This window comes from Candidatus Protochlamydia phocaeensis, from assembly GCF_001545115.1.
In the GTDB taxonomy this organism is placed as follows: domain Bacteria; phylum Chlamydiota; class Chlamydiia; order Chlamydiales; family Parachlamydiaceae; genus Protochlamydia_A; species Protochlamydia_A phocaeensis.
Map to the genome: position 1 here is coordinate 288,357 of NZ_FCNU01000011.1, position 57,671 is coordinate 346,027.

The window sequence follows — 57,671 nt, forward strand, 5'->3', positions numbered from 1 at the left end:
CATTGGTCAAAAAGCTGCTTGGAAAAGCCATACATATTGAGGGGATGCAAATCATACAACTTATCTTCATTGTCCACAAATCCTTTAGTTCCATCTCCATAAGTAGCAGCTGAAGACGCATAGATAAAACGCTGTTCATTTTTCAAGGCATATTCCGCCAATCGCACACTGAAGCGATAATTATTCTCAAGCAGATAGCTTGCATTCGTCTCCATGGTATCTGAGCAGGCGCCTAAATGAATAAACGCTTCTATAATCGACTCGCGTCCGACCAGCCACCCAAAGAGCTGCTCTTTAGACAAAATATCAACAAATCGCTTGCCAACTAAATTTTTCCATTTCTCTGAAGAACGCAATTCATCCACAATAATGATATTGCTCATTCCCTTATCATTTAAATGGCGCACCACACAGGATCCAATAAATCCAGCCCCTCCTGTAATAACAATGAGCTGATCATCAAACATTTTCATCATTTCACCTCACTAACCCGCTTCATTTTAAGAAATCCGCTTGCAAATTGTAAAAGGGTGCCGCCGAATTTCCCCTAATCTAGATTCAACGATAGCCTCCACTCTCAAGCAAGAATTTAAATAGAAAAAAATAAAGAATAAAATGTCTTAAAAGGTGTATTAAAACGCTAATGACCTAGATTTGAGGTTATTACGGGTTTTAAATACACCCTCTTAGAGACTGTCGTCGAATTCATAATAGTGCAGCTAAAATAGCAAAAGAGGACAAACTTTACTAGTTATAGTTATTCGCCTAAAGCGTGTCCTCACATTCATAATCGTCTATATTTGAGATTGTTCTCTCCCTAAAAGGCAATAAGAGAGCAGATAAGATTAAGCGCCTATTGCCCCTATCGCTTTCTAAGGAAAAACCCACTCGAATTCAGGCAATTATCCATTTAGGGCACGCCCTAAGCCGTGTCCCTAGTTTATTTCGTTCTCTTTATCAAAAAAGCGCTGGCTGAGCTCCGGATAACCCGCTTGGCGCAGTTGAATTGCCGTTAATTTGATTTTATTAAGCAAAAGAAGCTGGCATTCGCAACGGCGGCATACAATGACCGGTTCGGCATGTTCAGCGGAGCAAAGAGGGCAAATCCAGAGATTTTCAAGCATCTCATCCATTATTTTACCTAGAGGAAAACATCAATTTTGACTCAATTCGTATATAGCAAACCATGCGCGTTGATTGCAATCTAGTTATTTTCTTCTATCAAGAACAATTTATTTTTATAGAAGATTAAATTTTCTCAACAACCGGATTTATTTAATTTTCTAATTTTACTATTATTAGTAAAAATGCGGATTTTTCTCGAAAAGGGTTTCTAAAACTATTTTTTGTGTCTTAAAAACCTTCTATCGCAAACAAGATATTAAAACTGAACGCATTTATAAATAATTTATTTAAAAATACTAATTTTAATCACTTATCTCAAAGGTTACCAATATGAGTTCTTATTCATCTCAAACCGGTTCTTCTTCTTTTTTTCCAGGCTATGATTCCCTTTGGAATCCAAGTTATGATTTCCTTTGGAATGATGAAGAAGGAGGGAGGACCGGGCTTTTACCGGACACGTTAGCCACCCCTCCTGTTGATCAAATCCCTTCTTCGGCCCCCCTTGTTCAACCAGTCCATCAAATCGGCATGCAATCCTTGCAACCCCCCGCATCTTCAAATGCCCCCTTATTTATTTCTTTAGAAGGATTCATTTCTCTTACTCCTCAGGTTTCCACGCCATCCCTTTCTTATCTTAATTTCCCTCCTCATTCATCTAATGGGCAAGACCCATCCACCGTCACCGATTTTAATCCTTTCTTCTTTGACTTCTCTCCTAAGCTAGCCGAGCAGCCTGTCATGACAATCAAGCAAGAAGAGTGTAAGCGTGAAATTGAAATCCCAGATGAAGTGAATGCCTCAAACGTTTCGTCTTCAAAAAAGAGAAAAAGAAGGCAATCGGAAGACGATAGGATAAAGGCACAAGTAGAAGAGCAAGAAGAAGTCCTAAATTTACAGGAAATAAAGCAAAGAAGACGCAAGGAAAAGAATCGTATCAGCGCTAAGCTATCCCGTGATCGCAAAAAGGAAATCGGAGATAAACACTTGTCAGAACTAAAAGAGTTTGATTCCATGGTCAAACGGATCAATACCAAATGCGCGGTTTTGCCACAGTGCTTCTCTTCCTTGGATAATCTATCTTCACAACCTGAAGGGACTCACTCAAAGAACATAACGGTAGAAGAGATAGACCGCAGCAGCCAAAGAGAGCACATAGAAGAAATTGTCAACAATGCTTTGAGTCAAATTCAGATTCAAGAAAGACGGGCTCTCAAAGCCGAGACGGAACTAAGTTTAGCCCATCAAGAAATGGCAAGGCTTAAAAGAGAGATTCAAATATTAAGAAAGATGGAAAAGTATAGTCCTCAAACGCCTACCGCCTTGCCATCGACTCTTGCGCCATCAAATGAGTTCTCTTTTCTTTAATCTAAAGATAATGAGTTAAAAGAAGAAGCAGGGTTGCGCTTTGTTAGCCTAAGCCCTGCTTTCTTTCGCCATATTAAAAAAATAGGGCTAAAAATTTTCAGCGTTTCTAACCAAATTGAGCCGCAAAATCTACTTATGTGAGATGAGATAGGCTGTTAAAACTCAATCTAGCCCATTAGCAGTTTTAAGAAATTCTCTAAAGCACGCGTTTTAAACAAATATAGCGACCGCAGCTTGCCTTAATATTTTATTGCCATGCCGATAGCCAACGCGAATGGTCTGTGCAATTTTTCCCATTTGTCCTCCGGCTATGCGTTCTAACGCTTGATGCTCGTCTTCGTTGAATTCCTCTCCGGATTGCGGATCGATGAGATAAATGTGCATATTTTCCAAACGCGCTAGCATTTTATAGCGCAAATGATTGACTTGCCCTTGCCAAAGCCCGATGAGGTTTTCTACTAAAGGATGCCAATAAGGTAAATGAGCCAATAGTCCTTCTTTTTTAGGCAGCACGTTTAGCACTTGATGGCTCATTTGCTTGGAGTACTGAGACAAATCAAAAATCGCATCGGCAATTTCAATAAAAGCTTCTTGCGATTGCTTTTCTAAATACGCTTGCCTGTCATTTAGAAGTTCTATTTCTAAATCCGTCAACTCCCCTTCTTTTTCGGATAGGCTTGCTATAGCAGGGAGAGCCCCTTCCGGCTCTTCCTCGTATTCTTCCCACTCTTCAGAAATGGCCATTAAGAGGCTATCGAACTGAGACACCATTTTACCCATATTCTCAGCCATTATTTTAATATCCCGGCCTTGTTTCCGCAGTTCTAAACTGAGCCTTTCATTTTCCAAAACGCAATCATACAAGCTTGGCAATTTAAGGCTCTCATAAGCTTCTCGAACATCTTTTGGCCAATTGGAGGAAGGATCATTTTTCGAAGATTCATCGGTCATAGGAATGCATTACCTTTCTAAATTACCTCCGAATAGTAAAAGAGAGGAAAGATTTCTCACAAATATTATTAACGTGAATTAATGAAAACTTTAGCCCATGCCCTTTCATCCGCATGCATCCGTATTGATTAACAATCAGCTTAGCTGGCATTTCCATCCATGCGGGAGATTAATAACCTGCGCTTTGGGCTTTTTGCTCGTTGGACGGACATGAAAGCTCTTCCCGATCAAGAATGGCAAAAGGTCCATATTTTTTAATATTGGCTTGCTTGTCATTTGTCCATCTCCGCGGCTTTGATGCGACCGAAAGAGCAACCTCAAAAAACTTTGGTTAATACCATCTGTCTGAAGCACGGTTGATGAATTGAGCAGAAAATAGACGATAAGAAGGATCGGATGGAAGCTGTCCATCCCCTAAACAAAAAAAAGAGGAGCCGGAGCCAGACATGAGAACCGTATTAAAGCCGTTCTTTAAAAGAGACTGCTTTAACTCATTCAGTTCGGGCCTCATTTCAAAAGCCGCCTTTTCCAAATCATTAAAAGACGGAGTCGCGCCGGATAAATACTTTTCCAAATCTTGCTTGGCCAGCCCGGGCATCTCTTCTTGGACTGAAAGATTCAAGCGGCGGTAAACTTCAGGGGTCGATAGGCCGCCTTGAGGTTTTATCACCCACAACTGGCGCGGCGGCAAGGCAGGCAATGCATATACATTCTCTCCACGCCCCGTACAATAAGCGGTCCCTTGAGAAAAGAAAAAGGGAATGTCCGAGCCGATTTCAGCACTCCAGTCACGTAACTTTTCAGTCGGAATATCTGTTTTGGCAAGCAGATTGCAAGCCCACAGCGTTGTCGCGGCATTGCTGCTGCCCCCGCCTAGCCCAGCTTCATAGGGAATATGCTTGTCTAAGTGAATTTTAAAAAATACTTTCAGCCCTGTTTTACGGCGAAATAATTCGACCGCTTTTAGAACTAAATTAGAGGAATTGGTAGGCAGGCTAGGATCGCTGCAAGTTAGACTATCTCGCTCGCAAGGCTCATAAGTAAGGTGATCGCCCAAATCGATGGTTTGAAAAAGAGAAGAAAGTTCGTGATAGCCATCAGGACGCTTGCCTACGATGCGTAGGAAAAGATTGATCTTAGCCGGAGAAAATAATTGGAGCATAGCGGGTCTATTACAAATAATTAAATCTAAAAAGGGATTTAATAGCCTCTTCGAAACGATTAAATCCCTCTAGAATATTGATAAGACATCCTAAAGGGATATATTCATTCCCTTCAGGCAGGCTTTATAGCGCATCCAATTAAGAGGCTTGTTGCTCTTCCATTGCTGCGCGATGTCCTTCTTCTGACATCACTTTCAAATTAAAGCTGGCTGTTACCCCTTCTTTCAATTTGATAGCGATCTCATGAACGCCTGTCGTCTTGATCGGATGCTTAAGCTGCACGGCTCTTTTTTCTACTTCCACATGAGCCTGATCCAACAACAGTTGAACGATCTCTGTAGATGTGACTGAACCATACATATGTCCTTCCTGATCAACTTTGACAACTTTTGTCAAAGAAATATCCTGAATCTTTGCTGCAATAGCTTCTGATTCTTCTTTGTCGATTGCAGCTTTTTTACTGCGCTCTTCTTGCAAACGCTCTTGCATGCGCAAAGCTTGCTTGCTGGCCAATACTGCCAATCCTTGCGGGATCAAAAAGTTGCGTGCATAGCCAGGTTTTACATTGACAATTTCGCCACTTCGACCAAGGGCTTCTACATCTTCTAGTAACAACAATTGTGTTGCCATAATGTTTTTCTCCTCGATTATTCCTTAAACTTCAGCTACAAATGGCAACAAGGCTACATGTCTGGCGCGCTTAATTGCTGCTGTTAATTTCTTTTGATGATAGGCAGAGACACCTGTGATGCGTCTTGGTAAAATTTTGCCGCGCTCGGTAATAAATTTTGTCAGCGTATCGATATCTTTGTAATCAATTTCTTTGATGCCCGCTGCTGTAAAAGGGCAACGCTTACGCTTCTTAGAACGCGCATCAGAGTATTCAGGATTAGTTCTAGTTTTTTTCTGCATGTTTTCTACTCCTTACTGCTGTTCAACTAAGGGTTTGAATTCAATTTTATCCATTACTTTATCTGCACGCAAAGTAATAAAACGGATTAAGTCTTCATTTAAGTGGTACTCTTGCCACAATTCAGAAATGGTTGAAGTGGGAGCGGTAAAGTAAACAATATAGTAATATCCTTCCCGGTGTCCCTCAATTTCATAAGCTAAGCGGCGTCTGCCTTGCTCGTGAACTTTTTTGATTTCTCCGCCGCGATTGGTAATTCCGGCCTGGATACGATCCAAAGCTTTATGGCGAGCATCATCGCTCAGCGTTGCGCTAATGACATACATTCCTTCGTAAAGGTTTTGTCTGTTTTGGCTCATGCGTATTCTCCTAACCCTGCAAAGGGGGTTTTGTTAAATCTATTGGCTCCTGCTTCGGCAAGCTTACAGGACTGGCCTTGCGAGGAGCTGTGTTGACCGCGTTCATGACCTGAGAGACGTTTTCTTTCAGCAAGCGCAATAAAACGTCTACCCCGCGATCAACAAACGTCGTTAAATGGTTTAATTCATCTGGGCTGAAACGATCTAATACATAGCCGGCAAGCTGTTTCTCACCCGGATGGCCAATCCCCATCCGCAAGCGGATGTAATGAGAGGTCCCTAAATGAGTTTCAACGCTTTTTAGACCATTATGGCCGCCAGCACTCCCCATTGTCTTTAATCGAAGTCTTCCAAAAGAGAGGGCAATGTCGTCAGTCACAATAACCAAATGGCTAAGCGGCAATTTAAAAAAATTTAAATAACGCTTAATCGCCGTTCCGCTCAGATTCATATACGTCAAGGGCAGAAATAAGTGAACAGAGGCATCTCCGATCACTCCTTTTGCAATTAACGCGTTAAAATACTTATCTTCTTTAAAGTGCCATCCCATCCGGTTAGCCAAAGCCTGAACAACGAGATATCCCATATTATGGCGCGTCATCTCATATTCAGAGCCTGGATTTCCCAATCCAACAAAAACAAATGAAAGCGGCTTAGACTGAGTCACACTTTAAACAGGGTTTTAGCGTTTTACAATAACGGCAACCACTTCATGCAAATCGACTAAAGGGCGCACCGTTTCTGGGATTTGAATATCAGACAATCTCTTAGATTGCTTCAATCCCAATTCTTTAATGTCTAATTCAAAAAAAGAAGGCATATCCTTTGGCAAGCAGCGCACGCGCACATGGCGAATGACTTGACGGAGCACACCGCCCAGCTTAATCCCTACGCAGTCTACAGCGCCTATGCATTCGATAGGAACTTTTACATTGATCTTGTGATCTTCTACTAATTCTTCAAAGTCCAAGTGAGTAACAGCATAAGAAGTCACGTTATACTGAATATCTTTAATGATAACTTGGCGCTCATGGCCTTTATCATCGACTAAAGTGAATTTAGTTGTTGGCAAATGGCCTGACTTCACTTGACGTAAATAAGCCCCAAATTCCGCACTCTTAACAGCTAAGGTCTCTCCCTCTTTTCCCTTTGTATAAAGGACAGCTGGAATATACCCTTCACGGCGAAGCTTATTCACTTCACTCTTGCTGTTTGCTTTTCTCGCTACTGTTTGCAGTTTCATGAATCCCCCAAAAAGGATAAAGTTAAACAAATTTTTTATCTAATGGTCTGCTTTACGGCCTGATGGTTTACTCGTTCAAGTCCATCGCAAAGCGCTGCCCTTAACCTCTACAGCCTCCCCGTTCAATTCTGACGGCCGCAAAGGGAATGATTGACACTTTATTCTATAAGATAGATGGACAGCCTCTAAGGCATGATGAAAAGAGGGAAAAAAATGGCTAAAACTTAATTAATGTCTGGCCATTTATGAGAATGAATGTCATTCCTATCATTTTAAGCGGGTTTTATGAACCACGCTCCCTTCTCTCGGCATGCTGCTGGCAATTAAGCTCTCCATGAGAGAACCATCGCCAGCGAGAAGTACATCTTTCTAACTTCTGAAAAGCCGCTTTATTCCGCCTGCAGAAGTTTTTATAATACCTCGCTCACACTCTCCGCTATGCAACCTTTTCTTTAAAAAGAAAAAACCGCTTATCCTTACTCTCAGTAAAAAAAAGCAATTTAATTGCTAATAGATAATGATAAGGAAAGACAATGTTTGAGGCTAGCAAAAGAGAGTTGTCGATCAAGGTGACAAATTGGGGTGGAAGGATTCGAACCTCCGCATGGCGGTACCAAAAACCGCTGCCTTACCGCTTGGCTACACCCCATTATTTTATGGACCGTTCGCGTTAGCAAAGTCAAAATCTTAACGCGACGCTGATTTTTTTGCAACAAGAAAGAGATAATAGCGAACACTTCACTCGTAACTGCTTATGTATAAGTCTCTACGCGCTCTCTTCAGATTGTGCTGATCATCTGCAATGATCTCATCACACCCTCTTAAGAGGCTTTCTTAAAGCGGTTATTTTCTCTATAAGAAAACCTGAAATATTAAAATCGCTAATGACCCAGATTCGCGTTCTTTTTCCCGGAGCAAGAGCACTAGAGAAAAACGCTCTCGAAAGCGAGCGATTATAAGCGGTATAACAGGCGCTGAGATAGCGGAAAAAAATTGAATTTAGGTCATTAGCAGTTTTAATGCCTCTCTACGACTTCTGTAATTTTTTTCTTTTCCTCTGAATCCAATATTTTGTATGGTAGCTTTTCGAGAAACGAGTAGCGGAGCCACACTATGCATATTGTTCATATAGCGTCAGAATTAGCCCCTTTAGCCAAAGTAGGCGGCCTTGCCGACGTGGTTTTAGGCCTTTGTCGGGAATTATCCTGGAAAACCCATGATGTTGATATTATCATTCCAAAATATGATTGCATGGATAGCGAACTGATCCGCGATCTAACGGTTGATTACAAGGACCTCATGTCGTTTTATCAAGGGGAATGGTATTCTAATACTGTTTGGATGGGTTGGGTTGAAAACTTAAAGGTTTACTTTATCGAGCCCCATCATCCCCGCTTTTTTTTCAATCGCGGCTGCTTTTATGGCTGTGATGATGATATTGAGCGTTTTCTTTATTTCTCTCGCGCCGCCATTGAATTTATGTACAAAAAGCCCGTCAATCCCGATATTATTCATATACATGACTGGCAGACGGCCGTGATCGCTCCCCTTTACGCTAATATGTACAATGCGTTAGGCTTCACTAAGCCCAAGACGATCCTAACAATCCACAATATGGAATACCAAGGCAAATGTGCGGCAAAAGATCTCGATCTGATCGGCTTAGATGGCACCTTTTATCAGCAACCGACCCGCATGCAGGACAATCTTTATCCCAATCTCATCAATCTTCTCAAAGGCGGCATTGTTTATTCCGATTACATTACAACAGTATCTCCCAATTATGCTAAAGAAGTTCTTAGCCCTGAAGGGGGAAGAGGTTTAGAATCCACGCTCTTGCATTATCAGAATAAATTCTCCGGCATTTTAAACGGAATTGACTATTCTTATTGGAATCCCGAAATTGATCGTTTTCTTCCGGCCCATTACTCACCACGCGAACTGCCGGCTAACAAAAAAGATCGCAACACGCTTGATAAAAAAGGATTTATCAAAAAGTTATTGAGAGAGAAACTCTTATTAGCTGAGGAACACCGTCCTATTGTCGGTTGCATCACGCGTTTGGTTCCCCAAAAAGGCATTGATTTAATTAAACATACCATGCGGCATATTGTGGACAAGAAAGGACAATTTGTCCTTTTAGGAAGCAGCCCCATTCCAAGCATTAGCGCCGAATTTCATCGCCTTAAGCATCAATATACAGATCATCCTCACATTCATTTAACTTTGCATCATCAAGAAGAGCTTGCCCACATGATTTATGCAGGCTGCGACATGTTTATTGTTCCCTCCATTTTCGAGCCATGCGGGCTAACGCAAATGATCGCTTTAAAATACGGTACGGTCCCCATTGTCAGGAAAACAGGCGGATTAGCCGATACCATTGTTGACGTTGATTACTCGGGCAAGCCTTTTGAAGAAACAAATGGCTATGTTTTTGATTATCCCGATGCAACCGGAATAGATTCCGCTCTAGATCGCGCTATTCAATGTTGGTTCGACGATCCGGAAAAATGGCGGAACATCATGCTTAATGGCATGAAAATAGACTATAGCTGGAATCATTCAGCAGATCTTTACTTGAATATTTATAGAAAACTTAAATCCGGAACGATTTAAACACTGTTATTCATTCAAGCAATGCCCGGAAGATAATCTAATCATCCTTCCGGGCATAGGCCCTCTTTTCTGTCCCTATTCTTTTACCCTGTGTTTGGAGTAACAAACAAAGGCTGCTCATAACAGCCAAATTAAGACGACAAAGAGTGCAAAGAGCTTGAAAAATCGCCTCTTCTTCGCATAACTTTTATTTTTATAAAAAAGAGCAGCTAACTCGACATATCCACATAAATGGATTGAGCCTTTTTCAATTGAAATAACGTATCCTTTAAATCATAGAGGCCAAACTCATAAAGCACGCGAATCCGCTCTTTATAGGCTTTTGCGCATTCTTCTAAAATATCTTCCGTATCGATAGCGGAAATCGCTTTCTCGTTGCGCAATTTACGCTCTGGAAAAGCCACCTTTACATTTTCGTAGAGAAGAATTAAAACGCGAGCGTGCTCCTTCAACTGATTTTCGCTTAGTAGGCGTTGAGCTTTTTTGACATAATCGCGAGCATGCGAGGGCTCTTCTGCCCGATACTCATGCACAAACATATAAATATCTAATTGGTTAAAGTCAGGAGAAGAATAGGAAATGGCTTGATGAGGAAATAAAGCTTTGAGAAGGTTTTGCATGGTCGGATTGTGGGCCTTCTCCCCTCCCACCCTTATTGATAAGGAAGATGCTTGTTCGGAAAAGGAGGGCATTCGATTGAGAGCCGTTTTTTGACCATTCTCTAAAGAGTCTTTGTATTTATCCATGCTTGCCTCTCATTTTTACAATTTTCTAATTTTTTATAATCTATTTTTTGTCAAAAATCAATGCGTGGAAAGCCTCTCTTTAATAAAATCTAGAATTTATCTTCTTTCTGTAAGTTAACGACTTGAATTAATAAACAAATTATTCTAAGCTCTTTGAGCATATTGAAAAAACTATGGCAAATGAATTCGCTTGCCTATAACTTGATTTGGCAACCAAACGTGTTATTGTAGACTTGAATCTCACAAAGGAAGGTTTTGCTTGAGCATTCCTAACTATCTAACATTTTTTCGTATTTTCATCAGTCCTATTTTCCTATTAGTGTATTTAGAATACGAAACTTTTGATATTAGCTTAGTCACGCTTCCTTATGTTCTCCTTTTTCTACTCGGCGTATCAGAACTGTCCGATGCCTGCGATGGCTACTTGGCGCGAAAATATAATCAAGTCACCGATTTGGGCAAAATCTTAGATCCCATGGCCGATAGCATTTATCGCATTTCCGTTTTCTTAACTTTTACGTTGCCGCCCATTAAATTACCCATGTTGTTGGTTTTTATCATTCTTTATCGCGACTCTGTTATTAGCACGCTAAGAACTATCTGTGCTTTAAAAGGTTTTGCTTTAGCGGCTCGTCCTAGCGGCAAGCTGAAAGCCGTCATTCAAGCCATCTCTGCCTTTTTTGTCATTTTGCTCCTGATTCCTTATTCTTTGGGCTACCTGTCTTTAGCGGCTCTTCATCAGATCAGTACGCTGATTGTCACTTTTACAGCTATTTATACCTTCTTTTCAGGCTGCGACTATATTTATGCCAATCGGCATTATATTGCCAGATTGCTCACGTCAAAAGTCAAACCGCAAGATCAGTTTGAATAAAAGACGGGCCGAATTCATAAGGACTGGATTCAACGTCTCTTCTACTAGAAGGAAATAATCCGGAATAAAGACAGCTAGAATGCGAGAACTATTTCTAACTACATTTGAAATGATCTAAAGATAAAAGAGATTTCCTCTAACTTTCGGCTGCACGAAAATCTTGCCTGGAAAATTAAAAACGCTGAGTGAACACCCTGAAAAAAAAATAGCCGCCATGCATGTGGGGGCTATCGTCTTAAGTCTACTCTAATAATCCGCGTTTGGAGTTTTTTTCCCGGGAGCCGACAGAATATAGCAGGCAATATTGCGTGAATATTGCCCGCTATCACGGCGTCGGCTCCCGGAGAGAAAATCATCTCAAAGGCAAGCGATTATAAGTTATTTAACAGGCTCTAAGGAGACGTTAGATAGAAGAGGGTCTTGCTTGACTTGGCTTTCTTCAGAAGACAAATTAAACGAAATTTCATGTCTTAACATAAAAATTCCGCATCCATTGATAATGAGAAGAGAAACCCCCGCAATGGCCATAACGGTTTGCGCTTGGCCTGTTCCCATAAAAGAGAAGATCAATAAGGCCAAAATGGCATAAACATAATAAAGGGTCCGGCCAAAACGAGGAGAAAGATGCTCCGCACATTTTAAACCAACACAGAAATACGCATTAATTGTGTTGTATCCAAGCATAAACAAGAAAACAGGCATGAAGATATGCATATAAGGAAAATAATCGCCCAATGCTCCTTGCACTAATAAACCCGCTTCAATCGGCTCCTGCCAAATTCCTGTCGTCAAAATGAGGAATAAACTTGTTGTACAGACAATAAATGTATCTAGAAAAATATCAAAAATTGCCAAAGCAGCTTGTTTCTCCGGAACCTGTACGCTCGTTTCGCTATGAATAACCGATGCATATCCCACTCCCACATCGCCTGTATAGCATCCTCGGCGAATGCCATGAGAAATTGTACTCATTAAGCCTGCCCCGACAAAGCCCCCAACTGCGGCATGTCCCGTAAAGGCCGATGTAAAAATAAGGTGAACAACAGAGGGAAGAGCGGAAAGATTATTTAACAATACCCACATTCCCATCCCAACATAAACGAAAACAAAAATAGGCAAGCTCGCACTTGAAATACTTCCGACACGACGAACACCGCCACTTCCGGCGAAAATAACCAAGACAAGCAAACTTCCGATGACAAGATAAGAATTAATCCCCAAATTGCTAGTGATACTCGTTGAAATGACGCTAAATTGATAAACCTCTACTCCATAAATGCAAAGTAAAAGGCATACTAACTTGGGAACCCATCCCTGCTTAAAAACATGCTGCAAGAAATACATGGGACCGCCATTATACCCCCCGTTTCCATTTGCTACCCTATAGCGAAGCCCCAGATAAACCTCAGAATACTTTAAAATCATACCGGCTAAGGCGGTCATCCAAATCCAAAAAAGAGCGCCGGGCCCGCCTAATTGCACAGCTGTGCAAATACCGACAATGTTTCCGATTCCTACACATCCGCCCACAGCAGCAAAAAAAGCCTTCAAAGGATGAACGCCCTGTTCCCCGTCTGTATTGCGCACTCGTAGAAATCCAAAAAAAGTTTTAAAAACTGTCGGAAGGTGGCGGATTTGAAAAAAACCTGATTTGATAGACAAATAAAGCCCCAATAAAATCACAATTGGAACTCCCAAAAAGGTCCATAAAAAATTTTCAAGATACTCAAGCTGGGCACTTAAAGCGGTTAACATTATAGGGTTTTTTCCAATGTTTGGTTTAATTGATAAATTTTAAATATTTTTATACAATTTTAGAATCTTCTCTCTTAAAAGTCAATTATTGAGTTGGTTTATTTTAAGGAATTGTTCTTTCCAATAATAATTATCTAATAAACCTTCAACATTTCTGCCTAATAAAAGATAGCTCAAATAAATAGCCTCGACAGACGCAAGTCCGCGCTCAGGATCCGGGCAATCCAGCTGTCTGCGAGGATAAGCGGTCCGATACGAGGAAGGCAAACTGCGGTATAAAAGACCGGGGTAATTGCTAAAGGGCTTCAGCATTTTTTCTGCATAGCGCCAAGTTGCATCTAAAACGAGCAGGCCATGCCTATTCTCCTCAGCCGAGAGCGGAGGCGCATCGACAGCCAATAAAATATAGCCTGTTAAATCCGGCAGGCTTTGATAGGGATAAGTCAAAAAAAGAAAGTCCGGTCGCGATTCCAAGCCTCTCAAGCTGCATTTTTTCAAATTTTCAAGTCGATGGCGGATCACGACTGTGGGAGGAAAAGATTGCATTTTTTGCAGTTATTACCTTACTTTAATAAATGAAAGACTTTAAACTCAGTTACAATAGTTTAATGTTCAGCAAGCATAAATTCAAGAAAGGAATGATTTATGAAAAAAATAGCCGCTTCCTTATTGGGCAGTTCTTTTTTATTAATAGCGACCTCCCTGTTAGCTCAGCCTTATGCCCAGCCGGGCTATGGGCAACAAGGGTACGCTCAGCCGGGGTATGCTCAACCTGCAAACTCTAACGTTTACGGAAATAGTCAAATTAATTGGCTAAAAAACTATCAAGACGCCGTTTCTCAATCACAAGCTACATCAAAGCCTATTGTGATCTTATTTACAGGAACGACTTGGTGCCCTGCTTGCATGAAGCTTGAGCGTGAAGTCTTGACCAGGCCTGAGTTCGCCCAGGCTGTCGGCAATCGCTTCATATTCTTAAAAGCCGAATTCCCCGATTATGCAGAAGAAGCGGTGATGTCCTCTCCTTACTATCACCTGGTTGAGCGCTATAAGATAGAAGCATTCCCAACACTCGTCATCATCAATGCCGGCGGACAGCGCCTTTCTACTGTCAACTATCAAGCTGGAGGACCCGACGTTTACGCAAGACAATTGATGCAAAGCCTCAATTCTTCTAGCGGCGGCTACTATCGTTAATTGAAATGCCCGATAGAATACATTTAGGAAATATCGAAGTGAATTCGAAAATTCGCAGGTGAATTCACTTCGATAGCATAAACCGTATTAACCGCCCTCATCCCTATCTCATTGCCGGCTTTAGGACAGTCTCTACGCAACCCGCCAATCTGTGATGCGGAGCAGCTCTTTTGGAATTTCAAATAAAAAGCGGGACGGACGGCTTGCCATGTCCTTTCCCATGCGCTTGCGTTGTTGGGCCATACTGATGGTCAAATGCTGCTTAGCCCGTGTAATGGCCACATACATTAAACGTCTCTCCTCTTCAATTCCTGTCTCTTTCAAGCTTTTCTCGTGAGGGATAATGTGATCTTCCATCCCAACTAAAAAGCAGACGGGAAACTCCAATCCTTTAGCACTATGAAAAGTCAACAAGTTCAAGCGATCGTCTTGCTGCCGGCTTTTATTGGCTTGCGCCATTTGATTGTCCAAAGTCATATTGGCCAGAAACGCCACTAAAGATCTTTCCTGCTCAGGATGTGCGTTTGCCTGCTCTTCAAATTCAGCCAAAGCAGAAACAAATTCCTGGACGTTTTCCCACTTAAAGTCCCGCATCTGCTGACTTTTCACCTCTTCCTTAATCGCGCGCTGATAATCCGTCTCCTGAATCAACCACTTTAACGTATCGGCAAGAGGCTCTTGTTCAAAACGCTGCTTAGCCGCTTCTATTATTTTCAAGAAGTCTTCAATTCCCTTTAAAGCTTTACTATTGGTAACGAGAGAAGACACCTGAGGACTGCGCTCCGCCACGGCCCTTAGCACCTCCCATAAAGGCTGTTGGACTTGGCGGTTATAAGCGGTTAAGGCATCCAAACTCTCTTCGCCGATTCCTCTTCTTGGCTGGTTGATAATGCGCAGAAGAGCCTCCTGATCGAGCGGATTGACAATGACCCTTAAATAAGCACACAGATCTTTGACCTCCTTTCTTTCATAAAATTCCACTCCTCCAAAGACCTCGTAAGGGATGCCTTGCACCCAGCGATCCCCCATCTTCCAAGCATGCTTCATCAAAGCGAGCTCAAATTGACGGGAAAGGGCATTGGAACGGTAAAGAATAGCAATATCGCGCCAGCACAAGCCCAAGGTTTCTTTAGCCTTAACAATTCTTTTGATCACTGCTTGCGCCTCGTCCAGCTCGGTGGGGGCATGAAATACCTCAATTGGCTCGCCCTCTCCCTTCTGACTCCATAAAACCTTTTGATGGCGCTGCTGATTGTTGCCAATAACTGCATTAGCCGCCCTAAGGATTACATTTGTCGAGCGATAATTCTGCTCCAATTTAATAACGGTTGCCTTGTCAAAGGCCAAAATATTTTTAACATCCGCTCCCCGCCAACCATAAATTGACTGATCATCATCTCCTACCACACATAAATTATGATACTTGGAGGCCAATAGAGAGGCCAAGCGATATTGAATAGGATTGGTGTCCTGATATTCATCTATCATGATGAAACGGAAACGCTCTTGATAACGCTCAAGTACATCGGGAAAGCGTTCGAATAAATCGACTGTCAAACCGAGCAAATGGTCGAAATCGACTGCATTGTAGGCGCGCATGCTTGCTTGTAGGCGTCTGTAGACTTCTTGGGCAAAAGAATCATGCCAGGCCGATTCCGTTCCGTTTATCTCTTCAGCCTTCAATCCTTTATTTCTCGCTTGCCTAATAGCGGCAAGAGTTGAGGCAAGGGATGGCAGCTCCCCTTCATGCTGCAGAATATCGCGCACAATCATATTGACCAAGCGCTGGACGTCCTGCTCGTCATATAAGCTAAATTTGGACGTATATCCTAAGCGGCTGATATCTTGCCGCAGAACTTGCATACAAAAACTATGAAAAGTACATAAGGTCACTTGCTTTGCCGCCTGCCCATCGACAAAAGTCGCCAACCGATGGCGCATCTCTGCCGCAGCCTTATTCGTAAAGGTCAGCCCCAAGATGGATTTCGGAGAAACACCCAAACAATTCATCAAGTAAGCCATTCGCAAGGTTAGCACACGCGTCTTACCGCTCCCGGCGCCCGCCAAAATTAAGACGCGCCCATCAACAAGTTTGACTGCATGTTTTTGCTCGGGATTTAACGAAGAGAGTTCTTTTTCCATATCAAAATAGCTTGCAAAGGTTGATTAGATAGCCGAAAAGGAAAGAAGGGTGTCAGAATGAACTTTTATTGGCAAGCGGGGAATACTAACCACTCGCCTGCATGAAATGTGAATCGGCTTGCTGGACAAAATGCCGCAACTCGGAGTGAATATCGGACATGCCAGCTTGATGCGCAAGCGTGCGCGGCTTCACAACTAAAGCATAAGGATGGAAATACTGCTGATGACTAAGGCGAAAAGCCTCCCGCACCAGTCTCTTGAATCGATTACGGGCATGGGCTTTGCCAAAACGACGAGTAACCGTTATTCCTAATTGGGAATAAGTTTTCCTATTGGGACGGATGTCAACAATAATCCATTGGCCAATATAACGTTTGATCCCATGGGCCATGCGTTGGTACTCGCGACGAGTACGCAAACGCACGGACTTAGGGAATGGATGGGTTACACGCGTGTTAATTGCTTGCGCCCGTGTCTACGACGTCTGTTGATAATTTTGCGCCCATTTGCTGTGCTCATTCTTTTCAAAAATCCATGCTCAGAAGCACGGCGACGCTTACTTGGTTGATAGGTACGCTTCACGGCTAATTCCTTAAATTTATCGTTTTAACTTCAGCCATTTGAAATGGCTATTCAAAAGCAACTAGTTAGTTTTGGCTAAAAGAATAATCGGTTTACTTAAAAATTGCAAGCAGGAAATCTTTTAAATGCACGCATTGACAGACTTTATGAGGATGTCTTAAAATTGCTAATGCCTAGATTCAAGATTTTTCCCTGGAAAACAGTTTATAGGAAAAGCACTTGAATCTAGGCATTAGCGGTTTTAGGACAGGCAATTCCTGAAGTCCTCATTATATAAAACAATCAAAGCAGATGTTAGGGATTCAGATCGCTTCGCCCTTCACGCCTCTTCCTTCTCTTCCCATTGACCTCTGTTATAGGCCATCAAATTATTGGAGAAAAAGATTGAAGAAAATTGCGTCTTGCATTATAACTAATGCTTACTTTATAACATTTACTGATTAACACTATTAGGAAATCTCATGAAAGTTAAAGCATCGATCAAAGCTGATCCTTCTAAAGGCGATATTCTTGTTCGCCGCCGTGGACGTCTGTATGTGATCAATAAAAAAGATCCTAACCGCAAGCAGCGCCAGAAAGGTCCAGCTCGTAAAAAATAAGGAAAAAAACATGGCGAAGAAGTCATCTATTGAAAAGCAAAAGCGCCGCGAAAAACTTGTTCAAATCAAGTGGGAAAAAAGACAAGAGCTGCGCAATAAAGTTTATAACATGAATCTCTCCGAAGAAGAAAGAGAGCAAGCTCGTATTGCCCTCAATAAAATGCCTAGAGATTCTTCTCCTACCCGCTTAAGAAATCGTTGCCAGCTTACAGGCCGTCCTCGTGGATTTTTACGCAAGTTCAAACTCTCCCGTTTAACTTTCAGAGAGCTTGCTTCCATGGGTATGATTCCTGGTGTAACAAAATCTAGCTGGTAATCCTCGCGTTTTATCTCGGCGATTATCGATCATTATTGGATGATGCTTTTTGTATCATCCTTTTTTATTTTTATTGATTAAAAATATCTATTTACATTCCCACAAGTCACGCGTTGCCCATAAAGAAAGGGCTAGGCTATTTCCTCCCCTTTCTCATGTCTATTCTTGTCTAAACAATTATTCTTTATTTAAAGCAGTCTTTAATGCTGGCAAATCATCTACTTTCTGCCATTGTCCCATTCCTTCGCTCCAAACATAGCTATTTAATTCCAGCAAGCCTGTATTCCACAAGTCCCGCAAGGCAATTAGGCTGACAGGCCCCATTTGCTGATGATCTTTATCCAAATAATACCAAAGTTTTTCCGCGACTTCGCTTTGTTCGAAAGGAGGAGGGGGAGTTTTTGGCAAATTCTGCAAATCGGCAGAGGGATGCAAAATAGTCATAGTAGGCTCTCCAGTGTCTTTATCCGTTTCTGAAATAGAAGGGAGGAAGAAGAGGATGAGAGGAGCAAAAATTCCTAATAGGACGCCTAAAATAAACCAAACTGTGAAGCTTCTTCCTTTTCGGTCCGCATAATAAGCAGTCAAGCTGGCGATGATAAATAGAATAATAAAACTGAAAAGCATATGAGTGTGATTAGCTTCAGGAGGCATGCGGGTTCCTTTTCGTTAAAGGTTAAGAGGTAGCCTATGACCAGCCCAATCAGCCAATTCAAGTGATAAAGAACTAGTCAGATTAAAACATTCATGGTAATGTATCTACAAACAGCTGTCAACTCTGCACGAGGAGAATTGGTTATGGCAGATCCTAAATTAAAAGTTGATAAAAAAAAAGTCGATACGAAAGAGTTTGAAATTCCCGAAACTGTTTTTATTCGCGATATTGAAAATAAAGTCTTTCAATCCATTGTTTTACAGTGCCTATCTCAAATCGAAGGAATCAGCCTAGTTGAAGGTAATTTTATCGATCATCTTTTAGGGCGAAGCGCTGAGGGAGTCAAGGGGATTTACGCCGAGCAAGACGATAAAAATCAGTCCGTCAATATCAAGGTAGAAGTGAATATTCATTATGGAATTACCATTCCCGATAAAGCGGAAGAAATTCAGACAAAAATTGCAGAGGAAATCACTAAGCTGACAGGACTGCATGTCTCTTCTGTGCATGTTGTATTTAAGAATGTGATTTCCCCAGAGCAAGCTGACAAGCTTCAACAGAATCCCACTCAAGGCCCTCCTCCCCTTATGGGATCCAATCTAGGAGAGGAGTACTCGGATGAGTTTTAAATTCGCTCGTTTTCTCTATTTGTCTATCAACTTTATCTTGGGTACTTTTTTTTTCATTATTGGGGCGTTTGGCATCGCCCTGCCTTGGTCCCGCTTTTTACAAAAAGCAGTCATTTTATTTATTTCAGAAAATACAGTGATGCTCTCTCTATTTGGGCTAGGCTTTGCCTTAATTGGGCTTTCGATTGTCATTTATACGCTTTTAAACACCAAGCGGCGCTATGCAGATATTCGCATAGGAAGCCGCTCTATAGCAATTGACGAGTCTTTAATCGATCAATACTTAAAACTTTATTGGAAAGAGCACTTTCCTCATCAGCAAGTCCCATTCACCATTAGTATACGCAAGCACTTCTTACAAGTGACAGCAGAGCTGCCTTTTATCCCCGAATCCGAGCAGCCGCTTTTCTTAGAGCGCGTTAAACATGATTTTAGCGATCTTTTCAGCCGTTTACTGGGCTATCCGCATGATGTGCATTTTATCGCGAGCTTCGAACCGAGTAAAACAGAGCCCCCTTTACAGCCCGTCAGAGGCCCTATTAAAACCGCTTATGACCGAGATTCGAGTTCTTTTCCATAGGAAGAAAAGCATCTCAAATATAGGCTATTAACCCAGGTTTAGGGAACGCTCTAGCAAATACGCAAAAGTTAAATCATTTTTAATGCGTACTGATTTGATAGAAATGAGGATCATTTAACAGAACGTCTGCGCTGACTTCTGCCTGCGCTTGGCGCGCAGCACGCGCAATCAGTAAAGCGGATTGAATTGCGTTCGATAAATGAATTTGATCGATGGAAAAGGGCTGTTCGCTAGCTGCATTGGCAGCCAATAGCTGCTCAAGCATAGCACATCCTCGTTTAAGGCGCTGTTTATCGCGTTTAATGCCCACATAATGCCACATAATTTGCCGCAAAAGACGCCAATCTTCTTCAATAATTCCAGCCCCGCCTTCTATCGCATAAGCTGTCTCTTTAATTTCCGGAAAATAGTAGATGAATTTAGAGAGATGCTTGGCAATATCTTCTGCGCAAGTAAGCGCCCAGGTCAAGCTTTCCAACACGTTGATTGACTCATCGCGGAAGGGATAGAAAAGGCCAGTACAAGCCACTTCTCCTAAAGCACGCAAGCGCTGCAGACTGCTTTGCCCAGTTCGCTCGGTTGCGATCCCCCCTCCCGTATAGCGGGCAACCGGCACAACAGGCAGAGGATCTTTTGCAATATTAAAGCCGCGGCTTAAACAATACGCGTCAATAGACGGAAATTTTTCCTTTAACTTGGCAGCATCTAGCATTGTTAAATCAAGCCAGAGATGTTCAACGCCATTTTTCAATAAAATTTCGTAAATTTGATAGGACAGCTCGCGATGCAATTGAATATCTTCGGGCGGGAGAGTGTGGACCGCATGCAGCTTTCCCCCTTCTTCCAATAACTCAAGAGGCAAAGGGAAACACGGTTTGTCTTTTTCAAAAAGGCCGATCGGATGAAATTGAATCTGTTCCATATTCAGCAAGCGCGCTCCCGCTTGCGAAGCGATCGCCATCCCTTCGCCTCTTACCATGCTGGGATGGGTCGAATAGGGAAAAAGAGAGGACGCTCCACCTGTCGCCAAAATGACTTCTTTCGCAAGGATTCTTTCGACTTTTTGAACTTCATGATGATAGATGGCCACTCCTAAACAAGTCGGACGCTTATAAATATCGCCGATTTTCTTTGAATGCTTGTGCAAAGTCAGCAGTTCTATTAAACTATGATTAGCAATCCATTCGACATTGGTAAATTGCCTAAGCTGCTCTTGCAGACATCGGTGAATGTCAATACTGCCATTGCGATCCACTAAGTAATGGGATTCCAATAATTCATCTATACTGCGGCGGGCCAGCATGGCTAGCTGAGCGCTAGCATGTGCACAACCCATTTGATCTTGCCCCCCTTCTTGCAATTTCCGCACTCTTTCTTCCAATAACTCATGCTGAATAAAAGGAGCATGATAAGACCGTTGATCAAAACTGGATGTCATAAGCGTAACAGGAACCCCTCGCTTAGCTAAAGCCAAAGCAACCGCGCATCCCGCAATTCCCGCCCCTACCACTATGACATCTTTGACCTTCACAAATTCCTCCTTAACCTAATTTTCTTCATTTGCCTGGAAAGTTAGAGCGGATTGATAAATCCTTTTGCAGACAATAGAGAATAAACACCTATGAAGAAGCCTTCTTTTACAGCCGCCTACCCATCACTCGATTCTAATCCCATTAGCCAACACTCAAAGCCTTCTATTCTTGGCAATGACAAGCATTAAAGTGGAATAGGTCAATCGGCCCATGCGGGCATCAGCCCCCTCCTCCTTTTCTTAGAGGATGTATTAAAACCCATAGTTGAGCGCGTGGACAGACTCTTAGCAATTCGACAACAATCTCTTACTAAATGATAAACACATAAAAATTAAAATAAATTCTTATCTCGAAATTAAATCAAGCTTCATTTTATTCTAACCGTTATGCGTTCCCATTATTCTTTATTTCAATCTCATTTAGATCTTGCCCATCACTATTGGGATCAGTTGCTTAGGCCAGGAGACTCTGCGATTGATGCTACCTGTGGAAAAGGACGTGACACTTTAAAGTTATGCCAGCTAGCCTTATCTTCCGATGGGGGAAATGTTTTCGCTATTGATTGCCAATCGGCAGCTATCGAGCAAGCAAAGGAGTACCTGAGCCACACATTGAGTCCGGAGCAGTTAAAGCGGCTGCGCTTAGAAGTAGGCTGCCATTCTCATTTTCCTTTTAATCTTTCAGCTGAAAGCGTCAAGCTGATCGTTTATAATCTCGGTTATCTGCCAGGCAGCAATAAAGAATTGACAACACAGACCTCGACTACCTTGCAAAGCCTTACGCATGCCCAGCATTTATTGAGGCCGGGCGGAGCGATTAGCATCACCTGTTATCCAGGCCATCGGGAAGGCGCAATAGAAGAAGAGGCTATTTTGACTTACGCCTCCAGCCTATCTCCAATGGAATGGAGCATCTGTCATCACCGTTGGCTCAACCGACGCCTTTCACCAAGCTTGCTATTGTTGCAAAAAGCGCTAGCGGCTTGATCAAAAAATAGTTAAAGGGTGGTTTAAAACCGCTAAGGCTTTTACTCGGATTATTTATTTGCTGTGGCCAATCCAAATCCCACCACTGTCCGATAGCATAGAATCAAGTGATTCACACCATTAAGAGCACTATGAGGGCTTGTTTCAATAGGTAGCTGATAATGCTGAGCAATTGCATTTTTGGATAAATTAATTTCGGAAGGAAAAGATTCATGAATTTGCGAGAACTGCTTGACTTGCAACGCCCAATACATCGAGGCAAAATCGAGCCAATGGTAGGGCCAATGATGCTGCTCTTGCGTATAGACGTCCACAATTTGAGAAAAAAAGCCTCTATCGAAAGCCGGATTTTGACAAATGTAAACTGCCTTTCCCCTTTCAATCTTTAGGTCCGTAAAAATTTGGACGATTTCCTTGCCCACGGCCTTTTCTTCTTGTCCAAGAAGCACTTTTTCCCAGGTAAAACCATTGATTTGAATGCTGACGGGATCTCTCCTTTCCCATACTTCTAAAGGCTGCTTGACGATGCTTTGATAGGTGAGTTTTTCTTCTCCAGAATGAACATCCACAACCTTAAAAGCAATTTCCAATACCCGGTGATGAAAGGAATCCAAGCCTGTCGCTTCAATATCTAAAAAAATAGCTAGCATATTTTTGGTTGGCTCAATTGATAAAAGGGGTGAGGTATAACAAAAATAGATTGGGGATTCAACAAGTTTTTTTGGTTGAGAAGGCAAACGAAAAGTCCTCTCGCCGGATTTTCAAGATCAATCCTTTTCGCTCTTTGGCTGCCTAAATTTTAAAAAGCCTCTTCGCCCATGATCTGAAAAACAGGATGATTTGCATGCTGAATTTAGTCATACGCATGTAAAGTTTCCGTTATATTAAACATTCTGCACGTCTAACAAATTGAACGGCAAACCGTACTTATTTGGGAGCGCGGACACCCCCCTTAAGCAGAAGTAAATATTTATCTAAAAACACTCCTAGAGCACTATTTAACCATTCAAAAACCATCCATCAAAAATTTTATCACCGCCGCTTTATTCAAAAAACTCATTATAAACCGAATAGGCCAACAAATAATTTTATTTTCAAATTTCTGTTGCATCCAACTTAAAGATGTTGTTAAGATTAATAGCATAATCAGTACTTCAGACTATTGAATTTGGCTTTAGACTCAGCCCTGAAGGTATTGACCACTTGAGTTTTATCTAGTGTGATACGCGTCCTTAAGATTATTTTTTGGACTCCAATAGAGTCATATTTGGAATCATTTAGGACTATCAACCTCTGAACCAGCTTCAAATAGCAGCGGTTAAAATGATGTTAAAGACAGGCATATTCGACTTAGCTCTGCCTCGCAAAAAAGCTTCTTTAGAAGCATCAATAGACTTATTTTAATCTTTAATTTTGAAGACTTATGAAATTATTAACTCAACCTTTAAAGCATTTTTTTATTCGCCTGCGCTATCCGGTTTCCATGCCAGAAGATGTCGCAGCAGATTTAGGCCTGAATATTTCAAACGCCTTATCTTTTAAAGAATTTATTAAATGCCTGACCAACCCTTGTTTGAGACCGACAAAGTTGATGCGTTTTATGCCAAGAGAAGAAGCGGAGAGCATTTTTCAGGCAGCTTTACGCAAAGAGCGTTTTAAGCAAAACTCTCTTTTTTCTTACCATTTTAATGGCGGATGGATGGAGTTTATGCTTCAATTTGATGAGCAATCCCGCCTAAGACGAATCTATATTCAGCATAAAGACTTAGAACAAAAGTACGAAATTTCCATCTCTAACTAGCAAAAGGCTTGTCGCTTATGTACCCGCTAGCTAGAGCTTATTCAATAATTTATTAGCAACCTGAGTTTGTTTTTCTCAAAGGGAAAGGAAACCAAATATAGGCTACTATGAGTTTTAAGAAACCCTTTTAGGAGAAAGATCGCTAGTCTGAAACCCTCTTTTATGCTATGATAGCCGTCTAACATTAACTCTTTTATTTCTAAACATCATGGCATTATCACAACAAAAATTTCGCGAGATCGTTTTTCAACTTCTCTATAGCCAAGATATTGGCCATCCGCATGAGGATGTAATGATTGAATTAATCATGGCAGAGCTCTCCGTTTCAAAGAAAAACGTTCGTCTAGCTCAAGAAAAAGTCAATCAGATCATTGAAAAACTATCCGAAATAGATCGATTGATTTCTTCTGTTTCCACTTCTTATGACTTTGACCGCATTCAAATTGTCACAAAAAACATTCTACGTTTAGGTGTATTTGAACTCTTTTTTGATTCTGGAATTCCACCCAAAGTCGCCATTGCAGAGGCCATCCGCTTATCACGCAAGTTTAGTACGCCAGAATCTGCCTCCTTTGTCAATGCTCTCTTAGACAATCTTTATCAAGCGAGCTTAGGCGCTCCTGTCGATGCCTGCCATTTGGAAAGGCAAAGCCAAACCCTTGTTCAAAGCGAACAAGCCATTGCTGATTTGTCCAAAGAAAATCTTTACCAATTAAAGCCGGATGAAGACATCCCCTCTGATAACCCTTGATCAATTAGAGCAAGGCCGTCTTTTAAAGGATCTGACAACTTTTGGTATAGGCGGGCCTGCCAAATATTTTATTGAAGTGGACGGCATTCCTGCAATGCAAGATCTCCTCGCTTATTGCCATGCCCATCAGATACGTTATTTTATTTTAGGTAAAGGATCGAATACCTTATTCGATGACCGGGGCTTTAATGGCATGGTGATTGCCAATCGCATTAATTTTTTAGAAAAGCCTGAGGAAGACTGCTGGCATGTAGGGGCAGGGTATAGCTTTTCTTTATTAGGCTCTCAGACAGCCCGCCAGGGTTGGTCCGGATTAGAATTCGCTTCAGGAATTCCGGGAAGCGTGGGCGGGGCTGTTTATATGAATGCAGGGGCGAATGGACGGGAAACTAGCGAAACATTGGTCAGTGTGGATTATGTGACTCCCGAAGGCCGGTTGATTTGCTTGGAAAAATCGGATTTGACCTTTCGCTACCGCTTTTCTTCCTTCCAACAAAGGACGGGAGCCATTGTCGGCGCAACATTCCGTTTAACAGCTTCCGATTCCGCCCGTGAAAAGCAGTTAGAGATCATTCACTATCGCAAGAAGACCCAGCCCTATAAAGCCAAATCGGCAGGGTGTGTCTTCCGCAATCCCGATTGCGGGCATGCCGGCGCTTTAATCGAAAAAAGCGGGCTCAAAGGCAAAAGCGAAGGAGGAGCACAAGTCTCTTCCATCCATGCCAATTTTGTCATTAATACAGGAAACGCTTCTTCGCAAGATGTCTTATCCCTCGTCGACTCCATCCAACAGGAAGTCAAAAAACAAATGGGCATTTCCTTAGAAAGTGAAATCCGCTACATCCCTTATGACCAGGGAGATTTCCATCCTTTATGAATGATTTTCGCGCCGATCTGCATTGCCATAGCACTTGCTCTGACGGAACATATACTCCGCAAAAGCTAATTGAATTAGCCATTGAAAAACAGCTGCAGGGCCTTTCCATCACGGACCACGACACCATCGCAGCTTATAAAGAGGCAATGCCTTTGGCGCAGGAGCGTCATTTCCCCCTTATCTCCGGCGTTGAATTCTCCGCCGTTCACCGGCAGACCAGCATCCATATTTTAGCCTATAGCTTTCCTTTGCATTCCGGCCAGATTGACGAATTCTGCGCCAGACATGCTCAAAGGCGCTCTAAACGCAATCAAGCCATTATCAACCGCCTCTCTTTGCGAGGGATGCCTTTAAGCGAAGAAGACTTGCAAGCGCTGCCGTATCCGGCTTCGAGCATAGGACGCCCCCATATTGCCTTAGCCATGTTAAAAAAAGGCTACGTTTCTTCCATCCAGCAAGCTTTTCAAGACCATATTGGAGAAGGAAAGCCTTGTTATGAGGGCGGAGAATCTTTCAGCATAGAGGAAACACTGGCAGTCATCCACCAGGCCAAAGGCTTGGCCGTCATCGCCCATCCTCATTTGATCGGCAATGTGAAAGTCTTGCGTGACCTTCTTGATATGAATTTTGATGGAATTGAAGGATATTACGGGCGCTTCCCCTTATCCGAACATAAGCGTTGGATCAAAATCGGGGCTAGAAAAGGATGGTTGATTACCGGAGGATCCGATTTCCATGGAGAGATCAAGCCCGCTCTTCCCTTAGGAAGCTCATGGGTGAATGAAGAGACGTTTTCTATCCTACACAATCACTTTAAAAATAATCAGATCCACTCATCCCTATGACTTATTCGCAGCTCATTCAACGCCTTTTCCAAATCAACCTTTTTGGAGGCGCCAAACTGGAATTACAAAATTGTTTCAAGCTTCAAAAGCTGTTAAATTATCCCGACCGCTCTTTTCATACGATCCATGTCGCGGGAACGAATGGGAAAGGGTCTGTCGTCACAAAAATCGCCGCCGGGCTTGAGCATGCAGGCTATCGGGTAGGCTTGTATACGTCTCCCCACCTCTCCTGCTTCCGAGAAAGGATCCGCATCAATAAACAGATGATTCCCGAAGAAGCTATTGAAGAGTTGCTCCCGTATTTATTCAATCTAGCGGAAGCCGAGCAGATTCCTGCCACTTTTTTTGAACTGACAACTTTTTTGGCTTTGCTGTACTTTGCCCGCGAAAAAGTTGATTTTGCGGTTTTAGAAACCGGGCTGGGCGGACGTTTAGATGCAACCAACATTGTCTCCCCGCTTCTTTCAGTCATCACCTCTATCAGCTTAGACCATACCGACATTCTAGGCCCAAGCATCGAATCGATCGCAAAAGAAAAGGCAGGGATCATTAAACCATCCACTCCCGTTGTGATAGGCCCTAGAGTCCCCCACTCCCAAATCCAACTCATTGCCGAGCAATTGCAAAGCCCATGCATTGCTGTAAAAGAAGGAAGTTCTTTTTTTGAGGAAGAAAATCGACTGATCGCACGAGCATCCTTACAGCAGCTTTCTTCTCACTTTCCCCTCTCTTCCGAATCAATTGCAAAAGGATTGGAAGCCAAGCAGCCTTGCCGTTTTGAACGCGTTCCCGGCCCTCATCCCATCATTTTAGATGTTGCCCACAATCCCGACGGACTCATCCATTTATTTGATGCGATGCATCAGCATTTTCCAAACCGCCCCATTCGTGTCTTATTCGGATTATCTAAAAATAAAGACTTAAGCCGCTGCCTCGACATTTTACACTCTCACGCTCACCATTTTCATCTTGTCGAAGCACCCAATGGAAGAGGCGTGTCTTGCAATCAACTGAAGGCCGAGTTGCAAGCATTAAAAGTCGACAACAGTCGCCTTTCTATTCATCCCTCTATCGCGGAAGGAACTGTAAAAGCGAAAGAAGAAGCGGCTGCCCATGGACAGGCGTTGGTTGTATGCGGATCTTTTTTTATTATGAGCCATGTCCGTCAAGCACTTGGATTTGTAGAGCCTTGCGATTTTATTGATCTCAACGAACGCTGCCTTCCCTCGCGCTTGGCCTAATTGAATAAAACAGCTAATAATCTCTAAAAAAAATTAAACAAAAAGTTGGATGGATAATCGAGAATGCCTAAAATGGGCAATTAGAGGCTATTTCAACTCGAATCGATAATGACCCACAGAAAAAGAGACTAACGCCTTTTAAACCTAAACAGATTTTGCAACCTGAGTTTAATAACCTGAGTTTGACCACAACACAAGCAGCGCCGTTGTTTAAATTGGAGTAGTTCTTTATGCATTCTTTCTTACAATTTCTTCAATCCGATCATATGATGGCATTTATCATCGCCGTTCTCATTTTCCTGGTAACCATCCTTTTGGTCGTCAAACGCTGGATCGGATTCTCAATTACTCTTTTGCTGCTCGTCTTTTCCCTCGCTGCAGGCCTTGCCATTAATAATCAACAAGCCTTTCAGGGTTATATGGATGATTACCGCCAAACCCGCTTAAATGAACGCCAACAAGATGTTTTTAAAAAACAAGTCTTGCAAGCTGTCGAAGACCTGCGGATAGAGGTCAATTCAGAAAAAGAAAATCTGCGCCAGGCCATGAGCCAAGTTCAAGAAATCTTTGATAGAGTAGAAAGGCAAAAACAAAAGCTGCAAAACTTTATTGAAGAAACACGTGAACGCTTCAAAAGCGAAATGCCAGCCTCTAAATTAGAAGGATCATCCTCTTCTCAAAAAGAAGATTCTCCATCCGCTAACTGATTGATGCCCTTTTCTCACTATAATTTAAAATTCACAGCTACATACTAAACTTTAATTCTGAAATTTAAGTTCATTATTTTAGCTTATTTTTATTGCAAACTATTCCACTATTAATTAAATTTTTGTAAACCCTATTTATTATAAACACATCATTTAATTTTTTATAAAAAAGGTTGATATGTCATCTAACACAACTATTTCCCCTCTTATTTCTATTCCTGGAACCGCTTTACTTGGGGCGGCGGGAGGCTATATCTATGGTAAGTTATTCAATGCCGATTCAATCTTGGCCGCCAAAGTTTTTGCCGTTAATAACGCGGCAAGTACCATTTTTCACTTACTTGCGTTTAAACTTTTTGGGGGCTCTCCTATAAGAAATCTTAGCGTTAAAGCCATAACAGGAGTGATAACCGGTACGATCAGCATCTTTGCTTTGCGCCATTTCAATCTGATTGCCACAACGGGAACGGTCTTTCTCGGAACCCTGAATGCTCTTACCGTGATTTACTATTTGGGGCAGAGAGAACAATTGCGTAGATGCCAAGCTGCCGGCCTGAATGCCTAGGATAATTTGCTTCCATTTCTTGGAAAGCGAACCATCGTTCGCTTTCCTTTTCTACAATCTAAATTTTAATAGCTATGCGGGTCGATCTTGACCTTTCCCCGGAAAATATAATAAATAGCAATCGTATAGGACAGCACAAGCGGCACACCAATCAACGCGATCAAAAACAAGTTCTCCAATGTCCTAAGCGAAGAAGCCGAATTATAAATGGTCAGGCTTAGCTCATCAGGACGGTCAAACGAGCGAATGACGTTGGGGTAAGTCCCGATCGCATAGAGGGCAAGTAGGCACACCATGTTGACGCAAGAGGACAGAAAAGCACGCGCATCCCTGCCTAAATAGATTTCCCGAGGAATATTGGCCACAGCCAATAAATTGATGACTGCAATAACGAAAAAGACAGGGCGATCGTGAAAAGCCTGCACCATATGCGGCATATAGATCAGCGTAGCCATGGTTGTCACGGCATAGCAAATGATGAAAAAGATAATGCAAGGATTGGTGCGGCTCCGCATCTTATCGTGAAACTCCCCTTCCGTCTTCATCAAGACGTAGATAGATCCATGCATAAGGAATAAGGAAACAGCCAATAGCCCCACCAAGAGAGCATAAGGGTGGAAAAGATCGGAAAGCGTCCCGATAAATTCCTTATGTTCATCTATTTTCATTCCCCTTATCAAGTTGCCGATAGCCACGCCTAGAACGAGAGTAATCACAAAGCTGGCAAATGAAAACGCAATATCCCATCCCCAGCGCCACCAGGCCATTTTCTCTTTGCTGCGAAATTCAATGGCAACGGCGCGGAAAACCAAACCGCTTAGTAAAACCATGACAGGCAAATAGAAAGCCGATAGCATCGTCGCATAAATATCCGGAAAACCCGCAAACAACGCTCCTCCGGCAGTGACAAACCAGACCTCATTGCCGTCCCAAACAGGCCCGATTGAATTCAACATGATGCGCCGCTCATCATCTCTTTTGGCAAAGAGATGGAGCATACCGACGCCCAGGTCAAAGCCGTCTAAAATGGCATAGCCGGCCAGCAGGACGACAAAAACGGTAAACCACCCGAATTCCAAATTGGCGATCAAATTAGAGATTGACATCGCGCTTCCCTCCTTCAACAAGATGATGAAGACCATGATAAGGAGTAGAGATGTCTTCTCCCCCTTCTTCCGGACCGTGTTTCACTTTTTCGTTTAATAAATAGATAAACAAAATAAATAAAAACGTATAGACGACCATGAACATAATAATCGATCCCAGTATTTGATTAGCGGTAACGGATTTGGACAGGCCCTCTGAGATTCTCAACAGTCCATAAACAATCCAAGGGTAGCGTCCCGATTCCGCGCAATACCAGCCCGCTTGATTGGCAAGCTGCGGATAGATCGCGGAAAAAGCCATCAGCCATAACATCCATCGATGCCTCTCCAGCGACCTTTTGCGCCAAAGATACAGACCAACGACAGCTAAGAAAAACATCAGCGCCCATAGCCCGATCATCAAACGATAGACATTAAAAAGCACAGGCACATTAGGCCAATCTTCACGGGGGATTTGATCAAGCCCCTTTACCTCTGCATTGGCATCGCCAAATGAGAGAAAGCTCAATAGCTTGGGGATCCGAAGCGCGTAGTCCAATTTTTCTTCTTTGGAATTGACCACGCCAAATATTGTCAAAGGAGCACCTTCCTCCGTCTTATAGAGCGCTTCAAGAGCAGCAAGTTTAGTAGGCTGGTGTTTTGCCACTACTTTACCGCTGCTGTCCCCGCTGATCGCTTGCAAAATAGTTGCTACAAGCGCAACCCAAAGGCCAATATTAATTGACTTTCTGGCAAACTCCATATGCCTTTTCTTGAGTAAATAATAGGCAGAAATACTGATGACCAGAAAAGCGCCTGCCAGCCAACAGCCTAAAATGACATGGCCCAGGCGAACAACGGAAGAGGGATTAAAAACCATTTCCCAAAAGCCGATGATCTCTGCGCGTGCATTCAATCCTTCGCCAACAATATGATATCCTGCCGGAGTTTGCATCCAGGAATTGGCAACGACAATCCAAACCGCGCTAAAATGCGCTCCTAAACAGACCATTAAAGTTGAAAAGAAATGCATTTTGGGGCTGACTCGATTCCATCCGAAAATCACAACTGCTAAAAATCCCGATTCCAAAAAGAATGCAAAGATCCCTTCCGAGGCCAAAGCGCTTCCAAAGACATCGCCTACATAGCGCGAATAGGTCGCCCAATTTGTTCCAAATTCAAACTCCATCACAATGCCTGTTGCCACGCCGATAGCGAAGGTTAAAGCAAATATCTTTGTCCAAAATTGCGCCATGCGCAAATAAAGGGGATTTTTCGTTTTTAAATAAATGGCTTCGACAATGACCATGATCAATCCCAAGCCAATGCTTAAAACAGGAAAGATATAATGGAACATAATTGTCAGAGCAAACTGCAGGCGGGCTAGAATCAAAACATCCATATAACCTCGGCAAATCTAAGAGGGTGTTTACAATGTTATAATGGCCTATATTCGAGATTATCTTTATTTTTCCCATTTACAAGTGAAAGCCAGATAGTTAAAATAACGGGAAAAACTATCTATCAAAGACTTAGAGGGTGTACTAAACCCCATAACAACCTATATTTGGAATGATTTCCTTCCTAGGAAGAAGCCCAAGTAAACAAGCCATTATTTAATATGGCACTCTTAATCGGCTCTCATCCTAAGGGAAAAAAACTCGAATCTAGGTCATTAACGGTTTTCATACCCCTTTCTTAGAGAGGTCTATTTACAAATTCATGCCTTTAAATTCATGTTCTTGGATATAGATCATGATGACTTTATAAGCCTATTAGAAATACGCAGCTCTTGGGTTGCCAGACCGGTAATTTTATTAAATTATGTTTCGCACTATTAAATCCGGCAGTTTAATCTATAACAAACATTACTCAAAGTTTCTAGTTTTTTTTTAAGAGAATGCAGATGATGACACAGCTAATGGGTATCCTCAATATGACTCCAGATTCCTCTTTTGATCAAGGACGCTGGTTTGATCCTGCCTTGGCCATTCAAAGAGGCCTGCAGATTGTTCAGGAAGGGGCCGATCTTTTAGATATTGGAGGTGAGTCAACCCGTCCGGGAGCGGTCCCGGTCTCTGAGCAAGAAGAGCTCAAACGTGTTGTTCCCCTTATTCAAGCATTGAGAAAAGAGATATCTATTCCTATTTCCATTGACACAATGAAAGCGACAGTGGCCGCAGCCTCTCTTGAGGCCGGTGCCTCCCTAGTCAATGACGTCTCTGGATTCCGAGATCCCGATATGCGAAAAGTGGCTGCTGATGCGCAAGTCCCCATTTGCGTCATGCATATGCATGAGACTCCAATCACAATGCAGGTCAATCCTTCTTATTCAAATGGGGTCGTGCCGTTCTTAATCGATTGGTTCAAGCAAAAAGTTGACCAGCTTCTGGACGCCGGCATCAAGGAAAAAAATATTATTTTAGATCCTGGTATTGGATTTGGAAAAACCGTTGCCGATAATGTCGAAATTGTACAAAATTTGCAGAAAATCAAGGCTCTGGGGTTTCCCGTATTAATCGGACTTTCACGCAAATCTTTTTTGGGAAAGATTATTCATAAATCTTATCCCGAATTACTGCCTGCATCCTTAGCCGTTAATACGCTAGCCATTCTTGCTCAAGTAGACATTATTCGCGTTCACGACGTGGCTGAACATCGCGATGTCATTGACTTGATGAAGCGCTTAATTCCAAGCCAATAACGCGTTGATCCGGCTATGTGGCTTTTTCAATTAATTGTTCCAGGAATAGAGATTTTAATCATTGCGATTATCCTCTATTACCTCCTGTCTTTTTTCTGGAATACGCGAGCAATGGACTTGCTTTATGGAAGCTTAGCTTTTCTAGGCTTTTTTGCTCTTTCCAAATGGTTAAATCTGCCTGTCCTAGAAAAATTGATGCTATATGTTGTCAATGTAGCGGTTTTGGCCTTGCTGATTATCTTCCAACCCGAACTGCGTTTGGCCTTATCTAAATTAAGCTTAAAAAGTAAAAAATACCGCGAGATCACTGAATTTGATAAATTTTTAGAAAGCATCGCCCAATCTATTTACCGCCTGTCCGAAAGGCGGATTGGAGCCTTGGTCGTCTTAGAGAACCAAGATTCTTTAGAGGATTTAGCGAATAGAGCGGTACTGATCAATGCGCAGTTTTCCCCCGAATTATTAGAATCTATTTTCATCACGACAACCCCCTTGCATGATGGAGCTGTCATTATCCGCGGAACAACCATTCTATCGGCAGCAACTATCCTGCCTTTAGCGGATGATAGCACCCATCTCTCTAAGTCAATGGGAACAAGACACCGGGCAGGGCTGGGAATCAGCCAGCTGACAGATGCCCTTGTCATTGTTGTTTCAGAAGAAACCGGTAAAGTATCTATTGCCCGCGACGGCATTATGACAAGAGGCGTTAAGGTCGATCGATTCAAGGGCATTATCCGCAGTGTCTTCAGCCCGCCGAAAACTAGCATTCCAACGACTTTGAATATTTGGGAGCAATTGAAATTATGGAATCGCTAATTAACCGCATTCTCTTATACCAATGGCAGCGTAAATTGGTCGCTCTGATTACGGCGACTGTAATCTGGATATTTGTCAGTCATTCCATTACAGCCACTAAAACCGTTCCCTTTGTTCCCGTCCGCGTCATCAATTTACCGCCAGATAAAACGATTCCTGGAATGCTTCCCAATGGTTTTTTAGCCAAGCGAACAGCCTTGACTCTAAGCGGAACAAAAGATGTCATAGAACAACTTGAGCCCGGCGATCTGGAGATTTTGTTGGATGTGTCCAACTTGCCAAATGAAGGGATCGTTCAAATTACAAAAAAAAATTTAGTAAGCTTAAATCCCAATGTCAATCTGCTCAAGCACATCACGTCTGTCAGTCATCCCGAATTTGTGATCAAAATGAGTGCTATGCTGACAGAAAAAATTCCCGTCCTCATTCATCATCCAATAGGAGAAGCTCCAAAAGGTTACGAATTTTTAGACAGCTGGCCCATCACCCTTACCCAGACGGTCAGCGGACCTCAAGAGCAAGTTCTCAATTTGAAAAACCAAGGCTTAGAGCTGACTTTCAATTTGAATGAAATTACTAAAGATCAACTAGACGCCCTGCAACCTAATGGGCCTTATGATGATGAAATCAGCTTCTATGTCCCAGACCAATGGAAAAAAATTGTCATTCCCTTCTCTACGAGAGGCCCGGAGCCTTTGAACGATCCGGAAGCTAAATATCTTCATTTAAGCTTTTTAAGACAGCAGCTCATCCCCATTAAAAATGAATTGCCGATTCATATTTTTTATCCCATTAAATACAGCTCGACGATTAATCCGGACACATATGCCTTAGCGAGCAATAACTTTGTTCAAATGAAGAACCAGATTCCGGTCCTCAAAGTTCCCTTGTTTGTCAGCAATGTCAGTAAATTATTTTTAGAGATCGTCAAGGATAATATTGAGCTTGAAATTGTGACAGCACCAAAAACGGAAAGGGAAAAACTAGAATGGGGAGTTGGATTTATCGATGATTCCCATTTAGAAGATACATATGTCGCTTTTTTACTAAGCAATATGAAAGCCAGCACAGGCCAAACGCAAGCCAAAACCCAAGAAAGAGAAAAGCATTTCCGCCAGCGCTTTAGGAATTATATCCAGCGTTTTACGCTTTATCTTGCCCCTCATCAAAAGTTAGAAGTGGATAGCAGTTTAGACGACAAACAGATCCGCGTCCATATTCCCAATGCTTATATTCACCCTAAACCCCCCTTTCATAATGCCAGCTGAACGCTACTTCTTAGAGGAAGAATTATCTTTACATGCCAGGAAAATATTAAAAGACGCAGAATTTCACCACTTAGCCCATGTAATGCGAACGCGTAAGGGAGAGCAAGTCGAGCTTGTCAATGGGAAAGGTACATTGGCTTGTGCCAGCGTTCAAGACATTCTCAAAGATCAGGCCATTTTAATTATAGAAGATATCCAAACCTCTCATCCGCCTCGGCCTCAAGCCCAGCTTATACTTGCCCAAGCGCTTCCAAAACCCGATCGGCTAGCTTTTATTCTGGAGAAAGGAACAGAACTGGGAGTGGATGAGTTTTGGCTCTTTCCGGGCCATTTAAGCGGCAAAAAAGAGTTTTTTCCCCACCAAATGGAACGCGCCCGTGCTTTAACAATTGCCGCAATGAAGCAATGCGGCCGCTTAGACCTTCCAGCTCTTATTATGAAGCCGGCCTTAGATAAATGGGACAGCTTAGGAGGGCGGGCTTTTTTTGGAGATTTAGATCCCCAAGCCCCTCTTTTCTCTCAAGCGTGGAAAAGCGCTGCGCCTCTTCCTCCTTTCATTTTTTTTACCGGTCCGGAAAGCGGATGGAGCCAGGAGGAGATCGCATTGCTCAAAGAAAAAGGGGCGCAGGGCGTTAAACTGCATACGAATATCCTGCGCACCGACACAGCTTCTATCGCAGCCTTAAGCTTGATGCAGCATTGGTTGATGGAAGAGGGCGGATTAAGCCCATAATAGCTGATGCTTCCTTTAAATTAACGTTGGCTTATATTTTTCACACACAACCTCTTCCGGGGGAAAAGTACGATAATAAGCTTTCAAGGCTTCCAAAAAGATCGAACGAATTAACTGGGGACCCTGAATGCATTCCCCATATTTTTTGCAAAGATAGTCAGATGGAAAATCGTATTCTAATGCCTCTTTAAGAGCGTCTTTCATTCGCAATAATTCTTCCGCCTGATTTTCCAAATAAGGATGGAGCTTGTTAGTTCCAAGAGGATATTTTCGATAGTTAGCCGCTTCTACGCCTTTGCGAATATAAACTTGGATAGCCAGCTCCAAATCTTTAGCCTCTAGTTCATCTCCAAGCTTGGCAGCCTGAACGTCTTTCTCAAGGCGGAAAAGGAATGGCTCTCTCAAATCCGGTTTGCTTATCCCCGCTTTATCTCCAATGACGTAAGCCTGAAGATAGACGCTAGTCGATTGAACGATAAAGTCTTTTTTTAATGAAAAAGTCTTCTGATATAAATAGCGGGCGGCTGAAAGCATCTCATCGAGGACCAACTTGATGGAGAAATCCCCCTCTATCTCTTTATTTAAAGCCTTATAGGACTCCAGCTCCTTGGAAATCTCTACATACAAGTCATCGGCTGCAGATTTCAAAATAGCAAGATCTTCCATGATAGCTGGATGGAGCACCTTATCATAAGAAGTCAATTGATGATTGGCCTCTTTAAGGTGTTCATATTTTTTTTCGCAAAGCACTTCGATCCCTGCGCGAATATACTGTCGAATGAACAGCGTAAATAGCTTCTTATTCCAGCTTATGCCTATCTCTCTTGTCAAAGCCCTCTCTACTTTTTCAATTATTCCCTCATCAGAATGGCTGTCACAACTGAGCTGGCCGCTGATAGGCTTGAACTGATTGCAATAAGACTCAATAACTTGTTGCATGATAACAGCGGGATTTTTCTTAGCTTCTGTCTTTAAATCATCAAATGCCATATCCTCCAGGCTTGCAATGCTTTCTTGCTCCTTTTCCTTCTTTTCTTCTTGTTCGCATATAGCTCCCAGACTTCTTGTTCTAGACTCATTGTTCGCCTTCTCGCTTAGCTCTGTTTTATTTTGGCAAAGCTTCATCCACTCCTTCGCTTCCGAAAAGCGCCCGGCAAGAAGAAGCGGGCGAATAATGGCGCGCCTAATGAAATGAGCGGGCGGCTTAACAGACATTTGCCTGAACCAAAGCATCCTGTCTTCTATCAAAGGCCATTCGGCCAAGCAATCCCATCGCAGTTGATCATCGATCAGAAAAGGAAGAATATCTGCAAGCCCATACTGGTAAAATTGAACATAAGCTTTTACAAGAAGCGGGTACAGGGTGGGAAACTTCGGACGCATGATGCGGGACATCAATTTGTTGAACATGGACGGATTGAAATGAATAATAATTTTTTTCAATTCATTTTTGTCTCCAGCATTAAACCCATCATCCTCTTCTGAAACCAATTCGTGCCGCCGCTTTTTTTGCACCGCCCATAAAAGGATTTTGCAAAAAACATTTATTTCCTGCTGCATAGCAGCCAGCTCGAGCCGATCAAAAGGGCTCATGTGCGTATTTTCCTTTAGCAAATCTATCGCCGCCGTTTTTTTATGGGCAGTCTCATAAAGGCAGTTGCGGAGCAAAGATAAGCAATAATAGTCGGTGGGCACTTCTAATTTAAGCATTTGATCTATACAAATCCCTTCTTGGAGCTTACCATGATGAAAAAAATGCAAAATGTTTTCAAAAGCCGGCTCATTTAAAAGAGGCTCCGCTTTTAGCTCAAATAGAGGGTGCCCTCCAGTCCCTATTGCAGACGGCGTTTTTAAGATAGGATCTAAGAGAATTTTAACAGTGCGGACAGTTTTCTCATCCACATGATAAGTTTTACCATTGAATGTAAAGGTATAGTGATATTGAGGGCCGGAGGAGGCATAAAAAGAATGGATAGAATGGCTCATATTTGTCCTCCATAAATAAATTTATCTTGTGGACAAGCAATTTGCTATTAACCTGAATTTCGAGTTCTTTTCCCCTAGGATGAGGTTTGAACAAGAAAATAATCTCAAATATAAGTGATTATGCGTTTAGTACCCCTTCTAATGGCTTTAGCGCACGAAGAGAGATTAAAGCCCAGGCTATGGCCTTAATTTTAGTTTTATGCTTTTTGATGTAAAAAAAACAGAAAAAAAATTTTCCGATCTGATTTCCTAGAAGTACCTAGAGTAAGGATTAATTTATTAACCCAAGTTTGGAGCTCTTCTTTAATTAGTAGGCAAATTCAATGCGGTTTTAAATCCAGCCCCACTTGTTGGATTAATCGATCGTATGCATTGCGTAGGTCAAACTTAGCCTGGTTGATCTGCTGCCTGGCCTCATGTAGGGTTTTAATGGCATCGCGGTATTCAAAGGAAGACATCATTCCAAGCTGGTGCTTTTTCGTCGCCATTTGCATTCCCTCTTCCGCTAATGCGCATCCTTCTTGAGCATTCAGGTAAACAAGATAAAATTTTTCGATCTCATTCAACAAATCATCGATGATTGCATTTGCCTCTAATTCTGATTGATAATAATTTGAAGCCGCTTCTTTACTTTCTTCTTTCGCTTGCCTGATCCTCGGCTTGTTTGTTGGATCATATAACGTCCAGTCTACATTCACTCCTAGACCGATATAAGGTTGGCCATCAAATCCATTATTGACATAGTGGTGGCCAGCATTTGCATAAGCGCTCAGGCTAGGTGTATTTTCAGCCTTCGCCCGGCATACTTTATTTTGTGATAACAAGTAAAAAAACTGCTCTTGTTTTAGCTGGGGCCGGTAACAAAAAGCCCATTGCCTCCATTGATCTAAGGGATATTCTTGCCATTGCAAAGGAGGAAGGGGTATTTCTTGCTCTGTCAAATCAAAGACTGTATCAGGAAGGATTCCAAGGATTTTTAAAAGGCTGATTCGGCTGCTTTTAATTTTGCCTTGCGTCGTATGATAGTCGCTCCACGCCCCCTTCAGATGCAGCTTTGCTTGATTCAATTCAAAAGGGATGGAAGTCCCTAGCGCAAGATATCTCTCCTGCCTTTTGATTTCCTCTTCCCAAAGGTTGATAATGACCTGATCGACAGCTAAATGAGCTTGGTTTAACAGGATGGTATAATAAGCCTCCCGCACTTGAAATAATAGGTCGCAAATTTGCTGCTGTACATCTAGCCTGGCAATCTCCCATTGGATTTGAGACTCTTTTAAATTATAAAATGCCACACGATCATAAAGAGGCTGGGTCAATCGCAAAACGCTATCCAACCCGTGTTGGTCTTGTCCTATGCTAAGCTCGGAAGAAAAGGCCACCTTCGGTTTGAAATAAGCTTGTGAAGACTTATAGCTATAATATCCTTGTTCTAAGCGATGCAAGCTTGCATTCAACTGATAGTTATTTTGAATGGCAAGATCTTCTGCCTGTTTTAAAGATAGAAGCAAAGGTTCTTGACCCCATCCGTCTATGAATAGAATAAGAAAAAAAAGAAAAATCAATAGCCGGTTCTTTTTCATATCCTGTCCAAGCCTTTTTTATACAAAGTCGCCTCTTCTGATTTTCTAGCATCGGATAAAATGCGGCCGTCATGAATAGTAATGCAGCGCTGTGCCCTTTGCGCAATATCCTTTTCATGGGTGACTAAAATAATGGTGGTTTGCTTCAATTGATTGATTTCGCAAAAAAGATCGATGATCATATGGGCATTTTCTGAATCCAAATTACCTGTCGGCTCATCTGCAAGCAAAATAGCAGGATCCATTGCTAGAGCTCTTGCAATCGCCATGCGCTGCCGCTGTCCACCGGATAATTGATTGGGATAATGAGTACAGCGATGGCCAAGCCCTACAATTTCAAGCAGCTCATGCGCTCTTGCCCGTGCAGTTTTTTCTGTTCTGCCGCCATAAAGCTGGGGAAGCACGATATTTTCAATCGCATTAAGATCATTTAACAAATGAAAATTCTGAAAAACAAAGCCGATTTTTTGATTGCGAATAAAAGCTAATTGTTTGGCGGAAAGAGCGGATACTTCTTGCCCATCCAAGAAGAACTGCCCTGAAGAAGGATTATCCAAACATCCCAACAGATGCATAAGAGTCGTTTTGCCCGATCCCGATGAACCGGTAAGCGCAACCACTTCTCCCTTATTTATTTCCAAGTCGATCTTGTTCAATGCGATGAGAGCGTGCTCGCCATTTTTATAGATCTTTGTCAACTTTTTTGTCTGAATGAGCAACATAAATGCAGCCGCCAAATAAGCAATGTTCTTCTAAATAGATTGTAAGGCCTCGATAGGATTGAGCCTGGATGCTTTATAAGCAGGATAAAAGCCAAAAAAAAGCCCGACAGCAGCCGTTGTCAAAAAAGCGAGGATGATAGGCTCTGTTCGCAAGGCCCAATCGAAATCTGTAAACGCGCCTAAAAGGGACGCTCCCCCTATTCCGAATAAAATTCCCACTACCCCTCCTGATAAGCAAAGCAGGATGGATTCGATCAAGAATTGGAAAAGGATATGGCCCGCTGTCGCTCCAATAGCCATTTTAATCCCGATCTCTTTTTTTCGCTCTGTCATGGCAACCAGCATAATATTCATAATCCCGATCCCTCCAACAACCAACGAAACGCTCGCGGCAACCAATAGGAATTGGTTAAAGGCTTGTGAAGACTTATGGGCCGCTTGCATCATTGCCTGCAGATCCCAAATGGTAAAATCATCCGGTTCCCCTTCCGGGATCTTATGCTGAAATCGAATAAGCCGACGCACCCCCGCAACCAATTGAGCCGAATGCGTGCCATCTTTGGGACGTACAATAATTTCTTGGATAGAGTGGTTTCCCTCTTCTGAAGCGATCATTTTTCTCCAAACGGAAGAAAACGGCACAACAGCATTGATATTGGGATTCTGAATGCGATTCATCCTTTTTGGAGCTTCATTAAAAACGCCAATCACTTGAAAAGGCCTTGCAGCAATACGGACTGTTTTGCCAACAGGATCCTCTTGCTTGAAGAGCTCCTTGGCCACATCGGATCCTAAAACAACCACAGGTATGGCTGCTTTATCATGATGCGCAGAAAAAGACGTTCCCTTTTTAATTCCGCGGGGTTCAATGCGAAAAAAATCGGCGTTTACCCCTTGAATTTCAGCCACTAACTGGTTGCCTTGATAGTTGATCTCTTCCTTCTTCTCTACACATGGCGTGCACGCTTGGATGCTAGAAGAAAATTGACGCATCGCCAAGTAGTCTTCATAAGTGAGATTTTTTTTCTGCTTGCGCTTCCGCACTTCTCCCCTACTCAAAAAATTGCCTGGCACAATATAAATCCAATTTTCTCCCATGGCTAAAATTTCTTTTTTTAGCCTTTCGCTAGCCCCTTCCCCTATTGCCATTGTGACCGTCATCGAAGCAATTCCAATGACAATTCCCAGCAAAGCTAAACCGGAGCGGATCGGATGCCTGCGCAAACTAATAAATGCCATCTTTAAAAAAATCAGCGGGGAAACTCTGGGCATGTTCAGCACCTAAAATTTGCGGTAAGCCTTCTCGTAAACTTTCTGCATTTCATCTTCTTCCATGACATCCACAATTAGCTTTTCTTCCCCTTCTAGGCCTGATTTAACCTCAAAGAAAATATTATCGGTCATTCCAACCTGAATCGGCACTTCCTTAAAGCAATCCTCGCAGACGACCCAAATGAATTGCCTATTTTCATCCGGATGGGAAACCAAAAGTTTTTGCTTTTCAGCCTTATCCAACGGCTTGAGCGAAATATTTAGCAATCCCGAAATAGTGCGAAGATGTTCCTGCTTAATTAAAAAAGCCCGGGAAGTCACAGCTAAGGCTGATTCAACAGAGGCGACATCGATCATCGCATTGACGCTCATACCTGGACGCAAAAGTAAATGAGGATTATCAATATAGGCCTTGGCTTGATAGCTGCATTCCTTGTCATTTTTTGTTTTTGCTGTCAGGCTGACATGATGAATGATGCTTTCAAATGTACGGTTAGGATAAGTGTCCACAACCATATGAACCTTTTGCCCCTTTTGAATTTGGCCAATATCCTTTTCACTAATGTCCAACTCAGCCTCAATTTGCTTGATATCGGGAGCCAGCAAGACCAAAGCTTCCCTTTCCACATCTGATGAGACCTTTTCCCCTTTTGCCACATCAATATGAAGAATAACCCCTGACATGGGGGCATAAACTTTGTTATTCTCAAAAGCCATCAGTTTCTTCTCATAACTCGCCCGCAAAGCCTTCACATCGGCTAAGGTTGCATAGTAATCGCGCTTGGCCTCTTGCAAATCCGCATCGGAAAGGAATCGCTCTTCAAATAATTGCCTCTTCCTCTTAAAATTCTCCTCTTGATACTCCAATTCCGCTAAAGCCTTCTCATATGCACCCTGAGCTTCGCGCACTTCAGTATCGCCTAAGCCGGTATCAATTTCGAATAATAACTGCCCTTCCCTTACAAAATCATTTTCTCCCACATAAATGCCTTTAATCCGGCCTGCAACAATACTTCCAATCTTTACTTGATCCTTTAGCTTTAAATTTCCTGTCGCCGGAATAATTTGCTTGATGTCCCTTTTTGAAGGGGTCTCTATCTCGTATAATTGACTTAAAGGTTTTGCCGAGGAGAGAAAAAAGAAATAATACCCGGGAAATCCGATGAGGCTAAGAGCGAATAAGACGGCTAAAAAAAATTTCAAAGAGCGCATAGCTGCCACATAGAAAGGAATGGATGATAGAAGAATAATTATCCATTCTAAAAGCAAACACTTTTATTATCAATCTACAATTTTATAAGATTGATTATTCAAGCATCTGAATAAATAGTTAATTACACAGAAAACAATCCAGTTTATTTTCACGTCTTTTATTCGAGCACAACGCCTTTATAAACTAACGCTTTCTCCGGATCTAGCGTGACTAATTGCCCTTCTTTTAAGATAAGAGAGGCGGCATCAGCCCGCAAAAGAATAGGCTTCCCTAAGCTTAACGCCCATTTTTTAGCATACTTCTCCGAATCTACATCATTGATATGGTTCTGCAGGATAATTCCGGCAGCCTCTCGCATGAGAGGCAAATAGGCATCGTCGCATTTAGGGATGACCAAAAGCTGGTCTTTGACAGCATAAGGTTTTTTTGACTCGGGGGCTAATACGAGGGCCACATTGCCGTGCACACGCTGTCCATATCCAACATGTCCGCGGACTAATACATCTCCGATGCTTTCCACAATCATCATATTCGTTGTTCCGGACACTCCAAAGGGCGTGCCGGCTGTCATGACAACTAGATCTCCATAAGCCACTAGGTGATTTTCCAAAGCAATCGAGCTGATTTTTTTGAATCCTTCATCTATTGTTCCACAAGGTTCGCATAGGTAAGGGATGACCCCCCAATTAAAAGCAAGCTGGTAGAATGTCTTTTGGTGGCTTGTCAAAGCAATAATGGGCATCTTTGGCCGCAGCCTAGACAATAGCCTAGCGGTCGATCCCCCTCTTGTGAAGGCAAAAATAGCTTTAGCATTTGAGCTATAAGCGGTTTTTACAGTCGCCAAAGTAACTGCAGAAGGAACATCATGATAAACAAGAGGAGCATGTTGATCGAAGAAGGCCCGATAATTAAAATCGGCTTCAGCCTCTTCCACAATGCTTCGCATGACTTTAACCGTTTCAACAGGATAGCGGCCGATTGCGGTTTCCCCGGATAGCATAACGGCAGAGGTGCTGTCATAGATGGCATTTGCCACATCGGATGTTTCAGCGCGCGTCGGGCGAGGATTATTTATCATCGATTCCAGCATTTGCGTTGCTGTGACAACCGGTTTGCCGGCAAGATAACTTTTTCTAATCATCATTTTTTGCAGGCGGGGAACATGGCTTAGCGGCACTTCTACTCCCAAATCGCCTCGGGCAATCATAATGCCATCCGCGGCTTGTACAATCCCATCGAAGTTTTGCACCCCTTCGCTATTTTCTATTTTGGCAATGATCAAAATATCAGGCTTTTTTTCTTCCGAAAGCAGCCTTTTGATCGTCAGAACATGTTCCGCGGATCGAACGAAAGAAGCGGCAATGATATCAATATCTTGCTGGCAACCAAATTTGATATCATCGATATCTTTGGCGGTTACCGCTGGAAGGTTGAGGTTGGTATTAGGGACGTTCACCCCCTTTCCGGATCGGATCATTCCGCTGTTTTCAATTTCAACGACCACTTCCTCTTCCGAAGCTTCTATTACATGAGAAGAAATATACCCATCGTCAAATAAGATGCGCATTCCCTCTTTTAGGTTTCCTATAATATGTTCTGGAGTAATAGAAACCTGTTCGGAGTCTCCAATAATTTGCTGGGCTAACAGCTTCCATTTTTGTCCGGCTTTAAGCGTTGTATAGCCATCTTTGATTTTCCCTAGACGAATCTCAGGACCCTTTGTATCCAGCATGATAGCCAAAGGAGAGTTAAGCCTCTGCCGCGCTTCTTTTAAATTATTGATTGTTATCAAATGCTCAGCCTGAGTGCCATGGCTAAAATTCAACCTTGCCACATTCATTCCAGCTTCAATAAGTTCCATCATTTTTTCTACAGTATGGCAAGAAGGACCTATGGTACAAATAATTTTTGTTCTAATCATCCTACTCAAACCTCAATCGATAAATTAGCTATGCACTTGTCATCATTAATTTAATCCCTACTCTCTATTTTTAGAAGGCAAATTTGACAATAACGGAAGCGAATCCAATAGGGGATGCCTCAAGTCTCGGATTAAAAAACGCAAAGCAACCCCATTCCTCCCATTGGTCCTTCTATCTTTACTTTTTCAATCGCAAAAGCGTCTTCGCCAATCTCAATTGCCGGATTTGAAAGGGAAATCCCATATACCTATATACCTGAACCTATGGACTTTAATCAAATACATACTTATTTAATTTTTTATTTGACATTTCACCAAAGAAGACTTATTCGTGAGATATGGACGGCACGCAAGGATCTATCATGTTAAATAGCCCTCATATTTCTGCTTCCGAATCCAATTTGAAGGAAAAAGAGCTGATCGCTTCTTTCCCTGTTTCCGCAACTTGCAGTGCTCTAAAACCCAAGTGGTTATCTAAAATTGCCAACAATCGCCAGCACATTTCGCATTTCATAAGCGAGATAAGAGCGGAAAAGGATTTCTCTATCTCGTCTTTAGATGGTAAAAATGTCAATATAGAAACCCTAACTGTCATTGAAAAACCGCGGTTGAGCCAAGAGCATTTATTAAATACCATTTCAAATTTATCTTTAAGCCTTCTTGTCCCCCCTGAACCCATCGAGGAAATTGCCGACACCTCTTCTCCACCCGTGCAAGAGAAGCAACTTATCCAATGGCTGAAGGAGAAAGGATATACGACTCTGGCAGAAAGGCTGGCGGCACAAAGCGGTTATCCCTGGGATGAGATTAAGACTATTCGCAGCCCTATTTTAATTGAGCAGCTTGTCGATCTTTATCTGCTCTGCCGCTATAAAGAAGGGGATGCTTCCCGCTCTTCCACAGAGAGATTCTTGAACTTTGCCCTCAATTTAGCCAAAATGGCAACTGCAACCAATGTCAAATCTCATTATCATCATTCTAAGGAATTAGTAGAGGATGCCAAACAAGTCTTAGGGCAATTGATTTTCCTTATCAATAAAGATCCCGCTTTGGCCATTCAGGCTATTGAAACGCCTCATTACAATCAAATTTTGGAAAATTTGAATAATGAATTCAATATTGCCATTCAAGAGATCTGCCATCGTCTGCAGGACCATTATGTCGCCCACTATGAGACGAGGTTGCAGTCGCCAGAAATCGCTCTCCACACCATGATTCCCGTTGAGATTGCCAAAGCTTTATTAACGGATATTGGAACGATCAATGTAGGCATTATTGATATTTTATCGGATATCTTTTTATCGGCTGAGGAAAAGCATTTCGACCACGAAGCGAATTTATCTTATGCCTTAAAGCTTTTACAACGCTCTCCCAAGCTAAGGGCCGATTTTGAGACAATTCACCGGCCTAAAAATGCCAAAACGCCTTCTAATGAAGTTATTAGGGCGTCTTTAGGCTTGTCTCCCGATGATCCCATTAACGATGTCCAAGCACGCCTGACTGCTTTAATTGCGCTGCTTTCGCATTTAAGGCAAGGAGAAGATGGATCTTGCTTTGCTGTTTCGCTCGCCATTGAAATTTTATCCGCTCATTTAGGCTTCTGCTTAAAAGATCTTTGCCAGCTTCTGCATGAAAGCAAATTGACCCGGCATATCAAAAATGCCCGCAAAGACATTCCCTTTGTCAAGCGCATCAGTGACGAAAATATCAATAAAACGATTATTGTGGATTCATCCGGCTGCATCATCATAGAGGGTCAAAAACGAGCGGAGCTATGGGAAGCGCCCGGAATTCGGGCAGCTTGCACAGCACTGGGATTAAAAAATGGTAAAGAAGCCATTTTAACCGTCCTACAAGAGCTTTCTTCTACTAAAGAGCAGCAGTATGAAGTCAGCGTTAAAATCCTTCTTCAAAAACTCAGCGAATATGCGTTGGCATTAAATAAGAAAAAAGAGGCCATAGGAGAAATTTTTGCCCAAGCCTGTTTTGCCTTCAGTTCCCAAACCTCCCAGCCTTTACTAAAAGTGTGGGAAAATGCCATAGCAGGCATGGCAGAAGCAGAGGAAGGGAGCATGATTAAAACAGCCATTTTAGAGTCAACCCTTGATGCTTTGCAATTTAAATTAGGGGAATTGCATATTCCTCCTTCACGCTTATTGCAGCGCTTCTTTTTGAATATTCAAAAAATGCTATACGAACGCATCCGGTTGCAATATGACCCGACAATCAGGGGAAAAGGAGAAGAAGATCATATTAGCGTAGGAGGATTCGTCTTATATCAAGACAGCAAGCGTATCGATCATGCCGAAGCTTTTCGCGATTTCATTTTGAATATCCTTTTAGAGGTGATAAAGAAAATAAAAAGCACTCAATTATCCAGCGAAGAGATCAATCAGTTGAACGAAACCATTGATATTTTAACTCCTTATATTGATTCTACCGAATTTATGGGATACCTGCTGGCCAAATATCATCCGGCCAATACGTCTGCTGTTCAAATGCTCTCGAAAGGATTGGTCCCCGATTATAAAAACTTGGAATTCACCCCATGGATGACTCAAACAGGCAATAACTCTAAAGCTGTTCTAAAAGTCTACTTAGAGGCTGATCAGCCCTTTACGGCTGAACGTTTTGTGTCAGGAGAAGCGGAAGAAGCGTTAGCTAACATTATTGAAATGTGCAAACGCATGTCCGAAGACGAAAAAAAATTGTTTTTAGAGAATCCCAATAAACTCAAGCCCTTTTGCATTCATGGAAAGCACCGCTCTCCTTTTATGGCAGGCAACCCTTCGTTAGCCAAGGCTTGGCAGCAAGAATGCCCGACAACGCAATGGATTAAAGACTATGTTTTAAATCCGGGAAAAGAAATTGCCAATGCGACTCTCGATTCCGTCACTAAAGCGAATTTAATTGAAAGACTGAGAGCAATCTTGCCCGAATTCCTGCAAGCAGATACAGCCGATAAATGCCTTACCCTTATCGATCAAATACCGGAACCGCTCACGATTCAGCACTATCGTCAGAACATTTTAGAAATTTGCAAAAGAATGCATATAAAGCATGCGTTTAATCTGGATAAAATTGCGCGTCAAATTGATACTGCGCTCTGTCAGTCTTTAGAGCCCAACTTAAAAAAGCAGCTAGAAGATTCCGCCGTTCATTTTGCCGATACTAACTGGTCCAGCGAGACGCATGACATCCATTTTTGCTTTGCCGTTAATCCCGGAACCGGCAAGTTGGAATTGTGGGAAGTTTATTCTAATGGCAGCCATTTCAATGCCCTTGATCAAAATTATTGGCTGTTCAATCAAAGATGGGAATTTTTGACTATTCCAAGCGAACTTATACGGGATGATAGTTTGGATCTACCGGATGCGTCCTCTCATGCATAAAAACCTGCGTTTGAAGTTTTTTTGTCCTTTGTAATGACGTAAAAGCGCTTGCCATTCGTTCATCTCCAACGCTTTGACGCAGTCGAAAGAGTAAAAAACTCCATACTCCGATTAAAAGGCTGTATTAAAAGTGCTTCAATAAGCATGCATGTATTCATGCCCTCCTCATTTTTCACCCTGCCTTTATTCTTCCTATTTTTCCCTTTCAATTTGCGTGTTGAGGCTTTTAGCACTTGCTTTAAAAAAGCTAAAAATTTTATTGACCATTTAAGAGGTAGGTTCATTGAATAGCGCTAATTCGAAAGAATGGCGTAAATTACAATTTTTATTAATAAAAGGAATCTATATGTCTTTAGCTTGCTTAAATCCGGGCTCCCCCCTTTCTTATATGTCTTATTCGGAGGTTAGTTTTTCACCTGGCAAACCACCTTCCTATATGCACAATGAATCTGGCGACAGTTTTCTCTATTCGGAAGAAGATTTAGAGGAAATCTCCTTTCTCCCTGTCATTGAACTGAATGGCAAAAAGGTCATTTTTACTCTAAGTCCTCAACACCAGCCAGCCCTCTATTATAAAAAGCGTTTCATTTCCACCATACGCGATGTTTTACAGCTTGTGAGATTTTTTCCCTCTTTAGATCAAGAATTGCTCGATAAAATTGCGACGATGACGAATTATTTATATAAGGGAACCGATTATGAGTATCTTCCCCACTCTGCTAAGATGAAGGAAGAAGAAATTTATTTCATGGTCAAGCATGAATGCGAACTTTGCAAAGTCAAGTTGCCTCTATCAGAAAAAAATTGTGAAGTCATTTATGAAGAAGCGGATGAAATAGAAGTCTAGGCCTGATTGACAAACTGACATTTAAAGGGTAAATTAAAAAGAATCAAATAAAATTTAGAGAATGCTCCCCTCCTCTTAAGAAAAGGAGGCCAAAAGAAAGGCTTCTTTATGAAAACATGTATTCAAGTGCTTCATCTCGATCAAGCCACCCTTTACTTTTTCTTTGATCAAGATCACCTGCCAGCGATTCAAATAGAAGGCGTCAAATATACGTCTTTATATCAACTATGCCGCGATTTTCCACATTTATTAGCGCCTAAGCAAATAGAAAAAATGGCAAAAATTGCCAATTTTTTAATTAAGGGCTTAGAATTCCAATATATTGAAAATATCAACGCCTTTAAAGAAGATTATTTCCAACGTTTGGAGGCTGGGCAAACCGCGTTGCTTCAAAACATGCCTTGCTTAAATGATTATGGCATATATGATGTATCCATCATGCATCATCCTAAAATCCACAATGGCAAGCTTATCTTCTTTGTCAAACAAGATTACACCCATCTCCCCTATAAAGCTTCGTTGGACTTTCCTTTAAAAGATGAAAATTTTTCCATTCATTATGAGTTACTGCCCGCTATTTAATGCCTGTTAATACGTTTCAATAGCTGGAGTTAAGTATCTAGTCTCTAAATCAATTCTAGAAAAAATATCTGGCGGATTATTCCTTAAACGAGATTTCAATTCCCTTAATTGTTGCTGAAGCTCCTCTATTTCTCCATTTAATTGGCTGTAGCCACTTGAAAAGCGATGCTTAGTTTGCCAAGCCTGCAAAGCGCTTTGATAAGTATGAATGAGAGCTTCATTAAGAGAAGACACAGGCCTTTCAAGCAAAGAACGCGTCTCTAATAAGAAATTCGTCGTGACCATCCTTTCATCAAATCGCACCCATTTTCGATGATAAGCATTGATAAAGGTAAAGGATTGCTGCCAGACTTCTTCATCAATAAACTCGCGCAAGCAAGAGGGGTCATTCCCAAAAAAATTGAGCAAATGCTTAATCGTCATCAAGCTGAATAAAGCCGTTTGCATGCTGACATACGTGCAGTTGCCTGTTTCTTGCGATGGAAGGTTTTCGTAATGAATGCGTACCCCTCCCAATTCCCGTTCAATGTCTGAGCAATTGAAATGCTGGGCAGATGTAACCTCTTGTCTTCTAGATAGCTGGCGGATGACTTCTTTTGTCACAAGCGAGCGGTCTGGAATCCGGAAGAGATGAATGCCTGGCTGCGTTCCTGACCCTGCACCGCGATTGCAATACATTAAATAATCTCCGAAGAAAATGGCGCCTGTCGCATGCCAATCATACCCGGCGCCAATACTAATGGGCCCAATAAACTCAGAGGCTTGAATGCGAGCAGCAATCGCTTCAATTTCCCTATCGCTAATAGAATCGCTAGACGTCGTCTGATTCATCGCTTCAACAATCCAACGCTGGCTATCTTCGTCAAAAAAAGGATCTATTTTGGCAAAATCTTCAAAAGAAGCCGCAATCATGGGAATCGTAAAAGCTTCACAAAATCCCTCGAGATTGACGTTCTTCCCGGTAGGCAAATCAACGGTCCCCTCTAAATGGCAGGCATGTCCAAAGCGTTTTAAACTGAAAGTCAGATATTGTTCCAAGTTGGCTTCTTTCTGGCTCTTTAAGGCCGGCAAGCTAATGGCCTGAACATGTTTTCTTGTTTCAGCTGTTGTTTGCGAGCGCAATAAGGCTGTTCCTTGCACTTCGCCTTTGAATCCATATTTTGTCAATTGATCGAACGGATCAGCAGTAAATCCCAGCGTGCTTAAAATACAGTGCGCTCCCTGCCTTTCTCCCTCGGTAAGTGCTTGTTCTTTTTGCGCCAATAAACGCTCAATCCCCCCTTCATTAAAAAATGCCTCCCATGAAAAAGGAAGCTCTCCCGAAGGCACAAGCGATTCCCTTGGAGTAGGAAGAGAAATCGATCGAGAAGAGGGTAAAGGGAGGATAGGCTCGTTTTCTCCCGCTAATAACGACGGCTGCTCTAGTTTTAGGGATACATCCGATCGAGGCACGATTCTAGGCACAATCGATGTAGCACCTCTAGATAGTCTAGGCCTTGCGCCTGTAATGGAAGGCTGGCCGCTCGATTCGATAGAAGGAAGAAGCACAATCCTTTCGTTTGGGCTTGCTGATCTAATCGATTCTTCAAGCTGATTAACCGATTGAGGGGCTTGGGGGCTCTTATAGAAGAGCGAGAAGATATAATTGGCCAAAGCCAGTACTTGCCTGACAAGCGTACAAACAACTGCAGCGGCTAACTGATAAACTGTCCGGCCTAGCCAAATGACAGAATTGATTGCCTTATCCGTACAAGATTTCACAGGAGAACACAAAAGCTCAGCCGTTCTAATCGGCGAAAATGAACATGTTGTCATAAATCAAATAAAAATATTTATTATTAAAATGTTAAATAATTTAAAACCATAGGACACAATTGTTAAAATTTAATTAAGAAAAAATTAAAAGATTCGATCAATCTTAAATAAAAAAAAACAATCTTACAAACTTTGATGAAATATTATTTTTTCTTTGATAAAAGAAAGATGGATGAGCAAAGTTAGATTCCTGAATAGGCAAATAAGAAAAAATTTGTTTCTAAATGAAGTCGATTCCTTGAGTATAAACGCATAAATTAAGGTGCTATATGAGAAAAATGATTTGGGCAGCTGCGGCCTTTTTACTTTTATCCTCCACTTCCGGATATGCGCTTTTGCCTCCTCTTTATGAGGGAGTCCGAGAGATTAAGTCCATTTTGACAAGCAAAGAATTTGGAGAAAAGCTGCATTCCGGCGAAGTCCTTGTTGCCATTCAAAAGAATGACGCTGGATATGAAATCACGACCAATCAGCACCATCTACAGATTGATGTAAAATACGAGCAGACCGGACGGATTGGTCCAGCCGAATATACACTCTATTTTCATGACCCTGTTCCGATTAAATAAGGCAACTGGCATTTCTAGGGCATATCGCCAATTCCCCTTCATCCATATGGGCAATACGCCTAGGGCGTAAAAGGGCTTGTTCAGCAGCTTGAGCGAACGGCTGCTGAACAAGCGTAGAGTTAATGAGTCGACAACTCGCTAAACTCTCTTTTTAATTACTTTAGGTTCAACAGCTTGTTTTAAAAATTTAAAACGATTATAATTAATATGTCCAGATGGGTTGTTTGTATAAATAGCCCTGTTCCCTCATTTTCATCCCGCTTATTCCCAACGATTACAAGCCTTTTCTTCACTCCTTAGATTTATTCGTTTTCTTGCATTGAATTTTATGCTATGCTTATTGCTTAAATTTTCACAAGTAGCTGAATATGAATCACGAAAATATTGTTTTAAAAAAAGTTTGCGTTCACAACTTGAAATCCGTGGATTTGACGCTTGATAAAAACGAGCTCATTGTTTTTACAGGCGTATCGGGTTCCGGAAAGTCCTCTTTGGCATTTGACACCATTTATACGGAAGGCCAAAGGCGCTATGTCGAATCCCTGTCCACTTTTGCAAGGCGCCAATTGGGCGAACTGGCCAAGCCGGACCTCGAGCATGCCAGCGGTATTTCCCCCACAATTTCTATTGAACAGAAAACTGCAGGCCGCAATCCCCGTTCGACGGTTGGGACATTGACCGAAATTTATGACTACTTGCGCGTTCTTTATGCCCGGATAGGCATTCCTCATTGTCCTGTCAGCGGAGAGCCTGTTACGCCGCAAAGCCGCGAGCGCATTATTAAATCAGTCCAAAACCTGCCCGCGCGTACAAAATTGATTATACTGGCTCCTTATGCGCATGGAAAAAAGGCTGAATTCAAAGAAGACTTTCAAGATCTCATCCGCAAAGGATTCATGCGTGCTCGTGTGGACGGCCAAATCATCAATCTGACAGACGAGCTTGTTTTAGATGGCAATGTCGCACACGACGTCGATGTCGTGATCGACCGATTAACTGTCGATCCCAATGCCTATTCGCGCATTGCCGATTCCCTTAGCCAGGCGCTTCAGCTCGGTCAAGGCGTATGCAGCGTACTGGATGCCGATTCGCAAAATGAGCAGCTATTTTCTATGCATGCCTACTCTCCAAAGTCAGGCCTTTCCTATACATCTCTTGAACCGCATGATTTTTCTTTTAACAGTCCGTCCGGCATGTGCCCTCGCTGCCACGGCATGGGAACGATTCATGAATTCAACCTAGACATGATCATTGACCCAAACTTGAGCATTGCTGAGGACTGCTGTTCAATTGCCAGCTCTTATCAAACTGTCCGCTATGGCAATATTTACGACAATTTGGCCGAACAATATCACTTTAGCGTCCATACGCCTTGGAAACGCTTATCGGCCCAAGCCCGCAAAGTCTTCTTATATGGAACGGACAAAAAATGGACGCGCATGCACTTTGTGCATCCCGTGACGGGTGCGCGCTGGACCGATCATATTCAATGGAAAGGTGTTTTGCACGACGCTCATAGCCGTTTTGCAGAAGCAAAAAGCGAAAACTACCGCAAAAAGATGCAAAAGCTCATGAGCATCCAAACGTGCCCCGACTGCCAAGGGCAGCGCTTAAAGCCTTATCCTGCCGCGACGCTGTTGCAAGGCAAACGCATCAGCGAATTGACAGAAATGACCGTCGCTGACTGTCAGCAGTTCTTTGAAAACCTCCGCTTGTCTGAACAAGAGAGATTGATAGCCGAGGAACTGCTCAAAGAAATTCGTCAACGCCTTCAGTTTTTGATGGAAGTCGGCTTGCATTATTTGGCGCTGAATCGAACGGCCCCTACCCTTTCCGGAGGAGAGGCCCAGCGCGTCCGCCTTGCCTCGCAAATCGGCTGCGGCCTAGTCGGCATTACCTATATATTGGACGAACCTTCCATCGGCTTGCATCCGCGCGACAACCGCAAACTGATCGAGACGCTCAAGCACTTGCGCAATATGGGCAATACGGTGATTGTCGTCGAACACGATGAGGAGACCATTTGGGAGGCTGACCGCATCGTGGACTTTGGCCCGGGCGCAGGAGTGAAAGGCGGCCAAATCATTGTCAACGGTGACTTAACGGACTTAATTGAAAGCCCTCATTCTTTAACGGGAGATTATCTAACGGGCAGGCGCCAAATCCCAATTCCCAAAAAAAGGCGCAAGCCCCAGAAAAGCGAATTGGAAATCAAGGGAGCCAGCCATCACAACCTTAAAAATGTCGATGCCAAGATTCCTTTAGGACTTTTCGTAGCTGTAACGGGAGTATCGGGATCGGGCAAATCCTCTTTGATTACAGACATCCTTTATCCGGCCCTCTCCAATGAACTGCATGGAGGCGAGCACTTTGTCGGTCCCCATCAATCCATTAAAGGCATGGAGCTGGTCGACAAGGTCATTGCAATAGACCAATCTCCCATTGGCCGCAACCCTCGTTCCAATCCCGCCACCTATATTAAACTATTCGATGAAATCCGTGACCTTTTTAGCCAACTGCCCGAAAGCCAGGCAAGAGGCTATAAGCCAGGGCGATTCAGCTTCAATGTAAAAGAAGGCTCCTGTTCGCAATGCGAGGGAATGGGAATGGTAAAAGTCGACATGGACTTTATGGAAGACGCCTGGGTGGATTGCCCTTTATGTAAGACCAAACGCTTCGATCCCGAAACGCTGTCCGTTCTCTATAAAGGAAAAAACATTTACGACATTTTGGAAATGGATGTATCCGAGGCTTTGGAATTTTTCGACTCCATTCCTTCAATCAAGCATAAGCTAGAGACGCTGCAGCAAGTCGGAATGGAGTACATCAAGCTTGGTCAATCGTCCACGACTTTATCCGGCGGAGAAGCTCAGCGCATTAAGCTAGCCAAAGAGCTCGTGCGTCCGGCGACGGGAAAAACGCTTTATATTTTGGACGAGCCAACGACAGGACTTCATTTTCATGACATTGAACACCTCCTAAAAGTTCTTCATACCCTTGTCGAAAAAGGCAATACCGTGCTTGTCATCGAGCACAACATGGATGTTGTCAAAACGGCAGATTGGATTATCGATTTAGGGCCGGAAGGCGGAGCAATGGGAGGACAAATCGTCGCCAAAGGGCATCCAGAGCAAATTGCCAAATTAGATACGCCGACAGGCCATGCAGTCCGGCATGCGCTTTTTCCGAATATCGAGGAGAAAATTCAAACCGCACTGCAAAAAGGCAAGCTGCGCCGTCAAACGCAGAAAGCGCGTGACTCTGCCCTCATTCGCGACATTACAGTCGTCGGCGCCGAGCAGAACAACCTCAAGCAAATCAATGCGACTATTCCGCGCGAAAAAATTACTGTTTTTACGGGCCCTTCCGGATCGGGCAAGTCTTCCTTGGCTTTTGAAACCATTTATGCCGAAGGCCAACGGCGCTATATCGAGTCGCTTTCCCCTTATGCCCGCCAATTTGTCAAACAGATGCCTAAGCCAAAAGTGGCGCAAGTCAACGGCCTTTCTCCCGCCATTGCAATTGAGCAAAAGGCGCATGCGGGCAATCCGCGTAGCACGGTGGGAACAATGACGGAAGTCTACGATTATTTGCGCATTTTATTTGCCCGCTTGGGGGTGCCGCACTGTCCCGAGACAGGTGAAGTGATCAAGGCCATCAGCAAAGAAAATGTAGTCGAGCGCATTCTCTCTTATCCAGCCGGCGAGAAATTGCATATTCTCGCTCCGATCGAGCTGCAGAAAAATGAGAAATTTGACGATGTCTTGCTGCGCTTCAAACGCCAAGGATTCCTGCGCATCCGCCTCAACGGAGAGTTCTTTAACCTTGAACAGGAAGGAGAATTGGCGATTCCTTTCGATCGCAAACGCAAGAACGAACTGTACTTGGTCATTGACCGCTTAAAAGTCGACTCTTCCATGAAGGCGCGGCTATTCGAGGCAATAGAAAATGCCGCGGCGATAGGCGGCGGAAAGCTAACTGTCATGCGCGATAAACGGGATGTTCCCTTCAATTTATCCTTTGCCGTCGAAAGCACGGGCAAATCTTACCCCGAGATCACTCCTCATACCTTTGCATTCAACACATCAGAAGGCATGTGCCCCGATTGCTTGGGACTTGGCTATCAATACGGCGCGAACCTCTCTCACCACGCCGATGTCCTCTCCCTCTCCATGATCGGCCTGATGCGCAGCCTCTGGCAAGACGAATTCAGTCAAGCCGCCTTTGCATTTGTCGACCAATTCCTCGACGAAGAAGGCATCGATCCTTATTGTCCTTTGCGCCAGCTTCCCGTCGACAAAATTCAGCTCATCCTGCAAGGGGCCCCGGAAGATCGCTGGTATACAGCTTCCAATGGTTTGCGCTATCGCTGGACGGGAATCAATCACGTTCTAGCCAAGGCAGGAAAAAGCGCTGCGACAGAAAAGCGCGAAGCCATTATCCCTCTTTTGCAAGAGCAAAATTGCCTATCCTGCCAAGGCGCGCGCATCAATCCTTTAGCCCGTCATGTGACCCTTGAAGGCTTGGCGATCCAAGACCTATGCCGCCTGCCCATTGAACAAGCCCGGAACTTTATTCGCAGCCTTCGCATGGCACCCGAAGAATTCAAATTGCTGGAAGAAGTGTATACCCAATTGCTCAATCGCCTAGATTTCCTATGCGAAGTGGGCTTGCAGTATCTGTCCCTAGAAAGACGGGCGCCTTCCCTAAGTGGAGGAGAAGCCCAACGCATCCGCCTGGCCCGCCAATTGGGAAGCGGCCTGACAGGCGTGTTGTATGTCCTCGACGAGCCGACCATTGCCCTTCATCCTCAAGACAATGCCCGCCTCAATCAAGCCTTGCAAAAGCTCAAGGCGCTAGGCAACACGCTTCTCTTAGTTGAACACGACCCATTGACGATTGGGATGGCCGATTATTTGTTAGATTTCGGTCCGCAGTCAGGCGAGCAAGGCGGCCATATTACAGCGCGCGGAACCTTAAAGCAGATCCAGCGCAGCGCTCAGTCTTTGACCGGCGCCTATTTATCCGGAAAGAAGGCCATTTCCATTCCGGCTAAGCGGCGCAGCCTCAATAAAGGGCAACTGGTCATCCAAAATGCCAAAAAGAATAACTTGAAGAACGTGGAAATCGAGATTCCCCTTGGCGCCTTGACCTGCCTGACAGGCGTGTCCGGCTCGGGAAAATCTACACTGTTACAGCAAATTCTCTTGCCGGCAATCGAGCGGCGCCTATCTGGAGATTCCCTTGTCATCGAAGGAGCGACCGTATCCGGTCTCTCCCACTTCGATAAGGTCATTTCCATCGACCAAGATCCCATCGGCCACACCATTCGCTCGGACGTGGGCACGTATGTCGATGTGCTGTCCCGCATACGGGACTTCTTTGTCACTTTGCCGGCAGCAAAAACCAAGGGATTGCAGCCCAAACATTTTAGCTATAACCATCGCAAAGGGATGTGCTCATCATGCTGGGGCCTCGGCTATCGCCGCATAGAGATGCATTTTCTTCCCGCCGTCAAAGTCGTCTGCGAAGACTGCCAGGGCTTGCGACTCAATCCTGTCAGCCTGGAAGTGATGTTCGGGGGCAAAAATTTTGGCCAATATCTTGATATGACGGTCAATGAGGCGCGCATAGCCTTTCAAAATCATCCGCGCATCATCCGCATTTTAGACACGCTGATTGCCGTTGGATTGGGCTATCTCAAGCTCGGACAGGAAACAGCTAGCCTTTCAGGAGGAGAAGCGCAGCGGCTTAAGCTAAGCCGCGAGCTGGCCAAGCGCTCTACCGGACGGACGCTCTATTTGCTTGATGAGCCGACAACCGGGCTGCATAGCGACGATATCCAAAAGCTCCTTCCCGTACTCCACCGTTTGGTTGATAAGGGAAATACGATGATTATGATCGAGCACAATTTGGATATGATCAAAAATGCCGACTATGTGATTGATCTTGGACCTGAAGCTGGAGAAAAAGGCGGCCATATTGTCTGTACAGGAACGCCTGAGGAAGTCGCCAAAGTATCCAATTCCTATACAGGGCGCTATTTAA

52 protein-coding genes and 1 tRNA gene (2 of these 53 cut by a window edge) are annotated in these 57,671 nt (G+C 43.0%); 25 read left to right on the forward strand and 28 right to left on the reverse strand.

Features of this window, described 5'->3' with window-relative positions; genetic code table 11:
* Both rfaD and BN3769_RS04935 read right to left on the reverse strand, forming a co-directional pair.
* A protein-coding gene (gene rfaD, locus BN3769_RS04930) for an ADP-glyceromanno-heptose 6-epimerase (protein ID WP_228840619.1) crosses the window boundary here: on the reverse strand, positions 1-476 show its beginning. 514 nt of this gene lie to the left of the window's left edge; only the first 476 of its 990 coding nucleotides appear in the window; its start codon is at positions 474-476; its stop codon lies off the left edge, out of view.
* Between the two features lie 459 nt (positions 477-935).
* Positions 936-1,133, reverse strand: coding sequence for a hypothetical protein (locus tag BN3769_RS04935; protein ID WP_068468169.1), 198 nt, complete (start codon positions 1,131-1,133; stop codon positions 936-938).
* Positions 1,134-1,455: 322 nt separating this feature from the next.
* Between BN3769_RS04935 and BN3769_RS04940 the strand changes: the two genes are divergently transcribed.
* Complete coding sequence (locus BN3769_RS04940; protein ID WP_068468171.1) at positions 1,456-2,490, forward strand: hypothetical protein; 1,035 nt, start codon at positions 1,456-1,458, stop codon at positions 2,488-2,490.
* A gap of 210 nt (positions 2,491-2,700) precedes the next feature.
* On the opposite strand, the gene grpE is transcribed toward BN3769_RS04940, so the two are convergent.
* From grpE to BN3769_RS04980, 8 genes are all read right to left on the reverse strand, one after another.
* On the reverse strand, positions 2,701-3,441 hold the full coding sequence (grpE, locus tag BN3769_RS04945) for a nucleotide exchange factor GrpE (protein WP_068468173.1): 741 nt from the start codon (positions 3,439-3,441) through the stop codon (positions 2,701-2,703).
* Between the two features lie 331 nt (positions 3,442-3,772).
* Positions 3,773-4,603: a 4-(cytidine 5'-diphospho)-2-C-methyl-D-erythritol kinase gene (gene ispE / locus BN3769_RS04950; RefSeq protein WP_068468175.1), complete on the reverse strand. Its 831-nt coding sequence runs from the start codon at positions 4,601-4,603 to the stop codon at positions 3,773-3,775.
* Between the two features lie 139 nt (positions 4,604-4,742).
* On the reverse strand, positions 4,743-5,234 hold the full coding sequence (gene rplI, locus BN3769_RS04955) for a 50S ribosomal protein L9 (RefSeq protein WP_068468177.1): 492 nt from the start codon (positions 5,232-5,234) through the stop codon (positions 4,743-4,745).
* Positions 5,235-5,258: 24 nt separating this feature from the next.
* The gene (gene rpsR, locus BN3769_RS04960) at positions 5,259-5,516 is read right to left on the reverse strand and encodes a 30S ribosomal protein S18 (RefSeq protein ID WP_068468179.1); all 258 of its coding nucleotides are present in this window, start codon (positions 5,514-5,516) and stop codon (positions 5,259-5,261) included.
* 12 nt (positions 5,517-5,528) lie between these two features.
* Positions 5,529-5,873, reverse strand: coding sequence for a 30S ribosomal protein S6 (gene rpsF / locus BN3769_RS04965; RefSeq protein ID WP_068468181.1), 345 nt, complete (start codon positions 5,871-5,873; stop codon positions 5,529-5,531).
* A gap of 10 nt (positions 5,874-5,883) precedes the next feature.
* Positions 5,884-6,540, reverse strand: coding sequence for an aminoacyl-tRNA hydrolase (gene pth, locus BN3769_RS04970; protein ID WP_228840620.1), 657 nt, complete (start codon positions 6,538-6,540; stop codon positions 5,884-5,886).
* Positions 6,541-6,555: 15 nt separating this feature from the next.
* Positions 6,556-7,116 (reverse strand): 50S ribosomal protein L25/general stress protein Ctc, encoded by a 561-nt coding sequence (locus BN3769_RS04975; protein WP_068468183.1) that lies wholly within the window; start codon positions 7,114-7,116, stop codon positions 6,556-6,558.
* Between the two features lie 577 nt (positions 7,117-7,693).
* Positions 7,694-7,765: transfer RNA gene (locus tag BN3769_RS04980), tRNA-Gln, on the reverse strand.
* A gap of 464 nt (positions 7,766-8,229) precedes the next feature.
* On the opposite strand from BN3769_RS04980, the gene glgA reads away from it, so the two are divergent.
* Positions 8,230-9,735, forward strand: a complete 1,506-nt coding sequence (gene glgA, locus BN3769_RS04985; protein ID WP_068468185.1) for a glycogen synthase GlgA — start codon at positions 8,230-8,232, stop codon at positions 9,733-9,735.
* Positions 9,736-9,944: 209 nt separating this feature from the next.
* On the opposite strand, the gene BN3769_RS04990 is transcribed toward glgA, so the two are convergent.
* Entirely contained in the window at positions 9,945-10,481 is a 537-nt protein-coding gene (locus BN3769_RS04990; RefSeq protein ID WP_068468187.1) for a hypothetical protein, read from the reverse strand.
* Between the two features lie 259 nt (positions 10,482-10,740).
* Here BN3769_RS04990 and pgsA point away from each other — a divergent pair, with 259 nt between their 5' ends.
* On the forward strand, positions 10,741-11,355 hold the full coding sequence (gene pgsA, locus BN3769_RS04995; RefSeq protein ID WP_068468188.1) for a CDP-diacylglycerol--glycerol-3-phosphate 3-phosphatidyltransferase: 615 nt from the start codon (positions 10,741-10,743) through the stop codon (positions 11,353-11,355).
* Positions 11,356-11,733: 378 nt separating this feature from the next.
* Here pgsA and BN3769_RS05000 read toward each other — a convergent pair whose 3' ends face one another.
* Entirely contained in the window at positions 11,734-13,110 is a 1,377-nt protein-coding gene (locus BN3769_RS05000; RefSeq protein ID WP_068468190.1) for an amino acid carrier protein, read from the reverse strand.
* 81 nt (positions 13,111-13,191) lie between these two features.
* A complete protein-coding gene (locus BN3769_RS05005; RefSeq protein ID WP_068468192.1) occupies positions 13,192-13,656 on the reverse strand; it encodes a hypothetical protein in 465 nt (154 codons plus the stop codon).
* Positions 13,657-13,755: 99 nt separating this feature from the next.
* Here BN3769_RS05005 and BN3769_RS05010 point away from each other — a divergent pair, with 99 nt between their 5' ends.
* Positions 13,756-14,307, forward strand: coding sequence for a thioredoxin family protein (locus BN3769_RS05010; protein WP_068468194.1), 552 nt, complete (start codon positions 13,756-13,758; stop codon positions 14,305-14,307).
* Positions 14,308-14,439: 132 nt separating this feature from the next.
* Here the strand turns inward: BN3769_RS05010 and BN3769_RS05015 are convergent, their stop codons facing one another.
* The 3 genes from BN3769_RS05015 to rpmH all read right to left on the reverse strand — a co-directional run bounded on the left by BN3769_RS05015 (position 14,440) and on the right by rpmH (position 17,031).
* Positions 14,440-16,449, reverse strand: a complete 2,010-nt coding sequence (locus tag BN3769_RS05015) for an ATP-dependent helicase (protein ID WP_068468197.1) — start codon at positions 16,447-16,449, stop codon at positions 14,440-14,442.
* An 85-nt stretch (positions 16,450-16,534) separates the two neighbouring features.
* A complete protein-coding gene (gene rnpA / locus BN3769_RS14375) occupies positions 16,535-16,873 on the reverse strand; it encodes a ribonuclease P protein component (RefSeq protein ID WP_255354180.1) in 339 nt (112 codons plus the stop codon).
* Positions 16,874-16,893: 20 nt separating this feature from the next.
* The gene (rpmH, locus tag BN3769_RS14380) at positions 16,894-17,031 is read right to left on the reverse strand and encodes a 50S ribosomal protein L34 (RefSeq protein WP_079989413.1); all 138 of its coding nucleotides are present in this window, start codon (positions 17,029-17,031) and stop codon (positions 16,894-16,896) included.
* A 461-nt stretch (positions 17,032-17,492) separates the two neighbouring features.
* Between rpmH and rpmJ the strand changes: the two genes are divergently transcribed.
* Positions 17,493-17,630: a 50S ribosomal protein L36 gene (rpmJ, locus tag BN3769_RS05025; protein WP_068468199.1), complete on the forward strand. Its 138-nt coding sequence runs from the start codon at positions 17,493-17,495 to the stop codon at positions 17,628-17,630.
* Between the two features lie 10 nt (positions 17,631-17,640).
* A complete protein-coding gene (gene rpsN / locus BN3769_RS05030; RefSeq protein WP_068468201.1) occupies positions 17,641-17,946 on the forward strand; it encodes a 30S ribosomal protein S14 in 306 nt (101 codons plus the stop codon).
* Between the two features lie 177 nt (positions 17,947-18,123).
* Here rpsN and BN3769_RS05035 read toward each other — a convergent pair whose 3' ends face one another.
* On the reverse strand, positions 18,124-18,600 hold the full coding sequence (locus BN3769_RS05035) for a DUF4339 domain-containing protein (RefSeq protein ID WP_068468204.1): 477 nt from the start codon (positions 18,598-18,600) through the stop codon (positions 18,124-18,126).
* A 144-nt stretch (positions 18,601-18,744) separates the two neighbouring features.
* On the opposite strand from BN3769_RS05035, the gene BN3769_RS05040 reads away from it, so the two are divergent.
* Both BN3769_RS05040 and BN3769_RS05045 read left to right on the forward strand, forming a co-directional pair.
* Entirely contained in the window at positions 18,745-19,230 is a 486-nt protein-coding gene (locus tag BN3769_RS05040) for an Asp23/Gls24 family envelope stress response protein (RefSeq protein ID WP_068468206.1), read from the forward strand.
* Positions 19,220-19,810, forward strand: coding sequence for a hypothetical protein (locus tag BN3769_RS05045; protein WP_068468208.1), 591 nt, complete (start codon positions 19,220-19,222; stop codon positions 19,808-19,810). The genes BN3769_RS05040 and BN3769_RS05045 overlap by 11 nt, the downstream gene beginning before the upstream one ends.
* 79 nt (positions 19,811-19,889) lie before the next feature.
* Here BN3769_RS05045 and BN3769_RS05050 read toward each other — a convergent pair whose 3' ends face one another.
* Positions 19,890-21,341 (reverse strand): FAD-dependent oxidoreductase, encoded by a 1,452-nt coding sequence (locus tag BN3769_RS05050; RefSeq protein ID WP_068468210.1) that lies wholly within the window; start codon positions 21,339-21,341, stop codon positions 19,890-19,892.
* 387 nt (positions 21,342-21,728) lie between these two features.
* On the opposite strand from BN3769_RS05050, the gene mnmM reads away from it, so the two are divergent.
* The gene (mnmM, locus tag BN3769_RS05055) at positions 21,729-22,328 is read left to right on the forward strand and encodes a tRNA 5-(aminomethyl)-2-thiouridylate-methyltransferase MnmM (RefSeq protein ID WP_068468212.1); all 600 of its coding nucleotides are present in this window, start codon (positions 21,729-21,731) and stop codon (positions 22,326-22,328) included.
* Between the two features lie 50 nt (positions 22,329-22,378).
* On the opposite strand, the gene BN3769_RS05060 is transcribed toward mnmM, so the two are convergent.
* On the reverse strand, positions 22,379-22,978 hold the full coding sequence (locus tag BN3769_RS05060) for a 3'-5' exonuclease (protein ID WP_068468368.1): 600 nt from the start codon (positions 22,976-22,978) through the stop codon (positions 22,379-22,381).
* A gap of 773 nt (positions 22,979-23,751) precedes the next feature.
* Here BN3769_RS05060 and BN3769_RS05065 point away from each other — a divergent pair.
* The 7 genes from BN3769_RS05065 to BN3769_RS05095 all read left to right on the forward strand — a co-directional run bounded on the left by BN3769_RS05065 (position 23,752) and on the right by BN3769_RS05095 (position 29,115).
* Entirely contained in the window at positions 23,752-24,129 is a 378-nt protein-coding gene (locus tag BN3769_RS05065; RefSeq protein WP_068468214.1) for a hypothetical protein, read from the forward strand.
* Positions 24,130-24,337: 208 nt separating this feature from the next.
* Positions 24,338-24,880 carry a transcription antitermination factor NusB gene (gene nusB / locus BN3769_RS05070; protein WP_068468216.1) on the forward strand — a complete coding sequence of 181 codons (543 nt, stop codon included), beginning with the start codon at positions 24,338-24,340 and terminating at the stop codon, positions 24,878-24,880.
* Positions 24,852-25,757, forward strand: coding sequence for a UDP-N-acetylmuramate dehydrogenase (murB, locus tag BN3769_RS05075; RefSeq protein WP_068468218.1), 906 nt, complete (start codon positions 24,852-24,854; stop codon positions 25,755-25,757). The genes nusB and murB overlap by 29 nt, the downstream gene beginning before the upstream one ends.
* On the forward strand, positions 25,754-26,602 hold the full coding sequence (locus tag BN3769_RS05080; RefSeq protein WP_068468220.1) for a PHP domain-containing protein: 849 nt from the start codon (positions 25,754-25,756) through the stop codon (positions 26,600-26,602). The genes murB and BN3769_RS05080 overlap by 4 nt, the downstream gene beginning before the upstream one ends.
* Positions 26,599-27,843, forward strand: coding sequence for a bifunctional folylpolyglutamate synthase/dihydrofolate synthase (locus BN3769_RS05085; protein ID WP_068468221.1), 1,245 nt, complete (start codon positions 26,599-26,601; stop codon positions 27,841-27,843). The genes BN3769_RS05080 and BN3769_RS05085 overlap by 4 nt, the downstream gene beginning before the upstream one ends.
* Positions 27,844-28,073: 230 nt before the next feature.
* Entirely contained in the window at positions 28,074-28,550 is a 477-nt protein-coding gene (locus tag BN3769_RS05090) for an FxsA family protein (protein ID WP_068468223.1), read from the forward strand.
* Positions 28,551-28,728: 178 nt separating this feature from the next.
* Complete coding sequence (locus BN3769_RS05095) at positions 28,729-29,115, forward strand: hypothetical protein (RefSeq protein ID WP_068468224.1); 387 nt, start codon at positions 28,729-28,731, stop codon at positions 29,113-29,115.
* A gap of 65 nt (positions 29,116-29,180) precedes the next feature.
* Here the strand turns inward: BN3769_RS05095 and cydB are convergent, their stop codons facing one another.
* Positions 29,181-30,221, reverse strand: a complete 1,041-nt coding sequence (gene cydB / locus BN3769_RS05100) for a cytochrome d ubiquinol oxidase subunit II (protein WP_195155555.1) — start codon at positions 30,219-30,221, stop codon at positions 29,181-29,183.
* The gene (locus BN3769_RS05105) at positions 30,208-31,602 is read right to left on the reverse strand and encodes a cytochrome ubiquinol oxidase subunit I (protein WP_068468226.1); all 1,395 of its coding nucleotides are present in this window, start codon (positions 31,600-31,602) and stop codon (positions 30,208-30,210) included. The genes cydB and BN3769_RS05105 overlap by 14 nt, the downstream gene beginning before the upstream one ends.
* 504 nt (positions 31,603-32,106) lie before the next feature.
* Between BN3769_RS05105 and folP the strand changes: the two genes are divergently transcribed.
* From folP to BN3769_RS05125, 4 genes are read left to right on the forward strand one after another with little or no spacing between them, the layout of a single operon-like run.
* On the forward strand, positions 32,107-32,904 hold the full coding sequence (gene folP, locus BN3769_RS05110; RefSeq protein ID WP_068468228.1) for a dihydropteroate synthase: 798 nt from the start codon (positions 32,107-32,109) through the stop codon (positions 32,902-32,904).
* Positions 32,905-32,919: 15 nt separating this feature from the next.
* Positions 32,920-33,723, forward strand: a complete 804-nt coding sequence (cdaA, locus tag BN3769_RS05115) for a diadenylate cyclase CdaA (RefSeq protein ID WP_068468230.1) — start codon at positions 32,920-32,922, stop codon at positions 33,721-33,723.
* The gene (locus BN3769_RS05120) at positions 33,711-34,991 is read left to right on the forward strand and encodes a YbbR-like domain-containing protein (RefSeq protein ID WP_068468233.1); all 1,281 of its coding nucleotides are present in this window, start codon (positions 33,711-33,713) and stop codon (positions 34,989-34,991) included. Before cdaA ends, BN3769_RS05120 begins: the two co-directional genes overlap by 13 nt.
* Complete coding sequence (locus BN3769_RS05125) at positions 34,981-35,724, forward strand: RsmE family RNA methyltransferase (RefSeq protein ID WP_068468234.1); 744 nt, start codon at positions 34,981-34,983, stop codon at positions 35,722-35,724. The genes BN3769_RS05120 and BN3769_RS05125 overlap by 11 nt, the downstream gene beginning before the upstream one ends.
* A 15-nt stretch (positions 35,725-35,739) precedes the next feature.
* Here BN3769_RS05125 and BN3769_RS05130 read toward each other — a convergent pair whose 3' ends face one another.
* From BN3769_RS05130 to pyk, 6 genes are all read right to left on the reverse strand, one after another.
* Positions 35,740-37,710 carry a hypothetical protein gene (locus BN3769_RS05130; RefSeq protein ID WP_068468236.1) on the reverse strand — a complete coding sequence of 657 codons (1,971 nt, stop codon included), beginning with the start codon at positions 37,708-37,710 and terminating at the stop codon, positions 35,740-35,742.
* Positions 37,711-38,030: 320 nt separating this feature from the next.
* Positions 38,031-39,290 carry a TolC family protein gene (locus BN3769_RS05135; protein ID WP_068468239.1) on the reverse strand — a complete coding sequence of 420 codons (1,260 nt, stop codon included), beginning with the start codon at positions 39,288-39,290 and terminating at the stop codon, positions 38,031-38,033.
* On the reverse strand, positions 39,287-40,012 hold the full coding sequence (locus tag BN3769_RS05140; RefSeq protein ID WP_068468241.1) for an ABC transporter ATP-binding protein: 726 nt from the start codon (positions 40,010-40,012) through the stop codon (positions 39,287-39,289). Before BN3769_RS05140 ends, BN3769_RS05135 begins: the two co-directional genes overlap by 4 nt.
* 30 nt (positions 40,013-40,042) lie before the next feature.
* Positions 40,043-41,284, reverse strand: a complete 1,242-nt coding sequence (locus BN3769_RS05145) for an ABC transporter permease (protein ID WP_068468243.1) — start codon at positions 41,282-41,284, stop codon at positions 40,043-40,045.
* 9 nt (positions 41,285-41,293) lie between these two features.
* On the reverse strand, positions 41,294-42,496 hold the full coding sequence (locus tag BN3769_RS05150; RefSeq protein ID WP_154017823.1) for an efflux RND transporter periplasmic adaptor subunit: 1,203 nt from the start codon (positions 42,494-42,496) through the stop codon (positions 41,294-41,296).
* A gap of 158 nt (positions 42,497-42,654) precedes the next feature.
* The gene (pyk, locus tag BN3769_RS05155; protein WP_068468246.1) at positions 42,655-44,418 is read right to left on the reverse strand and encodes a pyruvate kinase; all 1,764 of its coding nucleotides are present in this window, start codon (positions 44,416-44,418) and stop codon (positions 42,655-42,657) included.
* Between the two features lie 362 nt (positions 44,419-44,780).
* Between pyk and BN3769_RS05160 the strand changes: the two genes are divergently transcribed.
* The 3 genes from BN3769_RS05160 to BN3769_RS05175 all read left to right on the forward strand — a co-directional run bounded on the left by BN3769_RS05160 (position 44,781) and on the right by BN3769_RS05175 (position 49,239).
* Positions 44,781-47,810, forward strand: coding sequence for a hypothetical protein (locus BN3769_RS05160; RefSeq protein WP_068468248.1), 3,030 nt, complete (start codon positions 44,781-44,783; stop codon positions 47,808-47,810).
* 346 nt (positions 47,811-48,156) lie between these two features.
* On the forward strand, positions 48,157-48,657 hold the full coding sequence (locus BN3769_RS05170) for a hypothetical protein (RefSeq protein ID WP_068468252.1): 501 nt from the start codon (positions 48,157-48,159) through the stop codon (positions 48,655-48,657).
* A 108-nt stretch (positions 48,658-48,765) separates the two neighbouring features.
* On the forward strand, positions 48,766-49,239 hold the full coding sequence (locus BN3769_RS05175; protein ID WP_068468254.1) for a hypothetical protein: 474 nt from the start codon (positions 48,766-48,768) through the stop codon (positions 49,237-49,239).
* A gap of 6 nt (positions 49,240-49,245) precedes the next feature.
* Here the strand turns inward: BN3769_RS05175 and BN3769_RS05180 are convergent, their stop codons facing one another.
* On the reverse strand, positions 49,246-51,054 hold the full coding sequence (locus BN3769_RS05180) for a hypothetical protein (protein ID WP_068468256.1): 1,809 nt from the start codon (positions 51,052-51,054) through the stop codon (positions 49,246-49,248).
* 269 nt (positions 51,055-51,323) lie between these two features.
* On the opposite strand from BN3769_RS05180, the gene BN3769_RS05185 reads away from it, so the two are divergent.
* Together BN3769_RS05185 and uvrA are read left to right on the forward strand one after the other, a co-directional pair.
* Positions 51,324-51,623 (forward strand): hypothetical protein, encoded by a 300-nt coding sequence (locus BN3769_RS05185; protein WP_068468258.1) that lies wholly within the window; start codon positions 51,324-51,326, stop codon positions 51,621-51,623.
* 368 nt (positions 51,624-51,991) lie between these two features.
* A protein-coding gene (uvrA, locus tag BN3769_RS05190; protein WP_068468260.1) for an excinuclease ABC subunit UvrA crosses the window boundary here: on the forward strand, positions 51,992-57,671 show its 5' portion. Its footprint extends 20 nt past the window's final position; 5,680 of the gene's 5,700 nt are visible here — the first part of the coding sequence; its start codon is at positions 51,992-51,994; its stop codon lies beyond the right edge, outside the window.

What these genes read in the sequence shown, in the direction of transcription:
- BN3769_RS04935 (WP_068468169.1), bottom strand. Translation starts at nt 1,133, where the DNA reads ATGGATGAGATGCTTGAAAATCTCTGGATTTGCCCTCTTTGCTCCGCT.
- BN3769_RS04940 (WP_068468171.1), top strand. Translation starts at nt 1,456, where the DNA reads ATGAGTTCTTATTCATCTCAAACCGGTTCTTCTTCTTTTTTTCCAGGC.
- grpE (WP_068468173.1), bottom strand. Translation starts at nt 3,441, where the DNA reads ATGACCGATGAATCTTCGAAAAATGATCCTTCCTCCAATTGGCCAAAA.
- ispE (WP_068468175.1), bottom strand. Translation starts at nt 4,603, where the DNA reads ATGCTCCAATTATTTTCTCCGGCTAAGATCAATCTTTTCCTACGCATC.
- rplI (WP_068468177.1), bottom strand. Translation starts at nt 5,234, where the DNA reads ATGGCAACACAATTGTTGTTACTAGAAGATGTAGAAGCCCTTGGTCGA.
- rpsR (WP_068468179.1), bottom strand. Translation starts at nt 5,516, where the DNA reads ATGCAGAAAAAAACTAGAACTAATCCTGAATACTCTGATGCGCGTTCT.
- rpsF (WP_068468181.1), bottom strand. Translation starts at nt 5,873, where the DNA reads ATGAGCCAAAACAGACAAAACCTTTACGAAGGAATGTATGTCATTAGC.
- BN3769_RS04975 (WP_068468183.1), bottom strand. Translation starts at nt 7,116, where the DNA reads ATGAAACTGCAAACAGTAGCGAGAAAAGCAAACAGCAAGAGTGAAGTG.
- glgA (WP_068468185.1), top strand. Translation starts at nt 8,230, where the DNA reads ATGCATATTGTTCATATAGCGTCAGAATTAGCCCCTTTAGCCAAAGTA.
- BN3769_RS04990 (WP_068468187.1), bottom strand. Translation starts at nt 10,481, where the DNA reads ATGGATAAATACAAAGACTCTTTAGAGAATGGTCAAAAAACGGCTCTC.
- BN3769_RS05000 (WP_068468190.1), bottom strand. Translation starts at nt 13,110, where the DNA reads ATGTTAACCGCTTTAAGTGCCCAGCTTGAGTATCTTGAAAATTTTTTA.
- BN3769_RS05005 (WP_068468192.1), bottom strand. Translation starts at nt 13,656, where the DNA reads ATGCAATCTTTTCCTCCCACAGTCGTGATCCGCCATCGACTTGAAAAT.
- BN3769_RS05010 (WP_068468194.1), top strand. Translation starts at nt 13,756, where the DNA reads ATGAAAAAAATAGCCGCTTCCTTATTGGGCAGTTCTTTTTTATTAATA.
- BN3769_RS05015 (WP_068468197.1), bottom strand. Translation starts at nt 16,449, where the DNA reads ATGGAAAAAGAACTCTCTTCGTTAAATCCCGAGCAAAAACATGCAGTC.
- rpmJ (WP_068468199.1), top strand. Translation starts at nt 17,493, where the DNA reads ATGAAAGTTAAAGCATCGATCAAAGCTGATCCTTCTAAAGGCGATATT.
- rpsN (WP_068468201.1), top strand. Translation starts at nt 17,641, where the DNA reads ATGGCGAAGAAGTCATCTATTGAAAAGCAAAAGCGCCGCGAAAAACTT.
- BN3769_RS05035 (WP_068468204.1), bottom strand. Translation starts at nt 18,600, where the DNA reads ATGCCTCCTGAAGCTAATCACACTCATATGCTTTTCAGTTTTATTATT.
- BN3769_RS05040 (WP_068468206.1), top strand. Translation starts at nt 18,745, where the DNA reads ATGGCAGATCCTAAATTAAAAGTTGATAAAAAAAAAGTCGATACGAAA.
- BN3769_RS05045 (WP_068468208.1), top strand. Translation starts at nt 19,220, where the DNA reads ATGAGTTTTAAATTCGCTCGTTTTCTCTATTTGTCTATCAACTTTATC.
- mnmM (WP_068468212.1), top strand. Translation starts at nt 21,729, where the DNA reads ATGCGTTCCCATTATTCTTTATTTCAATCTCATTTAGATCTTGCCCAT.
- BN3769_RS05060 (WP_068468368.1), bottom strand. Translation starts at nt 22,978, where the DNA reads ATGCTAGCTATTTTTTTAGATATTGAAGCGACAGGCTTGGATTCCTTT.
- BN3769_RS05065 (WP_068468214.1), top strand. Translation starts at nt 23,752, where the DNA reads ATGAAATTATTAACTCAACCTTTAAAGCATTTTTTTATTCGCCTGCGC.
- nusB (WP_068468216.1), top strand. Translation starts at nt 24,338, where the DNA reads ATGGCATTATCACAACAAAAATTTCGCGAGATCGTTTTTCAACTTCTC.
- murB (WP_068468218.1), top strand. Translation starts at nt 24,852, where the DNA reads ATGAAGACATCCCCTCTGATAACCCTTGATCAATTAGAGCAAGGCCGT.
- BN3769_RS05080 (WP_068468220.1), top strand. Translation starts at nt 25,754, where the DNA reads ATGAATGATTTTCGCGCCGATCTGCATTGCCATAGCACTTGCTCTGAC.
- BN3769_RS05085 (WP_068468221.1), top strand. Translation starts at nt 26,599, where the DNA reads ATGACTTATTCGCAGCTCATTCAACGCCTTTTCCAAATCAACCTTTTT.
- BN3769_RS05090 (WP_068468223.1), top strand. Translation starts at nt 28,074, where the DNA reads ATGCATTCTTTCTTACAATTTCTTCAATCCGATCATATGATGGCATTT.
- BN3769_RS05095 (WP_068468224.1), top strand. Translation starts at nt 28,729, where the DNA reads ATGTCATCTAACACAACTATTTCCCCTCTTATTTCTATTCCTGGAACC.
- cydB (WP_195155555.1), bottom strand. Translation starts at nt 30,221, where the DNA reads ATGTCAATCTCTAATTTGATCGCCAATTTGGAATTCGGGTGGTTTACC.
- BN3769_RS05105 (WP_068468226.1), bottom strand. Translation starts at nt 31,602, where the DNA reads ATGGATGTTTTGATTCTAGCCCGCCTGCAGTTTGCTCTGACAATTATG.
- folP (WP_068468228.1), top strand. Translation starts at nt 32,107, where the DNA reads ATGATGACACAGCTAATGGGTATCCTCAATATGACTCCAGATTCCTCT.
- cdaA (WP_068468230.1), top strand. Translation starts at nt 32,920, where the DNA reads ATGTGGCTTTTTCAATTAATTGTTCCAGGAATAGAGATTTTAATCATT.
- BN3769_RS05120 (WP_068468233.1), top strand. Translation starts at nt 33,711, where the DNA reads ATGGAATCGCTAATTAACCGCATTCTCTTATACCAATGGCAGCGTAAA.
- BN3769_RS05125 (WP_068468234.1), top strand. Translation starts at nt 34,981, where the DNA reads ATGCCAGCTGAACGCTACTTCTTAGAGGAAGAATTATCTTTACATGCC.
- BN3769_RS05130 (WP_068468236.1), bottom strand. Translation starts at nt 37,710, where the DNA reads ATGAGCCATTCTATCCATTCTTTTTATGCCTCCTCCGGCCCTCAATAT.
- BN3769_RS05135 (WP_068468239.1), bottom strand. Translation starts at nt 39,290, where the DNA reads ATGAAAAAGAACCGGCTATTGATTTTTCTTTTTTTTCTTATTCTATTC.
- BN3769_RS05140 (WP_068468241.1), bottom strand. Translation starts at nt 40,012, where the DNA reads ATGTTGCTCATTCAGACAAAAAAGTTGACAAAGATCTATAAAAATGGC.
- BN3769_RS05145 (WP_068468243.1), bottom strand. Translation starts at nt 41,284, where the DNA reads ATGCCCAGAGTTTCCCCGCTGATTTTTTTAAAGATGGCATTTATTAGT.
- BN3769_RS05150 (WP_154017823.1), bottom strand. Translation starts at nt 42,496, where the DNA reads ATGCGCTCTTTGAAATTTTTTTTAGCCGTCTTATTCGCTCTTAGCCTC.
- pyk (WP_068468246.1), bottom strand. Translation starts at nt 44,418, where the DNA reads ATGATTAGAACAAAAATTATTTGTACCATAGGTCCTTCTTGCCATACT.
- BN3769_RS05160 (WP_068468248.1), top strand. Translation starts at nt 44,781, where the DNA reads ATGTTAAATAGCCCTCATATTTCTGCTTCCGAATCCAATTTGAAGGAA.
- BN3769_RS05170 (WP_068468252.1), top strand. Translation starts at nt 48,157, where the DNA reads ATGTCTTTAGCTTGCTTAAATCCGGGCTCCCCCCTTTCTTATATGTCT.
- BN3769_RS05175 (WP_068468254.1), top strand. Translation starts at nt 48,766, where the DNA reads ATGAAAACATGTATTCAAGTGCTTCATCTCGATCAAGCCACCCTTTAC.
- BN3769_RS05180 (WP_068468256.1), bottom strand. Translation starts at nt 51,054, where the DNA reads ATGACAACATGTTCATTTTCGCCGATTAGAACGGCTGAGCTTTTGTGT.
- BN3769_RS05185 (WP_068468258.1), top strand. Translation starts at nt 51,324, where the DNA reads ATGAGAAAAATGATTTGGGCAGCTGCGGCCTTTTTACTTTTATCCTCC.